Origin of the sequence: Shewanella oneidensis MR-1, assembly GCF_000146165.2 — a bacterium.
Taxonomy (GTDB): Bacteria; Pseudomonadota; Gammaproteobacteria; order Enterobacterales; family Shewanellaceae; genus Shewanella; species Shewanella oneidensis.
This window is the reverse complement of sequence record NC_004347.2, coordinates 4555790-4613460: the sequence shown is the minus strand read 5'-3', so window position 1 is coordinate 4613460 and position 57671 is coordinate 4555790. Positions and strand designations below refer to the sequence as shown.

Below are 57671 nucleotides of genomic sequence, written 5' to 3'. Positions count from 1 at the left end.
TTCGATGCGTTCAATCATCGCAGGATCGATAGTTTGTCCTGAGCGGCCACCACTGCGCAGCGGGTTCGATTGCGGCACGCCATCGATCATAATTAATGGCGGACGACCACGCAGGGTTTCACCCGTATTGCTCATCTTTTGGCGGCTGGGTGAAAAGCTGGGTGCTAAGTTACCAATAATGGTCGACAAATCTTTGGTGGTGCGGAACTGCTCTTCGAGTTGCACGCGGTCGATAATGGTCACCGTATTGGGGATTGAGCTTGGGGATTTATCCATTCGGCTCGCTGTTACGGTAATTCTTTCTATTTCTTTGTTTTTATTGATTTCAGAATCAGACTTTTCTTGTGCAATAGCGGATTGGGTGAGTGCTGTAAGGACAGCGAGAGCAACAAACGAGGTTTTGAACGTCATATAACTTCCTGCTAAGGGCGTGTGAATTTGCTACACCGAATTCCTTGGCATCAGACTCTTCCGTTAAACAACATTGCAAATGGTAACGATTTTTATTAGCTGTGGATTTTAAGGAAGTCATTTAGCGTTGTCTAGTCGATCTTTAAATCAAACTAGCTAAAAAAGTGGCGCTTTTTGCAACTTGTGATTCGGATAGCAATTATAGGTGTATTTAGATTGAGGGTTTATCTTAATCGTCCTGATTTGTTGCTGTGGCCTAGGATGGCTATAATGTCGGCTTGAATATTGCTCAAATACAGCTCTTATGAACCGCAAAAAGAAAATTAATCAAACGCTTAAGCAAAAGGCGAAAAAAGCCAATGCCAAGCTTCACACCAGTAATAAACCTAAATACATTGCGAAAGCGGAACGAGCGGCGCAGGTTATCGCGGCTGAAAATGAGCTAGAAATGCCAACAGAGGTTGCGGTTAACTCGTTAACGGAATAAGCGCTACTTAGCCTCTAAATACTCAATGGGATTGAGATAAAAAGCCTTTTTATATCCTTGAGTTGAAGTGTCTATTCGCCAAAGTCTTGGGAACAGGCTTAAAATGGAATAGTGCAAATGGGGCGGCTTACCTTGAGCATTGCCAGTGCTGCCGACGGTACCTAGCGTTTCTCCACGTGTGGCGAATAAGCCTGTCGATGTCTCAATACTATCGAGGTGAGCAAAATAATGGATTTGCCAATTTGGTCCTAGTCCAACGACGACTTTTCCGCCTTTAAAAAAGTCACCTTTGTACAGCAGTAGCATGGGCGTGGGCGCGATAACGGGAGTATTCGTGGTTGCAAAAATATCGATACCCTTGTGTGTGCCCGAACTTCCCCAAGGCTCATACCAAAAAGTTTGGCTATTCCAATCCTTATTCGTGGCACCTTTTACGGGGATGATAGGCTGCTCTGGCACTAGGCATCCGGCAAGGATAAAAAGTGCGATAACGAGGGTGATATATTTCAGTTTCATTGTTTACCTCTTACAGCTCGCGTTTAGTGAAACTCACTGAATTCACGCCAGTTTGTTGGATATTGCAGGCGTTCGATATCATTGAGTGAAAACCAATATGGCCGCCAAAACGCATCGCACCAAAACTCAAGGTTCCCTTGCAGACTCCCGAGTGTATCTGGATCAACATCGGGAAAACTTTCCCAAGGAGCAGGCGGCGCAGCCTTAAAGGCAATAAGCTGTTGCAATAGATTAATATCATTGGTGATGAGCAGTACACAGAACCCTGCAAAATCAGCATATTGCTGTAAAAATACTGTTGTTTGTTGGCTGGTGTGATGCTGTACGCCATAAAATGGCGCGTCAGAACCTACCACTTGCTCGAATCCCGCCCGGCAAAGTAAAGTGTCGAGTCGCTGTTTATCTTGATAATTCAACAAGCAATGGAGTTGATAGGCGGATAATTCAGTCTGAGTTGTTGGCGTGACTAAGGGATAATCTTGGTGGCGAGGCAAAGATAGACTCGACGTTGCCGATGCACCAAAGAGTGCTTGAAGATCAGTTGCCTGCGAGTGAGTTGTCGCTTTTATGGCTAATAGCTGTTTTACCCAGTTAAAAATCCCCACAGCTTATTCCTTAATGACCATTACGGGGTCGATAAAGCCGCTATTCTCAGTTGCCACATTGGGGCTGGTTGCTTCCCAGCGCAACCAGCCTTTGGCGCGAGGCGCATCGATATACCAGAGCCCATCTCGTTGTATTAACGGAAAATATTCCCGTGATGGTGCAAATGGGCCGGGGTTTTGCTGGGCAATTTCGATACCCTTGTCTGTTACGGCCGCGATGATGGCAACATGGCCATAGGGATTTAAAATCCATGGTGCAAAGACCAGCAAATCATCAGCCATAGGTTTGCTTTGGCTGCCATTGGTAAATTGGCGCAGCGCACGTTTTTCATTCCAACTGCCATCAGTGAGCAGATTATCGAAGAAGTCTCGAGCGTGCCCAAAACTGTCAGGCATTTGGTGCTGATATCGTTGGTAAAAGTAGCGCTTAACAAATTCTACGCATTGATATTTTATGCCGAGATTATAGCCGTCGAGGGAGAGGTTGCGTCCCTCATTCGTATTGACGCCACCGTTATAGTAAATTTCGACCCCATTGAGGGAGTCGATAACATCACCCACTTGGTGATCAGTGTTGAAGTTATAGCGTGTAAGCCACTGATAACCGAGAAAACTGAAGCTAAGCCCCAGGCTCACAATCAGTATCCATAAGCGAAAACCTTTAATCATCTTTAGTACGACATTCTCAAAAGATAAATTGATTCAGTATGATATAAGGCGGGATTGTATGCTGCTGTTGCTCAAGACGTCTAGCTGATAAGGGGATTTAGTGGGAGCTTAATACTTTCGTACAAAGCATTTTCATCTATTTCAATAAATCAGGCCGATAACAATGAGGCGTTATCGACCTGACTATATGTGCTTATTAACACAAACCAACTTTACAGTAGCGCAGTTGCCAGCAGATAACCGACAGTTGATGCGGTACCAACACCAATCAGCCCTGGGATAATAAAGCTGTGGTTAATGATGAACTTACCAATTTTAGTGGTGCCAGAACGGTCGAAACCGATACAGGCCAAATCGCTTGGATAAGTTGGCAGCACAAAGTAGCCATAGCTGGCGGGTAAAAAAGCAATTAACAGCTTAGGATCTACGCCTAAAGCCAATCCCATCGGTGCGATTGCGGTGAGCGCAGCCGCTTGGCTGTTGACCAGTTTAGATATTAAAAACAGCACTAGGGCATAGGTCCAAGGCTGGTTTTGCACCACGTGGGAGAGGTTTTCCTTCAGTACATCCATATGGCTGATAAAGAAAGTATCGCTCATCCATGCCACGCCAAATACCGAGAAAATCGCCACCATACCCGCTTTAAAAACCGGACCATTGGCAATCTCAGCCGGTTTGACTTTGCAGCTCATCAAGATAAAGGCGCCCGCGATCAACATCATCATTTGGATCACCAGATTCATCGACAGTGGCGCTAGCTTGCCTTTCTCTTCAAATACTGGGCGCAACTCGCTAAAGGAGCCGAGTAATACCACGGCGGCGATAGCGGCAAAGAAGATCCCCGTTGCCCAATACGCTTGCTTGGGGAAGGTTTGATTGAGCAGCGTTTCGCCCTTGTCGTAGATAAAGGCTCTTTGCACCGGATCTTGAATTCGTTCTTGAAACTCTTCGTCTTTATCTAAATCTTTGCCACGACGCAGGCTCCACAGTGCTGCCACTAACACACCGCAAAGGGATGCGGGAACGGACACCATTAAAATTTCCAGCATGCTATAGGCATGACCGACGCCCTGCTGCGCCGCCAAAATCGATACCATAGAAACGACGGCAACCGATACGGGCGAAGCACAAATTGCCATTTGCGATGCGACCGAGGCAACAGCCATCGGGCGTTCTGGACGAATGTTTTTCTTCAAGGCGATATCAGAGATAATCGGGAACATGGTGTAAACCACATGGCCCGTACCGCACAAAAAGGTCAGTGTCCACGTGGTTAATGGTGCCAGAATGGTAATGTACTGCGGATGGCGGCGCAGTAAGCGTTCGGCAAACTGCATCATCACATCTAAGCCGCCCGCGGTTTGCAATACTGCAGCACAGCCGATAACTGCAAGAATGGTTAACATCACTTGCACTGGCGGTTGTCCGGGGGCAAGGCCAAAGACAAACGTCAGTAAAAACAAGCCAATACCACTAATCAGCCCGAGGCCCATGCCCCCATAGCGGGTGCCCAGCAGCAAACAGCCGAGTACGACAATAAATTCCATTAAAATCATTTTGATTTACCCCAGCGGAACCTACCGCACTATTTGTATTAGGACTATCTGTATTTGGCGCTATTTTGCGAGGCGATTGGCTTTAAGAACTTGCGCTGGCGCAAGGTGTAAATAAAAAGTGGCATTAGATTTTCCATAAATTTGAGCTAGCGCTAGAAACGCACCGCCAAAAGTTGCATCCTTGTTAACTCGGAAGCGCTAATGACGCCTGCAGCCAAGTAAACATGCCCTAGTACTTGCGCCGGTAAAAATAACCATAACAATCGCCAAGGATGTCCAAGTGAAACCTGCCACCTATAATACTGAAGCCTTCGATGAGTGGATCCGCAGTCGCTTTGTGGAACTCAACTCGCAGCTTGAACAGCTTTATTACCAGCAGACAGACCGTGCTAATGTGCAAGAGGTTGGTACTGAGCTTAAACACACATTGGAAAGTGAAGGGCGCGAGCTTGTCAAAGCGCTGCTCGATGAAGGCAATACCGATGAAGGGTTTGATAGTGCTTTTGATTTACTAGGCAATGTTGGCCTGTATATGGCCGCCTGCCGCCGCCACGAAATTACCGAGCCAACGCGGGAAACCACCTCTCCACTCCTCGAGGCTTCGGCGCTGGCGATGCATATCGGCGCCTCGATTGGAGTCACACCGCGCTTTGCTACCGCCCATTTAACCACCCATAACCGCGCCCATAATGGTATCTACAAACGTTTTACCGATTTGCCCGATGAAAAGCTGTTTGTGGATTACAACACAAAAGGCATTTTGGCCTATAAGCGTGCAAGTGATGCGCTATTAAAAATTCAACCCTTAGGGATTTCTCACCCCATTAGCCATGATTTACTGCGGGTGACTAAACAAGCGCTACAGGATGTGATTGAGTCAAACCAACAGTTATTCAATCGCTTAGATACCGATCGTTTCTTCTACTGTGTTCGTCCTTATTACAAGCCTTATCGGGTCGGTTCTGTGGTGTATCGTGGCGCTAATGCGGGTGACTTTGCTGGTATTAACGTTATCGATTTAACCCTAGGTTTATGTTTTGCCAACGAAGCTTCTTATTCGCAAATGCTGGTGGATAAGTTTTTATACATGATGCCGGAGGATCAACAAATCCTGCGGGAATGCATGCGCCGCCCTAATTTGATGGATGACTTTTTGCAAGCCAAGGGCTGTATTCATCAGGACTGGTATCAAGAAAACCTCAAGCTGTTTATCGAAGTCTGTGAATTACATGGGCAAACTGCGATTCAACATCACAATGAATTAGTGACTAAATATATTGCTGAGCCTTCGGTCAGCATGGAACAACAACATTTAGCCAAAGTGACCGCCAGTGGCCCACCATTGCATGTACTGCTCGCCTCCCTTGAGCGTTTAAGGGATAGACGCGCCGCCGTATTGCGTGACGATATTCGCACCCGTTACTACGATTTGAAAAAACTCAAAGACAGTTTGAGGTAAGGCTATGTTGTTAAATGTAAAACAGGACTTTTGCCTTGCAGGCCCTGGTTATCTGCTTAACCATTCTGTGGGGCGACCGCTTAAATCAACCGAGCAGGCGCTTAAGCAGGCGTTTTTTGCGCCTTGGCAGGAGTCTGGGCGTGAGCCTTGGGGTCAATGGCTAGGCGTAATCGATAACTTTACCGCGGCGCTGGCGAGCTTATTTAATGGTCAGCCACAGGATTTTTGCCCGCAGGTGAATCTTTCGAGCGCTTTGACCAAAATCGTAATGTCCCTCGATAGATTAACGCGGGATTTAACTCGAAATGGCGGCGCCGTGGTGCTGATGAGCGAAATTGATTTTCCTAGCATGGGATTCGCCCTTAAAAAGGCATTGCCCGCAAGCTGCGAATTGCGCTTTATTCCCAAGAGTTTAGATGTTACTGACCCCAATGTGTGGGATGCGCATATTTGCGACGATGTCGATTTGGTCTTTGTCAGCCACGCCTATTCAAACACGGGACAACAGGCGCCCCTCGCGCAGATTATCTCCCTTGCCCGTGAGCGTGGCTGTTTGAGCCTTGTGGATGTGGCGCAATCGGCGGGGATTTTGCCGCTGGATTTAGCCAAGTTACAACCGGATTTTATGATTGGCTCGAGTGTTAAATGGTTATGCTCTGGCCCTGGTGCGGCGTATTTATGGGTTAATCCGGCCATCTTGCCCGAATGTCAGCCGCAGGATGTGGGTTGGTTTAGCCATGAAAATCCCTTCGAGTTTGATATTCATGATTTTCGCTACCATCCAACGGCGTTAAGGTTTTGGGGCGGTACGCCTTCCATCGCTCCCTATGCCATTGCCGCCCATAGCATTGAATATTTCGCCAATATTGGCTCACAAGTCATGCGCGAGCATAACCTGCAACTGATGGAGCCTGTGGTACAGGCATTGGATAATGAACTAGTTTCGCCACAGGAAGTAGACAAACGTAGCGGCACGATAATCCTGCAATTTGGTGAGCGGCAGCCACAAATATTGGCCGCCTTGGCTGCAGCGAATATCAGTGTCGATACCCGCAGTTTAGGGATACGCGTATCACCGCATATCTATAACGATGAAGCCGATATCGCGCGGTTGCTTGGGGTGATAAAGGCCAATCGTTAACGGATTGAACTTGGTTTACTCAGCCGACACGGCGTAATTGCCTCGAACAGGGAGCATGGCTCTAGGGCGCCAAGGCACCCCCTAATGCCGATGTCGTTAACCCATGCCCTGAGACTGAGGTAATTTATGGGTGGCGAATATGCTTAAATGCTGTAGTTATAGCGGCAGAACATAGAACGCGGGGTTCGGAGCTTGGGATCGCTGGGTGTGATCGCTAAATCTGCTGGTAGCATAACAGCGTCGACGATCAGCGCACTGCCCATATCCACGATAGTCAGCGGGATGGTAAACAACAGCAGAGGCGGTGCGGACAATGCGGAGATAATCATACACTCCTCGCCATTATCAACAGCCGTTTGAACACTGGAGAAAGAGTGGCCCCAAGTTGAATCTTCTCCCATCCTCGATGTTACTGTCGCACACCCCGTGAGAGAGCAGCACACGACCAACCAAGTCAACCAACGCATAAGCACTCCATTGTTTATATTTGAAAAACGGCATTGCTTTCGGTGCAACCTACTCGCTTGATTAACTTCGAGCCTTAGTCGTGTGGAACCAGAGCTAGTTTTATTCGACGCCGATATGTCCAGTTTTAGCCAGTTGGCATTCTAACCATATGAATATATGTGTCAATTATTCACCAACAGTAACGAGAGGCGGATCAGTAGCGAGAGAGTTAATCTCCGACCATGCTTTGATTAAGCATTAAACAAGGAGCTTCGTATGCCGAGCCCCTGCAGTTTAGGGATACGTGTATCGCCACATATCCATTAAAAATATCCCAGCGGCAAACCGATTTAGTCGGCAGTTTACCATGCGTAATTAAGTTCAATATCAAGGCATGAGTCTGCAATATTTGTGATGTGATTTGATACAACGTGAATCAGATTTACCTGATGTAGTTTACATATTAAAATTTCGTTCAATTTCCCCTGTAACACAGGGGAAGGTTGGTAACAGTCGTTCTTTATGTCGTTCTACATGATAAATAAAAGAGTGGTAATAAATTGTTTTATAAAAAAATTAATGCTTTTTTGAACGCAAATATGCGGGCCTTAGAAATGGTTGGCGTCCTAATGCGGATATTTAGTTTTTCGCTTGTTAGTTGGCTTGGCCCTGAAAGTCCTTTTATGTTTGTTTGGGTGTTCAACACAATAGATGCTGTTTTACTAACATGGTGTGCTGCTTTGCGCAAAGATGCCGCTTACACCTTACTCAATGGTTTTTGGATTTTGATTGGTATTATAGGGATTGTAAGAGCTGGTGGATTGATCCACTAATTTTTCCTATTCATGTCAGTGAATCACTCCAGCCCAGAGGGGGTCACACCATTCCCTAAAACCCGCTATCGCTCCCCATTTGCGGTTATTCTGGGGCGGTTTTACCCTTAAGATGAATCAAATCTTTAGGGAACTGATTCAGCGGTAGTTTTATTTCGTTGTATTATCAAAATAGCGATAAAAAAAGCCCCAACAGCAAAACTGTTGGGGCTTTTATACTTTATGCATGCATTTATACCGTGAGTAATTGCATGCCGTTAGCCATTACAGGCTGTAGTACATTTCAAACTCTAATGGGTGAGTTGTACGTGCAACACGCTCAGCTTCTGCAGATTTCAGTGCAATATAAGACTGGATGAAATCTTCGCTGAATACACCACCGCGAGTTAAGAACTCATGGTCAGCTTGCAGGTTCTCAAGGGCGTTTTCTAATGAAGTCGCCACCTGTGGGATTTCAGCCGCTTCTTCTGCTGGCAGATCGTACAAATCTTTATCCATTGCTTCGCCTGGATGGATCTTGTTTTGGATACCATCAATACCTGCCATCAGCAGTGCTGCGAAACCTAAGTATGGGTTTGCATGTGGATCTGGGAAGCGAGTTTCGATACGGCGACCTTTAGGGCTTGGTACCACTGGAATACGGATTGAAGCAGAGCGGTTACGCGCTGAGTAAGCTAGCATAACTGGCGCTTCGAAGTGTGGTACTAAACGCTTGTAAGAGTTGGTGCTTGGGTTAGTGAACGCGTTCAGCGCGCGAGCGTGCTTGATGATACCACCGATGTAGTACAGGGCGGTTTCACTTAAGCCTGCGTATTTGTCACCCGCGAACAGGTTTACGCCATCTTTAGACAGAGATTGGTGAACGTGCATACCGCTACCGTTGTCGCCAACGATTGGCTTAGGCATGAAAGTCGCAGTTTTGCCATAGGCATGAGCCATGTTGTGCACTACGTACTTCAGGATTTGGATTTCGTCCGCTTTCTTAGTCAGGGTATTGAAGCGAGTAGCGATTTCGTTTTGACCAGCAGTCGCCACTTCATGGTGGTGAGCTTCAACCACTTGACCCATTTCTTCTAACACTAAACACATAGCACTACGCAGGTCTTGTGATGAGTCAACTGGCGCCACTGGGAAGTAACCACCTTTCACGAATGGACGGTGACCGGTGTTGCCGCCTTCGTAGCTAGTGCCTGAGTTCCAAGCTGCTTCTTTTGCGTCGATTTTAACGAAACAACCAGACATATCAGTGCCGAAACGAACATCGTCGAACAGGAAGAATTCTGGCTCTGGTCCAACTAATACTGTGTCAGCGATACCGGTTGAGCGTAGGTATTCTTCCGCTTTTTTAGCGATAGAACGTGGGTCGCGATCGTAACCAGTCATTGTGCCTGGTTCGAGAACGTCACAGCGGATCAGTGCTGTGGTTTCTTCGGTGAATGGGTCCAGTACAAACGTCGTTGGGTCTGGCATCAGTACCATGTCTGATTCGTTAATGCCTTTCCAGCCAGCAATTGATGAGCCGTCAAACATTTTACCGTCTTCGAAGAAGTCAGCGTCTACCTGATGAGAAGGGATAGATACGTGCTGCTCTTTACCTTTGGTGTCGGTAAAACGTAAATCAACAAACTTAACTTCTAATTCTTCAAGTTGCTTTAAAACTGATTCAACTGACATTCTCAAGTCTCCGGTAGGGTAAAGGGATGTCCCTTCTATAATCTTTTAACTCAAGTTGTGCTTGAGCAAACTTACGAGCTATATAGCGATATCCATGCCAATAATTTAAATCATTGATATTTATAAAGTATGTTTTTTATTACACCAGGTTAAACTCTTGATTGCACTGTGTTGGTGCATTTGTATGTGGCATTTTGGTGCATTCATCCATTTTGGTGCGAGCGGTTCGTCCCCCATTTTAGTGCAGTGACGATAAGCGCAAGCTTGCTTGGCGAATTTGTACCTATATTTTCGCTAAACTGCATGCTGGTAGAGAGCTTGTTACCACAGATTGTGCCCAGCAACGCAGAATGAATTTAACACATAATTGAGCCTTGATAGTCGCCTAAGCTCACTGTTTTAAGTGCTTGTCATAATGTCACAAAACGGTGGGATACTAAGCTGTTTTTTTGATGGCAATGTTAATGGGTTTTAATTAATAACGTTTCAAAATCAATCAACTAGTTCCGTTGTTCGCGGGTGGGAATAGAGTTTGTTGAAACTTAGCCTAACGCTATTAGCGTCAGTGTTAGCTGCAAAGTGTGGCTTGGTGGTCTGGCTTATTTATATCACTGGGTGAAAAAGTACGGCGGCTTAACTTGGGTTATTGGCTATACTTATGGCGGTCTTAAGCGCATAGTCTGCTACGCCATTCCCGTGAAAAATAGTGATTTCAGCTGGTTAGCTATGCTGGTATCGAAATAATATGGCAAATTGCCTGCGCTGTAACGGTGCATTTGGGTGATTTGTCTTATCGTCATAACTGATTCGTTAGCACGGGCCCCAAAAAATAGTTTTATAAGTGTTCAAAAATAATCCTGTGCGATATGGCCGCTCTGGAGTAGAATGTCACGCTTTTTTATGGCGACTCAACGTAGATTGCTGTAACGAATATTTGTAATATCCCTAATTTTTGTTTGATGGTAAGAGGTTTATCCGTGCTAGAGAATTTACGTAACATCGCCATTATTGCGCACGTTGACCATGGCAAAACGACCCTGGTTGACAAGCTGCTGTCGCAATCAGGAACCCTTGCAACCCGGGGAGAAGCTACTGAGCGGGTGATGGACTCCAACGATCTTGAAAAGGAGCGTGGAATCACGATTCTGGCAAAGAACACTGCCATCAAGTGGAACGACTACCGCATTAACATCGTAGACACCCCTGGCCACGCCGACTTCGGTGGTGAGGTTGAGCGTGTTCTGTCTATGGTTGACTCAGTATTGTTGCTGGTTGATGCCGTTGATGGTCCAATGCCACAAACTCGCTTCGTAACCAAAAAAGCGTTTGCCCAAGGCTTAAAGCCAATCGTTGTTATCAACAAGATTGACCGTCCAGGTGCTCGCCCTGATTGGGTTATCGACCAAGTATTCGACCTATTCGATAACTTAGGTGCGACCGACGAACAATTAGATTTTCCAATCGTTTATGCTTCTGCATTAAACGGTTTTGCAACCTTAGATCCAGATGTTGTCAGCGAAGATATGACGCCACTGTTTCAGACTATCGTTGAAAAAGTGTCATCACCTGATGCTGATGCGGATGGTCCATTCCAGATGCAAATTTCTCAGCTCGATTACAACTCTTACGTGGGTGTTATCGGTGTGGGTCGCATTAACCGTGGTAGCATCAAGACTAACCAACAGGTGAGCGTGATCGGTGCCGACGGTAAAGTACGCAACGGTAAAATGGGCCAAGTATTAGGTTACATGGGCTTAGAGCGTACCGAAGTTGATGTAGCAAACGCGGGCGATATCGTTGCGATTACTGGTTTGGGTGAGCTTAAAATTTCGGACACAGTGTGCGCCGCTGGCAATGTAGAGGCGATGCCGCCTTTATCTGTTGACGAGCCAACGCTGACCATGACCTTCCAAGTCAACACTTCACCTTTTGCGGGTAAAGAAGGTAAGTATGTGACTTCACGTAACATTCTTGAGCGTCTGCAACAGGAATTAGTGCACAACGTGGCACTGCGTGTTGAAGAAACCGACAGCCCAGACCGTTTCGCGGTATCTGGTCGTGGTGAATTACACTTATCTATCCTGATCGAAAACATGCGTCGTGAAGGTTACGAATTAGCAGTTTCTCGCCCAGAAGTTATCTTAAAAACCATCGATGGTGAACTGTGTGAGCCATTTGAAACTCTGACCGTTGACGTTGAAGAAGAACATCAAGGGACAGTGATTGAGAAGCTGGGTATCCGTAAAGCTGAAATGAAAGATATGCAGCTTGACGGTAAAGGTCGCGTGCGCGTTGACTTTGTTATCCCAAGCCGTGGCTTAATCGGTTTCCAAACAGAGTTCTTAACAGCAACGTCAGGTACCGGTTTGATTTACCACTCATTCGATCACTACGGTCCACATAAAGGTGGCGACATTGGTCAACGCGCTAACGGCGTACTGATCTCTAACGCAACGGGTAAGGCGCTGACATTCGCACTGTTCGGTCTACAGGACCGCGGTCGTCTGTTTATTGGCCACGCTGCTGAAGTTTACGAAGGTCAAGTTGTGGGTATTCATGCTCGTTCAAACGATCTGACAGTTAACTGTCTGAAAGGTAAGCAGCTGACTAACATGCGTGCTTCTGGTACTGACGAAGCTCAGGTTCTGACTACGCCAATCACTTTAACGCTTGAGCAAGCGCTTGAGTTTATTGATGATGACGAATTAGTTGAAGTGACACCTAAGAGCATCCGTGTTCGTAAGAAACACTTAACTGAAAACGACCGTAAGCGCGCTAGCCGCGGCTAATGGTGGTTTTGGCGGCCACGATAAAGTGACCGCCATACAGTGAATGAATAAAGCCCCGCTAAGGCAACTTAGCGGGGCTTTTTAATGGTTATATTTGAGTTCCATTAGGTGGTGCTGAGCGTATGCAGTTACGGCCTGCAGACTTAGCCAAGTAAAGGGCTGTATCTGCTTGGTGGACTAATTCTAGGGCGTTATGTTTATCTGAGGGGAGTAAACACGCGACACCCACGCTGACGGTGACAATGCCTAGGTTGGTTTTAATATGGGGAATAGCAAGCGATTGGATAAGTTGATGTACGTGCTTGGCTGTATCGAGTGCCGTTTGTAGATCCGTATTGGGGAGTAAAATAACAAATTCTTCGCCGCCATAGCGTGCGACCAATTCACCCGCCCGACGACCTGATTGAGATAAGCCGTTCGCCAGCATCTTGAGACAGTCATCTCCCGCGAGGTGACCATAGTGGTCATTAAATAATTTAAAGTGGTCAATATCGAGCATGATGAGCGAGAGTGGCGTGTTGTTGCGTTGTCCACGGCTCCATTCCTTTTGTAGCATTTGATCAAACAATCTACGGTTGCCAATATTGGTTAATCCATCGGTATTACTGAGTTTTTCTAGCCTGTTGTTTGCTTCTGCAAGTTCATAGGTTCGCGCTTGTATAATGGACTCTAGCTCTCGATTGCGCTCTTCTAAACTTGTCATTGGATAAATTTCACCTTTTTTGGCTATGCCATAGGGAATCGAAATTCCACTATGGACGATTTTCCAATCTTTGCTTTCTTGCTGGAAAACCAGCATTAATCTTGCTGTTTCTTGGCTGAGTATCGAGTCTGGAACAGGGAGATGAATATGAAAAAATGCAGTAATAACAATAATATCTTCAGCAAGATCCTGTAGTGATAGATCTAATACCTCAATACGGATCCGTTCGGGGACTTGGGCGAAGTCCTGACGGGTTATTTTTATCCATTCATCTTTACTGGTGACAAGGATATCGCTGCTACCTGCATAACCACTAAAATCATCACTGAAACGGGCTGTGAGCTTGTCATCCCGGGCAGCGTACATCTCAATATATTCATCAAAAAGTGACTGCATAAGTTGCAAGCGTCTCTGCCGCATAGGTTCACTCCGATTGAGAGAATATAAACGTATTCTTGTTCTTATTTGAGATGAGTATTGACGATAAACTCGTCCCGCGGTCTGATTAAAATCAATATAGTGCCGTAAAAATCACGGATAGTGTGATCTTAGCCTGTTTTTTGAGCTATGGTTTTATGTTCTCGTTACTGTCTCCTCGCTTTAATTGCTTAACTCTGAAATGTTGTCATGTTGTTCATTTAGCATACTGATTGAAAGGTGCATTAATCGTCACTTTGGCTCAATGCAAAAGGAATTAATGCCAACGGTAAAACGCTCAACCTGATTAGCCTAATGGCACTGTACAGTGTCATTCCCTTCGTTAGCCATAAGTAAAGGAATATCCCATGGATAAGACTCAACGCTCCCAAGGTAAATGCCCCGTGATGCATGGGGCCAATTCTGCCGTTGCCAGTAACAATATGGACTGGTGGCCTAAGGCTCTTAACCTCGATATCTTGCACCAACACGATCAGAAAACGGATCCGATGGACCCTAACTTTAGTTATCGTGATGCATTCAACAGTTTAGATCTCGCAGCAGTGAAGCAGGACTTACATTCCCTTATGACCGATAGCCAAGATTGGTGGCCAGCCGATTGGGGGCATTATGGCGGTTTGATGATCCGTATGGCATGGCACTCCGCAGGAACCTATCGGATTGCAGATGGCCGTGGCGGTGCGGGGACGGGGAATCAACGCTTTGCGCCGCTCAATAGCTGGCCAGATAACGCCAACCTTGATAAAGCCCGTCGGTTACTTTGGCCGATTAAGAAAAAATACGGCAATAAACTCTCATGGGCGGATTTGATTATTCTGGCTGGCAACGTGGCCTATGAATCTATGGGATTAAAAACCTTTGGCTTTGCCGGTGGTCGTGCCGATATCTGGCATCCTGAAAAAGACATTTATTGGGGCTCAGAAAAACAATGGCTCGCGCCGAGTGATAATCCGAACAGTCGTTACTCTGGTGCTCGCGACCTTGAAAATCCCTTGGCCGCCGTAATGATGGGGCTGATTTATGTGAATCCCGAAGGAGTTGATGGTAAGCCCGATCCACTGCGCACCGCCCAAGATGTGCGTATCACCTTTGCGCGGATGGCGATGGATGATGAAGAAACCGTCGCCTTAACTGCGGGTGGCCACACTGTAGGTAAATGCCATGGTAATGGTAAAGCTCAAGACCTTGGCCCCGAACCAGAGGGTGAGGATGTTGAAGCGCAAGGTTTAGGTTGGTTAAACAAAAAAGGCCGTGGCGTTGGCTGTGATGCTGTGACCAGTGGCCTTGAAGGGGCTTGGACGACTCACCCAACCCAGTGGGATAACGGCTACTTTTACTTGCTGTTAAATTACGACTGGGAACTAAAAAAGAGTCCCGCCGGAGCGTGGCAATGGGAACCCATCAATATTAAAGAAGAAGATAAAGTTATCTCTGTGGGTGACCCTGCGAAGAAGTTTAACCCCATCATGACGGATGCGGATATGGCGATGAAGATAGACCCCGAATATCGCAAAATATCCGAGAGGTTTTATCAAGATCCCGCCTATTTCTCCGAGGTGTTTGCCCGTGCTTGGTTTAAGTTAACTCACCGTGATCTTGGGCCTAAAAGCCGTTATTTAGGGCCAGAAGTCCCGAGTGAAGAGTTGATTTGGCAAGACCCAATCCCGAGCGTCGATTACCGTTTAGTTGCCAGTGAGATTGTCGAACTTAAGGCGAAATTATTAGCCTCGGGACTCAGCGTATCTGAGTTAGTGGCGACCGCTTGGGATAGCGCGCGCACCTTTCGAGGCTCGGATTTCCGTGGTGGGGCCAATGGCGCACGAATTCGTTTAGCGCCACAAAAAGATTGGTCAGGAAATGAGCCTGAGCGTTTGCAAAAAGTATTGAAAGTATTGAGCGCGTTGCAGGCAAGCTTGAGCAAAAAAGTCAGTATTGCTGATTTGATTGTCCTCGGCGGCGCTGCGGCGATTGAAAAGGCCGCCCACGCTGCGGGAGTCAATATCACAGTACCTTTCATGCCTGGCCGTGGTGATGCCACGAAGGAAATGACCGATGTGGAATCCTTTGTCGTGCTTGAACCTTTGCACGATGCGTATCGCAACTGGCTGAAACAGGATTATGTGGTTCAGCCTGAGGAGATGATGCTCGATCGCTCGCAACTGATGGGGTTAACCGCCCATGAGATGACGGTACTGATAGGCGGCATGCGGGTATTAGGCACTAACCATGGCGGTACGCGTCACGGTGTGTTTACCGATAAAGTGGGTGTGTTAAGTAATGATTTCTTTGTGAATCTCACCGACATGGCCTACAGCTGGAAACCCGTTGGCACTAACCTGTATGAAGTTGTTGAGCGCAAAACTGGTACGGTGAAGTGGACGGCAACCCGCGTCGATTTAGTGTTTGGGTCTAACTCTGTGCTGCGCGTTTACGCCGAGGTGTATGCACAGGATGATGCTAAGGAAAAGTTTGTGCATGATTTTGTGGCTGCTTGGACCAAGGTGATGAATGCCGACAGGTTCGATTTGGCTTAGTCACTAGCGCTTAAACTAGGGCGTGTTGACGTTTCAGGACGGGACATCGCCAAAATAAAAGGTGCAGCCAAAGCTGCACCTTTTTTATGCCTACTTATATGCAAATAAAATCGTTAATGGCCAACTCGATCAATCACTTGGATTAGCTCCATGCGGATATTATCCGGCGTTTGGCTATGCCAAAATCCGGCTAAATAGGCCGTCAGCGGTAGCGCAAATAGCGCCAGTAATAATAAGACTAATAATCCCTTATGGCTAACTCTGTGGCCGGATTTAAGACTTAAGCCGAGCGCCGCCGATTTAGGGCAGGCCGCCACACAGCGCATGCAGGCTTGGCATTCGTCGCTGCGAACCGTGGTTTTGGTATGCACTATGATATTGGCGGGGCAGGCGCGGGTGCATTTATCGCATTTCATGCCCTTGGCTTCAATCAGACAATGCTGAGTGTTGCGGCGGATCTTGAGTGGGCTGGCAAAGCTTAACAGTCCGAGTATGGCACCATAGGGACATAAATAACGACAAAAACCTTGGCGACGCCATGCAGCGAGGGCGAGGATCAGGGCGAAGCAGGCTAAGGTAATGAGTCCAGGCGTGACAAAAAACAGCGCCATCTTAAGATCGGCAATTTTGTGGTAATTGCCTTGCAGATAATAGGGGATCGACTCGCTTGGCATACCGATCACAATGTAAAAAAGCGCCAGCAGCAATAGATACTTAAGCATTCTAAGCGGCCAGTCTAGCCATGCTGGTGGCGCGAGTTCTGCTTTGATAAAACGTTTGCGTAGGGCGTAGAGATATTCCCCTGCTAATCCTAATGGGCAGGCCCAGCCACAAAAGGCGCGTTTGCAGAGTAAGCCTGTGAGTAGCACGGCGGCGAGCATCAAGGCCGCGGCGGGATGGGTTTGATCCCACAAGTTAAGCGTTACTATGGCTTTTAATTCAATCCCGCCGGCGATGGGCAAAAAGGCATCGACAACATCGGGGCGCATTAACCAAGGTGTGCTCCCTTGTTTGAGTTGAATGGCATTGATGCAGTATTGAATGGCGACTAAAAACAGTGAAAGCGCGAGCAGCTGTTGGCAGCCTTCGCGTAGGGTGTTGATTTTTATCTCGGTCTTAAACTCCTCTGGGGCAAACTTGTTGGCTATCAGGCATAGCGGCAAGGCAATGAGGAGGGCAAGTGCCAGCGGCCAATACAGGCTAATGGCCACAGCACCGATACTTAACAGTAAGGTCACCACGGCGCCCCACTTTTTTCCGCTCCAATAGCTTAGGGAGGCGATATACATCAGGGCCAGCATTAGGGTTAGGGATTCAATAAAACTCATGTTAATACTGCATAGAATACACGTATTCAATCTGAGCAATCTTTTGTAGATAAGTTTATGAGCCTAAAGCAAATTTGTGCGATAGATCCAATATTGATTGAATCGTCACATGAAAGCGCGCTATGGCTCACAAAGCCCAAAATCGTAGCCTTGCACAAATGAAAGCGGCAATGCAGGGAAACCGAAATCAATAGCAAAACGGCTATTTTGACTCGGTAATGTATCAGAGCGAGTAAAGTCTTCGGAGCAAACAAGCTGTTAATTCAGATTGGATTGACTGAATCAACAGCTTATTTAAGCGAGTAAAACGGCATTAACCTTTTGCGTTCTCAAGGGCTTCGATAAATCGAGTCGACTCGTTGATAGACTTGTTCATCTCTTTGATTAAGCCTGAGATATCCGTTTGCAAGCTGGCAAATTCGCCTTTAATCGCACCAATCGCTTGGGCATTCAAGTTATGCTTTAAATACAGCATATTGTCTTTCATGGCGGTGAGGATGGGCGGCATCTTGGATTCGGCGCGGCGCATGGTTTTGATCAACTGCTCGTAGGAGCGGCGGGTTTCCTTGAGCTTAGTTTCGCTGTTGCGGCGCAGGCTAGCTTTGCTGATCTCAGCGATTTCTGTTTGCCACTCATCAAACAGGGCTTCGGCAACATCTTCGACCTTGTTGATGCGATTACTCACATCATCGGCGGCACTTTGGGCTGACTCGTATTCATCCTTGGCCTTGTTATAGGCTTTTTCCAGATTGCCACCGTTGTGATTAAGCAAGGCTTGCATCTCTTCGAGTGCCGAGCTGAACTCTTTTTGTGCATCCTCTTGGGATTCTTTCGCAGCCTTGACCCTGTCAACCATAATGTCGCGTTTGTGGTAGCCCACTTTTTCCATCGCACCGTAATAGGCTGTTTGACAGCCCGTCAGCAGTAGCGTTGCCGCGATTAAGCTAGAGGTGATCAATCTTTTCATGGGATATTCCGTCACTGAGTCAGATGAAGTTAATCGGCTTGAAAGCGCGCCGCATCGATAATGCTCCAGAGGTGAAAGATAGCACCTAGTACCGCAGGCACAATTAACCACCAAAGGGCGTAGCCGACCACAGTGACCACGAAGAATAGCAATGCAGCCAAAATTCGTCCTTGTAGTAGTTGGCCTAGACCGGGAAAAAACAGGCTTGCGATTGCGGCGATAACATTGCCAGTGGATCCTTGTTGTGACATCAATTCACTCCTTAGACTTGTAAATTAAGTGTTTATTGTACGAAGATAACGAGTCTATACCAACAGAATCAAGAGAAACCCGTGACTAAGAAGATAGATCTGGCACAAATTCGAGTCTTACTCCTCGGGATCTGGCACTTCCTGCTGCATTTACGCCAGCGCCTAGTTGAAGATCAAATCAATATTCGTGCGGGCCACTTGGCCTATGTCACCCTGTTATCGCTCGTGCCTATGGTGGCGGTGACTATGTCGATGCTATCGGCGTTTCCTGTGTTTAAGGGGATCCGTGGCCAAATTGAAGCCTTTGTTTACGAGAATTTTCTACCCGCAGCGGGCGATACGGTACAAGTTTATATTAATGAATTTGTGGGCAATGCCTCGAAGGGGACTGCTGTGGGGATCGCGGCCTTAGTCGTGGTGGCAATTATGCTGATTTCGGCCATTGATAAATCGTTGAATAATATCTGGCGCACCAAGGAAAAACGCTCGGTCGTGGTGGCCTTTTCCATGTATTGGATGGTGATTACCTTAGGCCCTGTGCTGGTGGGCGCGAGCTTAGTGGCGACCTCCTATGTGGTGTCGCTAAAACTGTTTGAGGGTGATGCTTTATCTGGCATGATGCCGCTGTTTATTGAGCGTTTGCCGTTGTTATTTTCGGTGGCTGCATTTTTACTCTTGTATATGGTGGTGCCTAATCAAAAGGTGAAGTTTTGGCACGCGCTGTTGGGCGCTGTGGTGGCGGCGCTGCTATTTGAATTGGGGAAAAAAGGCTTTGCCTTTTATGTGACAAAATTCCCAAGTTATGAGGCAATTTACGGTGCGCTGGCGACTATTCCGATCCTATTTGTTTGGGTGTATTTATCCTGGATGATCGTGCTGCTGGGCGCCGAAATTACCGCCGCCATGCCGGAATATTTGGATTATGAGTCCAGCAGCAATGCTGGCGAAACTCAGCCCTTGGCAGAGTAAGCAAGGTTAGCAGAGCAAGAAATTTTAGCCCAGCGAGAGGCCGAGTTAGCACAGCTCGAATCCTCCTCTTTAGCATCTGCTCATGTTACAGAGAACACAGCTTTTGATCCGACGCGCTCAACTACACAGGAAAAGCCATAGCGAGGTTGTTATCTGAATAAAAGTTGTCATGCGTTTTAACCATCGCGAGTTTTATCCCAAATATGCTTACTGATGTCTATCAGGTCGCCCCTTTTATCCGCCGTGATTGGCTGATGATGGGCAGTGGGCAGCAGTTGCATCTTGCCCAATATGGTAATCCGCAGGGGATTCCGTTGTTATATCTACATGGCGGCCCAGGGGCGGGTGCCAGTGTGAGTGAGCTAAGTTTATTTAACCCCGAGCATTATTGGATTTTACTGCTGGATCAACGTGGTGCGGGGCAATCACTGCCTTCTGGCGAGTTAGAACACAATCATTTGAATGGACTTATTTGCGATATTGAGGCAATTCGTATCCGTTTAGGGATAGAGCGTTGGTGCTTAGCGGGTGGTTCATTTGGCGCCACCTTAGCTTTAATTTACAGTGGATTATTTCCCAATCGGGTGATCGCCCAAGTGTTATGGGCACTGTTTATTCCATCAAAAGAGGGGATTGAATGGCTCTATACGCCATCGGGCGCGGCGCAGTTATATCCGCAGGCTCACCGTGAATTTGCTGCTCCTTCTATTGGATTGGCGGATTTATTTACGCACTATCAGCTAGGATTTAACGCCCAAGATGAAGCAACTCGCCATGAGTTTGCCCGCCGTTGGATCCAATGGGAATTAACCTTGGCGGGGGTGCCAATAGCGCTGCCAAGAAGGCTCTCGGCCCAGCAATTGGCCTTAGCTCAGATAGAGCTACACTATGCGCAAAATGGTTACTTCAATATGTTCAGTGTATTACAGCGGGTGACATCTCAGGTCACAGCGCGTACCCTGTTATTACAAGGTACGCAGGATGCCGTCTGTCCGGCACGTTTATTAGCCACCTTTTTGACAAAGGTCGGCAACCATAGGATAGAAATCCACAGTATTGTTGATGGTGGGCATTCACTGAATAGTGAAATACTCTCCCTTGCCGTCACACTCGAAATTCAAGCCATGTGGGCTTGGATAAAGCGACAGGAGTTAACATGAAATTAGCCATTATTATTGCCGCCATTTTAGGATTAACAGCCTGTGCGGCCACACCATCCGCCTCTGTTGCAGAAGGCGAATTAGCTAAGCAGCCGTCAGTTAGCGCGGCATCGACTGACGCGCGCGCACCTGTTGCGCCTAAAGTGGTGCAATTGGCTGGAATGACTAACGAGGTCGCTGCCGATGCCTTGTATCAGGCATTACTCAATGCCAATTACTTGGCAAACAAAGTTGGGCCAGATAAAGTAGCGGTGCAGTTTGGCAATAATGATTTTATGTTAGAACCCAGCATGAATGCCGCGGGGATTGATCGCATCCTAATGAATCGTTTTTATGCGGTGCATCCGCAGTTGCAGGCAAGCCCAGAGCTACCAGCGGTGATTGGTGAGCTTAATGCCAAACTCAATTTCGCTAAATTTGTATTGCGCGAGCAAGGCGCGGTAATCCAAATCCAAGGTACAGTGACCTTTGCCGATAAGGTCGAAATTGAAGAGCTGCGCCGTTTTATGCTGTGGACCGATGGCGGATTGGCACAAATCGCCCAGTCCTTGCCTGACGGAGTTGAGCAGTATCTGCGCCCAATCCCCTTGATGCCCGTTGTTAAGTCTTAATCTAAAGGAAAAGTGGTGATCGCCTTAATTCAAAGAGTGAGCCGCGCCAGCGTGGTTGTAGATAATCAAACCATAGGTGCGATTGATAAAGGCTTGTTAGTCTTGCTCGGGGTTGAACGGGAAGATAACCGCGAAAAAATGGAAAAATTAGCTACTAAAGTGATGAGTTATCGGGTGTTTTCCGACGAAAATGGCAAAATGAATCTCAATTTGACTCAGGCGGGAGGCTCGCTTTTAGTGGTATCCCAATTTACCTTAGCCGCTGATACGGAGCGTGGGCTAAGGCCGAGCTTTTCGGGCGCGGGCACGCCTGAGCAAGCGCTTGGCCTGTATGAAGAGTTTGTCGCCTTTTGCCGCACCAAGGGCGTGAACACCGAAACAGGGCAATTTGCTGCTGATATGAAGGTTGAACTCGTCAACGATGGTCCAGTGACCTTCCATTTACAGGTTTAGTCTGCATCAGTAAAGGAACATGCACATGGATGAACTACTCAATCGATTACGCCAGACTTGGCACAGTACTATACCTGTGAGTGAGTTTATGCAGATAGCACCGCTGTCATTTACTGATGGTGAATTGAGTGTGAGTGCGCCACTCGCGCCGAATATCAATCTGCATCACACCATGTTTGCGGGCAGCATTTATACCATCATGACGCTCACTGGTTGGGGCATGGTATGGCTGCAACAGCAACTCCTCAATGTGGATGGCGACATAGTATTGGCCGATGCCCATATTCGTTATTTGGCGCCCGTTACCAGCGCGCCTGAGGTCAAAGTGCGTTGGCCAGATACGAATTTAAGCCCGCTGCAACGGGGGCGAAAAGCCAAGGTGAAGCTTGAGGTGCAACTCTTTTGTGACGGAAAACTCTGCGCCCAGTTCGATGGTTTGTATGTCAGTGTGCCAAAAATGTAAAACCGTTCTACTTTTTAGAAGGTAATCTCAAATTTTATCCGCTTTTATTCTCTTTTATGGGCTAATACACTAAGCCTATAGAGTCGAGATAAAGTGTAAAGACTCCCCCAAAATTTCAATTTTCGGAGCAGATTATGTCTAAAGTCCTTGTATTAAAATCCAGTATTCTTGGCGGTTATTCACAATCTGCCTTGTTAGTTGACTACTTAATCGGTAAATGGGAAAAGCAGGGCGCAACCATCACGGTACGCGACTTAGCGGGTAAAGATGTGTTACCTATGGTTGACGGTGAAATCGCCTCTGGCTTACGTGGCGGCGCTGAGCTAACTGCACGTCAGCAAGAGATGCTCGATCTGTCTAACGCCTTAGTGGAAGAGTTAAAAGCGAACGACACTATCGTGATCACTGCGCCAATGTACAACTTCAATATTCCAACCCAGCTGAAAAACTGGATTGATTTTGTGGCCCGTGCGGGTGTGACCTTCACTTACACCGAGAATGGCCCTAAAGGCTTAGTGGAAGGTAAACGCGCCGTGTTGATCACCACCCGTGGTGGCGCCCATAAAGATGGTCCAACCGATCACATGGTGCCTTTCTTAAAAACCTTCCTCGGTTTTATTGGTATCACCGATGTGGACGTGGTTTATGCTGAGGCGCTGAACATGGGCCCAGAAGCTAACCAAAAAGGGATCAGCGAAGCTAAAGCCAGTATCGATAAGTTAGCTGTTTAATAGTAAAAATAATAAAAATGTCAGCATCTTAGCTGGTATTTTTGTTTATGTAGAAAGCCTATTACTCGCAAAGCTTGCAGCCAAGAGACATAGCGCTGGTTTCGATATAACGCACTTTGACGCTCGCTTGGCCACGATTACGGCTCATTGCGTAACGTGCTTGGCGAGCGGATTTAAGCTCAGCAGGTTTTTCTGCTTGGCGAGGTGCAGGACAAGATGTTGTCATTCATTCCTCCTTAGCGTCGCTCGCTTAGGCTAAATAAGGCTAAGGATTAGGTTGGCAGCAGACTAAATCTTTTAGTGAACCACCATTAACCACACATTCAAAACCATTGGCCCTTAAAATATCACAGCCCTTTTGGGCACGAATGCCTGCGCCGCAGTAAAGTACAAAGGGATGCTGTTTATTTTCAACCTGATGTAACCATTGGTCGAGCGTTGGCAGTGGCACATTGATGGCCTGAGGCAAATGACCCGAGGCAAACTCCTCCGGTGAGCGCACATCGATAACGCGCGCACCCTGCTCAATCAGTTGCCAACATTTTTCACCGTTGCTGCTACCAGATAATTTAGCCAGTAAAGATTGAAACATAGCTTTGCCTCTATGATTAGAAAATTTTCAATAAGTTTATTCTAATGAACTGGTGGGCGCAAGCTTGAAAAAGCAGTGCGAGCAAAGAGGCCTAGTGACGAGCTTTATCACTCCACTGCGCACAGGGAGCCGCTATATGTTTTTGGTCATAAATACGCTATTGGGGTCGAGCACGTAATCGGCAAAGGGGCCACATAGCTCGAAGCCAAACTTAGCGTAGAGAGAACGTGCGGGCTGAAAAAAGGTCATTGAGCCCGTTTCTAAACTGAGGCGTTGCACGCCAGCGGCTTTGGCGTCATTGATCAAGTGCTGCAATATCTGGGATGCCACGCCTTGCTGTTTGTAAGTCGCAGCGGTTCGCATCGATTTGATCTCTGCATGTTCAGCATCTAACCATTTTAGTGCACCGCAGCCCGCCAGATTACGGTCATCCCACAGTGTCCAAAAGCGAATATTGGGTTGGCGCAGGCCATTAAGGTCTAATGCGTGCACACTTTCTGGTGGCGAGGTTGCTCGCATATCGTCGAGGTGTTCCTGCAGCAAAGCCGCTATCTCTGGCCCTTTAAGGTCATCTAAGGTGATTTTCATGGTTCTTATGGTGGATTTCATGGCGGATCGGGTACTCCCTATTATTGTGGCTTATCCATAATGGCGTCATCGCTTTGTAATCTGTTTGCCAATGCGCTGCAGTGGATAAGCAAATGCTAGGCCACCAACTTTTTATCAAAGCAAAAATCAAAGTCGTGGGGCTTCACCCCCTGATTTTTAATCAAGAGTCGACCAAGGAGGACTGCTCGTCCTATCAAAAACGTCCATGTAAAACTACCAGCTCGATATCCCTATCTCGCGCTCAAAACGGCCGTTGGCCTTCGCCCTTGGATGCTCCAAGACGCCCCTAACGGAGTTGAAAGCCCCTTGGGCATTAAGCGTTCTTATGCTATCGCGTCAGACGCTCGTCCCTGATTCGACTGACGCTATCTCGGCATCCATGCCTCGCTCACGCAACGACCGCAAATGCCCTGCGGCAACTCCGAGGGGATGGTGTATTCCTTAGGCTCAGGTGTTATTGGTCAAATGTTGAATGAAAAAAGTTATGCCTGTCCGATCATATTCTTATTCTGGCTTTAGCCCGTCCCAGAAAAGTTATGCCTGTCCGATCTTATTTCCGAGGAGATGGTGTATTCCTTAGGCTCAGGTGTTATTGGTCAAATGTTGAATGAAAAAAGTTATGCCTGTCCGATCTTATTAATGAATTATTATTTGATTGGTGCTTTATATAAATCTGATTGCTTAACGTGTGCATCAATACCGAAGGTTTTTGACACCGTGTTAGTTAGATCGACTAACCATTTAGGTGCTGTAGGTGAAACATGAATTGATTTGATTAACTGATTCAAATCGATATCTAGTGATATGCCATGTTTATCATTTACAGCTTCCCAATCGAAACCAACTCCACTTTTTGCCCTCGGTATCTCCTGCACTATGATTCGAACCTCTTTCTCATGCTCGAAAGATTTTCTCTTATGTACGAAGGGGTAAGTTGTATTATTTTCCGGCATCCATTCAGTATCAAAATCGATATATTCAACAAGACCTAATTGAGCATCGGAAGGTAGCACTACTGCTAATGAGTTATAATCCGTTTCAATAGCAATTGCTTCTTCTGTCTTGGCGTACAAATCCCACATTGCTGCTGATTCATACTTGTTTGCATGCCAGCAATTCACATAAGTCCATTGTCTAGAGAAACTATTAAAGTCGGATATTGCATTAGCAACTTTATGGGGATCAATTTCAGAACCCGCATATTGAGCTTCATAAATGCTATTTCTGATTCGGTTATTTAGACTCGAAAAATGACCTTCATAAGGATCCGTAAATCTATCAACTCGATTCAAGAAAAGTGATTTTGATGATATTAGCGCAACAAATTTTGAAAAATCCATATAGCGCCACAGTCTAATATTGCCATCTTCTGGTTGTCTCATTATTGTTCCTGTTGTATTCGCTGCCATATAACCTCCGAGTTAAATAAATTCACCATTTAAAAAATGAAAAACAAGTTTCAAAATTTAATAGATTAGAGCATAACAGTGTATTACCCGCACTTCTAATGAAACCCAAACCATAATGGACTCGAAGTTTGAGAAATAAGAGTAAATAATTCAAATGTGCCAGTAACTTAGCATCCATTAGGGTGAGTTTTCAATCTTTTTTCATGCAGAAAAAGCGAGACTTTATATACCAAGAAGTATTTTGGCGCGGTATGTAAATCAGAAAATATGAAAAGACATATATTTTCAGTTGCTTAATGTTTTTTTGAAAATAAAAAACGATACTCCTTTGGCTCGTTTTCCCCGAGGGCTGTCACTTTTCTATTATACCTGTACTCTGAAGAATCCCCTGATGATTTTCAGATAAATCATTAAATTAGAGTGAACTTGCACCTTGAAGTGTGATCAGATGGAAGTGCGAACAAACATCAATCACAGGGCATCAAGGTGCAAGTGTTAACTATCTTACATTAATCTCTCTATCAACATTGTCCAGAAATCCATCAAAAGCGACTGAATACACTCATGGTCGCCTGCAAAGCCCTCATCAACGCGGATTGTCTCACCCTCACGCATTTAGGGCGGCACATTGATGGCACCAGCACTCATACTAAACACTCAATAAAACGCATGGATAGATTATTGGGCAACCCGCACCTTCACCATGAAAGACTGGCTGTTTATCAGTGGCATGCAAAGTGGCTGCTAACAGCACATACGATGCCGACCATACTGGTGGATTGGTCTGATATGCGTGAAGGTCGTGAACTGATTGCACTACGCGCCTCTATTGCGATTAAGGGCCGCTCTATCACGCTCTACGAGCGAACATTTCCGTTAGTACTACAAGGCACACAAACTGCCCATAATCAGTTTCTGAATGAACTCCATAAAGTGTTACCTGACAATATTACCCCGCTGATAGTCACTGACGCGGGCTTCCGTAATCCATGGTTTCGAAAAGTCGAGCAGCTCGGTTGGTATTGGCTGGGTCGTGTCAGAGGATTAAGTGTCTATCGGCTGCACCCCTTCGGTCGCCAATTTTCGCTAAAAGCGCTTTATCCCAAAGCCAGTCGTCGCGCAAAACATGTTGGGCGAGTGGCGTTATCGGTAAAGAAACCCTTGTTATGCGAGATGGTATTGTTCAGGGCTCCAAGTAAAGGCAGAAAAGGTCAGCGAAGTACGACAACAGACTGTCACCATACGGCGCAATGGACGTATGAACTGACCGCCAAAGAGCCTTGGGCACTGGTGACCAACTTGACCATAGAAGCCATGTCGCCTCAAAAACTGGTTAATATTTACCAAAAACGGATGCAAATAGAAGAAACCTTTAGAGATTTAAAAAGCCCCGCTTATGGCTTTGGTTTACGTCATAGCAGAACACGTTATGCGGCGAGGATGGACATACTGCTATTGATAGCATTATTGGTACAACTGGCATTTTGGTGGGTAGGATTATACGGAGAAACACAGCAATTACAGCGGCACTTCCAAGCCAACACGGTAAAGAAAAGGAATGTGCTATCAACAATCAGGATGGGCAAAGAACTGCTGCGGCGACGGCATGACTACCCCATATCAGCAGATGATTTGCTTTGTGCTGCGAAGAAACTAGCCCAACTCTCATTAACTCATGGTTGTTGGGGCTATGAATTATGAGGGGATCCTACAGGGTCGAGCATCCAGGGATGGACTTGCTGTGTGTCGTTGAGTCAATACCATGGTTTGCCTCACTCCTTGGTGTGTTATCTGGCCAGCATCATGGTTTGCCTCACTCCTTGGTGTGTTATCTGGCCTGTACCATGGTTGGCCTCACTCCGTGGCGTGTCGTCGAGTCACTACCATGGTTGGCCTCTCTCCGTGGAGTGTCGTTGAGTCAGTATCATGGTTGGTCTCACTCCCACGGAAAATACATCAGTTCTATAAAAAGGGTGAGCTATTTCAGATGATTTGGGGGTAGCTGTGGTTGACCTAACAGGGCAACGATGAGGATGAAGTCGTCTTCTTTGGTGAAGTAGGCGGTGTGTTTACCGATAGGAAAGTAGAAACCTTTGGGGTAAATATCGTTGCAGCTTCTGCCTCATTCGGAGTTACCGGCTAACATTTGCCCGCCAAATTTAATCGGTCATATGGACGCTCACGGTGAGTCTAGGCAATACTCGTTCACAGAAGGTTTTTGGCCTTCGTTTTCTGTTCAGCAATCTCACTTTTATCGTTGCTTTTGATGCGACTTATTTATCGCTTAAAGCGGTTTTACTGCCATATATCCTGGCTTAACAGCACAAACTATGCTCCTAATGAAATTCATACCATTGCGCCATAAATGTGAACCCCCCATTCTGCTCAGGTAATGCTTATTCTTGATACCGGTAGCCATAGCCGTGAATCGTCTTGATTAATAAAGGTGTATTAGGATCTGATTCAATCATTTTTCTGAGCTTTGAAATATGTTGATCTAATGTCCTGCTGTTAGGTAAATGATCAACGCCCCACACCCAATCCAACAGCATGTCTCTGGTCACGATTTGGTTTTTATACCTGTGTAGACATGACAGAATTTTTATCTCCCGCAGTGATAGCTCAATCGTTTGTTGTTGCCGTTTAGCACAGAGTTCCATCGGGTAAATTGTCAGATCACCGAAAATGAAGCTTTGATCTGGTGAATTCTGTTTGGCTTTCAGACAGCGTCGGGCAATTGTTTTGATTCGCGCCCGAACCTCGTGAATACCAAATGGTTTATTAATATAGTCATCCGCACCAAGCTCAAGCCCCAGAACTTTATCAAGCTCTTCACCTTTAGCGGATAAAAAGATCACCGGCGTTTGTTCATCGTGCTTTCTGATTTCTTTGCAGACTGAATAGCCATCTAACTCAGGCATCATAATATCCAGAATAATAAAATCCGGCTGCTCTTGTTGATATTTTAACAGGGCAACTTTGCCATTATCAGCAAGCAGAACGGAATATCCCTCTCTGGAAAGCATATCGGCCAACCCTTGGCGGATATGAATATCATCTTCGGCGATAAGAATTTTCATTATTAATTATTCCATTAATTGTTGTAGCGGGCTTAGCGTTTTGGAAGTCTTAGCGTAAACGTCATTCCGGGCTCATTGTTGATTGCGTTAATCTCACCGCTCAGCGTTTCAGCTAACTGGCGGGCAATGGTGAGTCCGATACCTGTTCCGCTCACTCCTTCGGTAATCGATGATCTAACCCGATAAAACGGCTGGAATATTTGTTTTAACTCTTTAGCCGTTATGCCGTTACCGTAGTCTCGGATATGTATAAAAATATTGTCGTTATCTTGTTCGACATTAAGGTCAACCTGCTTACCTGTTGCAGCATATTTTTCGGCATTACTGAGTAGGTTACTGATAATCTGGGTTACCAGATCAACGTCTGTTTTCGTTGATAATTGCCCATTAATATTGAGGTTGAGATGGATTTCTTTGGCTTCAAATACGGGTTTGAACGCAGTATAAATTTGATTCATTAATTGATTAATATCGACTTGGCGAATGCAAATTTGTGGCAGTTTGGTGAAGGTCAACACGTTTTGAATCAGGCGAGATAGGCGTTGGCTTTCACTGATAATGACTCCAAGATAATGGGCTCTCTGGTCGTTTTCCTCTGCTTCCATTTCGTTAAGCATTTCAGCATAAAGCGTGATATTCGTCAGTGGCGTTTTAAGTTCGTGAGAAACCTGTCCGACAAAACTAACCTGTTGGCTTGCTAATCTGGTTGCGCGATTAAACTCGCGATATAGCATAAATGCCATAAAGCCAACGGCCAAAATAATGGTGACAATTAATATGGTGCCTAGATAGTAAAGAGATTGCCCTTTCACAGGTGCGGTATAATAGTCAATCTGCCAACCGTGTAGCGGAAAAGGTAAATTCTGGCTATAAGAAGGCGTTTGATTATTACCGATAGGCTCTGGGGACAGTTGGTAAAGTACCTGGCCGTTATCGGAAATTTTTATACCATCAGGTGTAAAATTTGTATCGAGAGCAGAGATAACATCAGCTAAAAATTTAACGTAAGAGAGTTTTATACCTACCGTATCTTCATCGGTTTTACGCCAGTAAATAAGTGCTGGATAGTTATTGTCTTGTAAGACTAACCAGCCAGAGTTAGGGCTTTTATCTTCAGATGTGGGTTGTTTAGCCATTAACAATGTAGGGTCATGGCTTATTGGCATAATCAGTTCAGCCAGCGTTTGATCTTTCAAACTTAAAGGTTGAGATATATCAGGAAAAGCGAGCTTATTTTTTTGCAGAACAAAGATGTTCTCGATATCGCTGTCTTGGGATATCAAGGTATGTAGCGCATTTTTATCTAGAGACAGATAGGCTAGCATGGCATCTAATCTAACCTGTTTTTGATTCAGCTGTTGCAGAATAAATGATTGAGTTTGAGCTACGTGGCTTTTAGCCAATTGTTGAGTTTGGTATTCATTCAGGGTGCTTTCTTGTGTCAGCGCTCGAAAGCCAAAATAACTAATAACTCCCATTATCAGGCCAGTGATGATAACAAATAGAAAAAGGTAGTGTTCATAATTCTGTGTCATTTCAGTAAAATATTCAAAAACAGGAATGACACATGACCCAACCTTTTAACTTCGAACAAGCCCTTAAAGATCTGCAATCAGGTAAAAGCCTCACAGGTAAAGACAGCATTCTTGGCCCACTGATCAAGCAACTCACTGAAGCGGCTCTCCAGGCTGAGCTTGAGCAGCATTTAGCGCATGATCCTCAGCCTAATCGTAAAAATGGCAAAACCCCTAAGACCATTAAGCATCCGTCCGGTAACTTTGAGTTAGACGCGCCTAGAGACCGCAATGGCACCTTTGAGCCTCAGTTGATTAAGAAAAATCAAACTACACTAACCGATGAAATCGAACGTAAAGTGTTATCGATGTTCAGTATAGGTATGAGCTATCGCGATATTAATCAACATGTTGAAGATATGTATGGGCTCAATGTGTCTAACGCAACAGTAAGCGCCATCACCGACAAACTCATCCCCGAACTTAAAGCGTGGCAACAGCGCCCATTAGATAGCCATTATCCTATCGTTTGGCTTGATGCGATACATTATAAAGTCAAAGAGGATGGGCGTTACGTCAGTAAAGCCGTTTACACATTGTTAGCGCTTAATATGAAAGGAAAAAAGGAAATTTTAGGGCTTCACTTATCCGAAAATGAAGGCGCTAATTACTGGCTATCCGTACTGGCCGATCTTAATAATCGTGGTGTAAAAGATATTCTTATCGCCTGTGTTGACGGCTTGACCGGTTTCCCTGAGGCCATAGCCAGTATCTTCCCTCATACGGAAACACAGCTATGCGTTATCCACCAGATCCGCAACTCAATGAAGTATGTCGCCTCAAAAAATCAGAAAGCGTTTATGGCTGATTTAAAGCCTGTGTATCGAGCCGTGAGTAAAGAAGCCGCAGAGATGGCCTTGGACGAACTGGAGGCCAAATGGGGTGATGCTTATCCGTTGGTAATCAACTCTTGGCGTCGCAAATGGCATAATTTGTCCCATTATTTTAAGTACCCAGAACATATCAGGAAAGTGATTTACACGACCAATGCGGTTGAGGCTGTGCATCGCCAATTTAGAAAGCTCACCAAAACCAAAGGTGCATTTCCTAATGAAAATAGCTTGTTGAAGCTACTTTACGCAGGCATATTAAACGCCTCAGATAAATGGACTATGCCAATCCACAATTGGAGCCTTTGTTTATCTCAGTTAGCGATTTATTTTGAAGGACGTTTAGATAGCGTGCTAGAAATTTAAAAATTAGCCTGACACAGAATTTTGAACGCCCTCTAGAAAAAGGGATTTTTGGGATTTCATCAATTTATTAGCCGTTAAATCATTAACCGGAGATAAGATACTCTTATCTCCGGGAATTTGTTACTTTTTAATCTGCTGTTTTTCTGTGCTATAGGTACTTTCTTTTAAACTTTTTCGCGATGAAGAAACGTCTTTAGTTTCAACTTCTGTTGCCAGTTTTTTATTGGCTTCCATACCCAATATCGCTTTAGTTTTGGCTGCAGGGGTATTGACGCTGATAGCGAGTGCATCCATATCCGCTGCGTTTTGTTGGATGATCTTATTGGCTTCATCCTTTTTACCTTCATCCAATAATTTTATGGCCCGTGTATTCTCAATGTTGGCTTTTTGTATGGCCGAATCAACGACAATCTCTTCTTTAACTGCAGCTTGTACTGCTTGTGGTGACTTAGAGTAGCTGATGTTTACCTGATCGTTAAAAGTATCTTTATGATGGGTTTTTAAGTTGTCATAGCTGATTGAAACATCAGCCAGTAGTTTGTTTTCGCTCTCTTTTCCTTTAGGCGGAACCACTTCTAATAAGACGTATTTTTCTTGATTAGAGTAGAGTTGGTTCATTTTAACGGTAACATTATTACCGAGAATATCGCCATCACGGCCCAGCAAACGAACCGGTTTTACGCCGTCTTGCAGTTTGATCGTAACGACTACTTCTTGTGCAACGACTGACATCACGTCGTTAAATTCGCGAACAAAGGCGGTTTCTAAATCAGCGGAGTTTTCTACGTAAGCGTGGTTGCCATCGCTAAAGCCAGCCAGAGCGGTCATTAAATCTTCGTTATATCCATTACCAAGGCCAATTGTCGTTACTGCAATACCTTGTTTACCCGCGACCTGACCTAAGTCCGCTAACTCTTTCGTAGTGCTTGGTCCGATGTTTGCCTGACCATCAGAAAGTAAAATAATACGATTAACCTGGTTCTTTTTAATGAATTTATTAACTTCTGTAATGCCTTTACTCACACCTGCAAACAGTGCGGTAGAACCTCCTGGTTTGATTGTGTCATTAATAATTTTAATCATTTCATTTTTATTTTTGACTTTAGTTGCCGGAATAATCAGGTATGCGTTATCGCTATAAGCAATTACCGAGACGATATCATCATCTTTAAGCATGTTAATGGCCATAATGGCCGCTTCACGAGCTTTTTCTATACGATCGCCAGACATTGAACCAGAGCGGTCAATAACCAGTGACAGGTTAATCGGGCTTTTTTCTGTTTCATCTTGCTTAAAACCAGTTAGCGATATTTTTAGGTAGTTATTTTCTTGAGTGTTTTCTAAAATTATTGGCGCAGAAAGTTCGGCCTTGGTAATAATTTTAGCCTCGTTATCCGTGGGCATGGCGCTAACGTTTAGGGTAAAAGTAGAGCAGGATAAAAAAGCAAGAGCAGACAGCAGATATTTAAGGTTCATCACAGAACTCCTGTATATGTAGTTATGCTGCTATTATTAATAAATTATTTTTCGAATTGTATGTTAAATCCATAAAAGTGTAACAAGTTGTAAACTTCCTCCCGGAAACATAAGTCTTTTCAACTTGAATATATCGATTTCGGTTGCTGAATAATATCTCAAAGGCAAACTATGGTGATTGGCGAGAAGATCGTTTGAGCGATATAGATAAACAAGCGCATAAAAAAGCCGAGATGATTCTCGGCTTTTTGTTAACGCTTTTGCTAACTCAAAAGAGATTAGTAGTACTTCTTCAAATAGCTCTCGGCGTAGCTTTTGAGTTTTTTGTTGGGGTTATTGTTGGCAATGTTTTCAATCACTTCCCTATATTGGGTATTGCCCGACGCCGCGAGAGCTTTAGCCATATTGGCGTAGGTATCGATGGCCAACTTATCGTTACTCATCAGGCGTGGATTTTTAAGCTCAACGCTCAGGCGTTCTAGCAAAAAGTCATCATAGTTTTGATCATCCATCATGCGTTTGGCTGCTAGGCGCATTAGCTCTAACTCATTGCTTTTAAAAGCGTTAGCATAGGCATTGTTTTTAGTACTTTGCTCGGCCACATATTGGCTTTTATCGCCTAAAATAGCGTTCCATTTTTTATATTGATCAAGATTTTCAAGGGCTTGGCTGGCGTACTTTTTCAGCTTTTTATGGTAACTGCCTTTGACAATATTGTTGATGGTGCCGCTGTATTTATCGTTACCTGAGTAAGCTAAGCCTTTGACTAACCAGGCGCTATAGTCGATAGCATTTTTCTCGGTGGCTTGTGGCAGTGATGCGATAAGTTTGGCCTCTAACACATCGTAAATGGCGGGATCGGACAATCCGGCAAGCGTCAGCGCTTCGATGGCTTGTTTTTGCTTAAATTGGTTGTCACCTTTAAAAATTTCCTGATAGGTTTCAACCGTATAATCCTGCGCCCATGCGGGTGAGGTCAGTAAGCTGATACCGAGTAAAATGCTTGCAACTAATGGTTTCATTGATATGTCCTTATGTCGTTTTCCAGCGTTTAAAAATCAGTGAGGTGTTGATACCGCCAAAGGCAAAGTTATTGCTCATCACATAGTCGGTGTCGAGTGCACGTGGCTCGCCGCGAATGTAATCGAGCGCGGCACATTCTGGGTCGATATTGTCGAGATTGAGCGTGGGGGCAAACCAGCCCGCATTCATCATTTCGATACTCACCCAAGCCTCTAACGCACCGCAGGCGCCTAAGGTATGGCCTGTGTAGCTTTTAAGGGATGAAATTGGCATATCCGCACCGAATACCGCGTGGGTCGCATGGCTTTCGGCAATATCACCTCGGTCGGTGGCGGTACCGTGGGCATTCACATAACCAATGGCGTCTGGCGTGAGCGCCGCATCCTTAAGGGCGAGGCGAATGGCGATTTCCATGGTCTCGCTATTGGGTTGAGTCACATGCTGACCATCGGAGTTCGTACCAAAGCCGACGATCTCGGCGTAAATCTTAGCGCCGCGCGCTTTGGCGTGTTCTAACTCTTCAAGCACTAGCGTACAAGCGCCTTCGCCAATCACTAAACCATCGCGCTGGGCATCAAAAGGGCGTGGCGATAATTCTGGCGTCGTGTTTTTCGTGCTGGTTGCAAATAGCGTATCAAATACCACGGCTTCAGTAGGGCAGAGTTCTTCACCGCCGCCCGCGAGCATTAAGGTTTGCTGGCCATATTTAATCGCTTCATAGGCGTAACCTATGCCTTGGCTGCCTGAGGTGCAGGCGCTGCTGGTGGTGTGAATGCGCCCTTTAAGGCCAAAGAAAACCCCCACGTTTACCGCTGTGGTGTGGGCCATCATGCGGATATAACTGGTGGCGGTAACGCCTGACATATCGCCAGTTTTCAGCATATCGCCAAAGGCGGTAATGGGATCGGTACTGCCCGTGGAAGATCCATAGGCAATGCCCATCTCTCCCGAAGTGACGATAGGATCGTCCAAGAGTCCCGCATCGATAAGTGCAAGTTCGCTGGCACGAGTCGCCATAATCGAGACTCGCCCCATGGAGCGGATTTTTTTACGCGAATAATGGCTTGGCACTTCAAAGTCGGTCACGGGGGCGGCAAGGCGAGTGTTTAGCCCGTCATATTTGTCCCAATCCGCCATCGTCACTACACAGTTTTTTTGTGCCTTAAGGCTGCTTTCGATACTTAGCCAGTCGTGACCTAAGGCGGTAATGCCACCGATACCAGTGACAACTACTCGTCTACCCAAGCGGGTTGGATTTGTCGGCTCACCCATTTAGATCATGCCTCCATTCACCGAAATCACTTGGCGCGTGATATAGGCGGCATCGTCCGACATTAAAAAGGCTGCTAAGGCGGCTATTTCATTGGGTTTCCCCATGCGGCGCATCGGTACTAACTGCTCGACCATATCCTTAGGAATATCCGCCACCATATCGGTTTCGATTAAGCCGGGGGCGATACAGTTAACGGTAATCTTGCGTTTGGCCAGCTCTAAGGACAGCGCCTTGGTTGCGCCAATCAGCCCAGCTTTAGAGGCGCTGTAATTGACCTGACCACGGTTACCCGCGATACCCGATACTGAGGCTAGGGTGATAATTCGTCCGCCCTTGCGCGCTTGCACCATAGGCATAACGCAGGGATGAATCACATTATAAAAACCATCGAGATTAGTGTGGATTACGCTATCCCATTCGGCTTCACTCATCGCCGGAAAAGCATTGTCACGGTTGATCCCCGCATTGAGCACCACGCCATAATAAGCGCCATTTGCCTCGATATCGGCCTCTAGGGCGGCTCTGACGGCAACGCGGTCGGCAACATCAAACTTTAATAGGCTGACGTTAACACCAAGGGCGCGAAGCTCTGCGGCGCTGGCATCGGCTGCAGCCTGATTGCTGTGATAATGCAGCGCGATATCATGACCTGCCGCAGCCAGTTTAAGGGCGATGGCTTTGCCAATACCGCGGCTCGAACCTGTGACTAATACTCTGTTATTCATCTTTATTTCTCCACCCTATGACGCTGGATTATTGGCTGGTAATGCATCAAAGGGCTAAATCCTTTTGTGATAATACTTGTTGCTGCAAAGCATAACTCTGGGCATTAAGCCTGCTGGCTTGAGGCGATATACGCTTGGGTGTCCTGTGGCTGGAACACATTCACATTCGCCTCGGCGACTAACAGTGGTGTTTGCTGTGCTTGCGCCTCTGGCAATAGATAAATCTGGCAATCGAATACCGCCAGTCCCGACTCTTCTTGATAGAGGCGTTTAACCTGAGTGCGGTAACGACGGTTGAGTTCGTACTGCGCCGTGTGTAAGGCTAATTTACGCGATCCCAATAAAAATCCCACGCGGATTTTATCGTGACGCAGTTTAGCCTCAACGCCCGCTAAAGCGGCAATGCTCTGCGCCATATATTCGATGCCCACATAATTGGGGACGGCTTGACGATGCTCGTCAAAATAAGCGCTCTGCGGAGTGATCAGCACTTCGGTTTCGAGCGCATCCTGCTGATGGCTAATAATCTTATCAATCAAGATCATTGGCGCACGATGCGGAATAAAATCGGCAATATTCTGCTCGGCTAAGTGTTGCAGCCAAATCGGCTCGGCGGCTGCCATTGCAGTGTCAGTAGAACTGGACATAAATCTTAAGCCCCTTTACGGCAAAAAATCAGGCTAGCATTGCTGCCGCCAAAGGCGAAGGAGTTGCTCATCACATAGTTAAGCTTGCCATGCTCGGCACATTGCATGGGCGCGACTAGCGCAATGCTGGGGTCCTGCGGATCTTGCTGCCCATCAAATCTATGGGGCGGCAGAGCAAAGCTGTGATTATGCTGTGACAGCAAGAGGTAACAAAATGCGGCTTCAATTGCGCCCGCAGCGCCTAAGGTGTGGCCGACCAGCGGTTTGGTTGAGCTCGCGGGAGGCGGTGTGTCGCCAAATACCGAGAGTACGGCGCGGCTTTCCATTGCATCATTTTTGGGCGTTGCTGTGCCATGTAAGTTTATATAATCAATATCTTGCGCTGATATTTGCGCATCGCGCAGCGCGGCCTTCATGGCGGCAATCGCCCCTGCGCCTTCAGGATGCGGCGCTGACATATGGTGTGCATCGCTCGACTCGCCAATACCAGCGAGCAATACGCAGGCTTCATTTGCTGTGTTGTCTGTCGCTAAGGTCAGGGTAAATAGCGCGGCGCCTTCACCGATATTGATGCCATCGCGGTTGGCGCTGAAGGGATTGCAATGTCCCTTGGAAACCGATTCTAAGGCGTGAAACCCGTTGACTGTGAGTTGGCACAGGCTGTCGATACCGCCGACAATCACCATATCGCACAGCTTGGCCTCAAGTAGACGTTTGGCGCTGGCAAACACTTTGGCGCTGGAGGAGCAGGCGGTTGAAATGGTGTAGCTGGGGCCTTGGAGCTCAAATAACTGGCGCAAAAAGTCGCTGGTACTGCCTAATTCCTGTTGAAAGTAATGATAATCAGCTGGGAAGTGGCCATGTTGATTGCGATAGGCTAACGCTAATTCGCCCTTAGCAATCCCCGAGGTGCTGGTGCCTAACACCACACCAATGCGGTCGGCGCCATATGTCTGTTTCGCCAGTTCAACCGTGTCGGTAATTTGCAGCGCGGCTGCAAGGAGTAACTGATTATTACGACAATCGAATTGCGTCAGCGCGGCAGGAATCGTCGGTAACGACTCTGTGACGGGCGCAACCAGTGTCGACTGCCCAAATAATAGGCTATCGCTAGTTTGCATGGCACTGGTATCGCCTGCGATCAAGCGGGCTAATACTTGCTCGGGCGTTTGCCCTAACGGGGTACACAATCCAATCTGTGTAATGGCGACTCTGTTATTCATTGCGGCTTGCTATACCTATTACCGAATCTGGGTGGTAAATATAAGTGGCTAATATTGCTGAGTTTAACATTGTGATTATGGCTTAGCCGTTTTTAACGTAACGCTTAAATCGGTTGTATCTCTAACTCAAACTTTGCCTGCGGCATGGTTAAATTAATGTGCGCCTGCCAAAGGGTATCGTCGGTTTGGTGCTGATAACGAATTTGTATCACTTGGATCTGGTTATCGCTGCTACTGATAAGTGTGTCTTGGCTATAAAACTGGCGACAGGGAATAGTGTCACACAGTCCTGTCACGAGTTGACCACCTTCTAAATGGCTGCGAATACTCTGTTCTGGCCAATAGATAAGTTGCATCATCGCCATAAGATATTCGGCTTTAAACTCATTCCCGAGTAGCTGACTCTGCTCACTGCTGAGTGTATTTCCATCGTAAACCAAGGTAAACAACGCTTGCCCTAGCGGAGCGAGCCCAACCAGCGTCATGCGTTCCCCTTCAAGTTCGAGCTGGGTGAGCAGTTCATGGGTGTTATCGCCCACTTTAATGCTCACCTTCTGACTAAAAGATTGGGAGGATACCTTTGCTTTGCTGTCGCCTTGCTGGCTCAGGCTCGGAGAGTCAGTGCCAGTCTGGTTTGCGGTAGGCTGATTGCTAGTTGGTTTAGCGGGCGTTTTATCCGTTGCAGGGCCAAAATGCTGTGGCAGTGGCGCTAAGCAATAACGCATATCTTTTGTGAATCCGACGCAGGTTTGCCGATAGAGCAGCTCACTGCAGCCTATCAAGCCGAGGCTTGAGAGCATTAGGGCAACTGTCACTATCGCTTTTGTGCGGCCTTTGGCGTTAGGGCTTAGACGCATCGAATTACACCTCGGCTAATTCGCTAATGGCTGGTTCGGCGGTTATTAGTTCAGCATCCTGCCGACATAGCTCGACCACCATATTGAGACGTCGCTCGGATTCTTTAACAAAGGGATTTTGCACATCCCAAGCATAGCCCGCCAAAATCGAGCAAATCATCTGCTTGATTTTAGGGTTCGGATCTTCATAAAAAATCACATCTTGGAAGCGGCCATCGTACCAAGCCTGCACATAGGTGCGGAAGGTGTTCACCCCTTGCATTAACGGCGCTGAGTACTCGGTAGGCCAATCCACTGTGCCACCATTAAGTTGTTTGGTCACGCATTTGGCTGCCATGGATGCCGACTGCATCGCGATAGTCACGCCCGATGAAAACACGGGGTCGAGGAACTCGCCGGCATTGCCCAGCAACGCAAATTTATCGGTGGCGAGGCGCGACACGTTGGCGGAATAGCCCTTGAGTGTCGCGCAGGGTTGGGCGACTTTGGCATTGGCAAGCAGTGCGTTAAGGCCTGGCTCTTCCTTGACTATGGTCAGTAACTGCTGCTCTAAATCGCCTTCGAGGCGCGCGAGTAATTGTGGTTCGGCTACCACACCAAGTGAGCAGCGGCCGTTGCTGAAGGGAATCAACCAGTACCAAATATCCTGATGCAGCGGATGCACGCTAATTAAAATCTTATTTCGGTCGAAGTTGGGATCGCTGATGTTATCTTCCACATGGGTGAAGATGGCGCTGCGGGTGGGTAGTGAAGACGGCGTTTCTAGGTCGAGCAGCCGTGGTAATACGCGGCCAAAACCGCTGGCATCGAGCACATATTTGGCCTCGACTTGATAAAGTTCACCCTGCTCGTTACGCACAGTTAAACGTGGTGCGGCAGTTAAATCTATCGCCTCAACGGTTTCACCGTAACGGATCTCCACCCCAAAGCTTGCCGCAGTATCGGCGAGTAATTTGTCGAAGTTTCCCCGTTGCACTTGGAAGGTTGTCCCCGGTCCTGGGGTAAATTTGTCGGTAAAGTCGAAGGTGGTATACACCCCGTTACGGCGGAAGGCTGCACCATTTTTATATTGGAATCCCGCGGCATTCAGCGCCTCTAACATGCCAGCTTCTTCAATAAATTGCATACAGCAGGGCAGCAAACTCTCACCGATCGAAAAGCGCGGAAAGTGTTGTCTTTCAAGCACGACGACACGTTTGCCTTGCTTATGTAGCAGGCTAGCGGCAATCGAGCCTGAGGGGCCCGCACCAATAATGGCCACATCGACGCAAAGGGAGTAGGACTGTGTGGCACTAGCCGCAGTAGAGGTAGACATTTAAATAACATTCCTTGTAGGTATCGAGACCTTGTTGGTGGTTAAAACCTGACTTGTGGTCAAAATCAATGGCGAAAGTACAAAGGTAAAGCCTATGCCTAGGGATAGGGTTAATCCAAAGTAATGAATAGCTTGGGTTTGGCTAAAGGCGAGTAAGCCAAAGGCCAATAGGGTCGAACAGGCGGACATAAATACCGCCATCATGACCGCCTTGCCATGTTGCTCAACGGAGGCAAAAAACAAGCTGTAATCTATCCCAATCCCGAAGATTAAAATCAGCGCCAGCGCATGGAATAAGCTTAAGGGAGAGCCGACTAATCCTAAAATGGCTAAGGTGAGTACCGCGGCGAGTGCAGGCACGGCGACGACCACAGTGGCCTTTTTGAGTCCAAAACTTAGGCTAAATAGCAAGAGCGCGATAACGAGTGCTAGCCCCAATAATTTAAGGGTAAGCAGGCGATAATGCCCCATCAAGGTGGAAATATCCGCGACTTTATCGACGAGTTGCACCTGTGGATCTTTGGCAAAGCGCGCTTTGAGAGCCGCAATATCTTCAATACCACCGAGCAACACTATGGCGCCATGGCTGTCGCTTCCTAGTTTTGTATTATCTGCACTGGCCGTTGGGTCCGTTGAGTGTTCAAGCGGCGCTAATCCCAGAGGTGCAAGCCAAAGTGGCGCTAGCTGTTTACCTAGGCCAAGTTCGAAAAAATCCGTCGGGGTGATATAGCTATCCTTGGCGGCAAGATAGGCTACAGAAAGGCTTGGCGCTAGGCTGTCATCTAGCCCTATGCTACTGAGTACTGCGGAGAGTTGCGATTGATAAATCTCGCCCTGTAACCGATATGCTGCATCTTGTTTTTGCTTGCTTGGCAGGTAACTGCTGAGGCTAACATAGTTGCCCAGTTCTTGCTGTTTAATGGCGATATCGAGTTGTGGGCCTAGGCTTTCGAGTTTCTGCAATAAGGCTTCTTCGCTGGGCGCGCGCACTAATAAAAACTGGTTATCCGTGCCACCACTGAGGAGTTTTCTGAGCTTATCTTCAGGCTCTGTCACGCTCACTGGGCTTTGCTGTAAATGGCGAATATCATCATCCACCTTAAGTTGACTGATGCCCAGCAGGCAGACACCTGCGAGTATTAAGGTGAATAGACTCAAACCCCATGGCGACACTAGCTTGTTTGAGAATTGCGCCATGCGTGCAAGATAAGCCTGAGCAAGATTCAGCGGCTGCTCTCCCGAAGGTAACTTGCTGCCCGCTAAGAGTGGGTAAGCCAGCACTAACGTCAGGTAGGCACCGAGTAAGCCAGAGGCGCAGAAAATCGCCACTTGCTGCATGCCGGGAAACGGCGCGAGGCCAATGCCGACATAGGCCAAGGCGCTGGTGATAAAGGCGAGTGACACTGTGGGGAAGATATAGGCCACAGTCGCCTGAGCGCTGTGATGTTGCTCGTTTAGGCGTTCGCAGTAAAAGTGGAAACTGTAGTCGATGGCTATCCCAATCAGGCTGGTGCCAAAGACGAGGGTGAGCAAATGCAGTTCCCCAAACACGCTTAAGGTAAAGGTCACCGCCAGCAGTAGGCCGCTGGATATTGTCACTATCGCCAGCAGCAGCGGCATGACGGAGCGAAAGGCCAGCCAGACTAATAACACCACGCCAAGCAGAGAGGCGAGGCCGAGGATAGAGATTTCACTCTTAGCGGTATTGGTGGCTTCAATGGCATGAAACAGTGCGCCCGCCTGTAATACTTGTATGCCGGCATATTGCTCAGTCACTGCGGTAAGTGCTTGTGTTAACGCTGCTTGCTGAATGAGTTGGGCATTGGGATTAAAGGCGCTGTCTTTGCCCTTTGCCATTACAATGGCGGCCACGCCTTCACTGTTATCAACACCTTGGTTGGGATGAGCAAGTAAAATCCCTTGCTTGGCGCTCAGTTTCGAACTGGGCGCGAGGGCGAGCAAATTGGCGGGAAATAACAGCAAAGGATCTTGGGTCAAGAGTTGGCTATTGGCGTAACTAAAGGCGCTGTAGAGCTGAGTAGTTGCCGAGGCAACTAAGCTATCGAGGCCATTATGGGTTAATGCATCGGTTTGCTCTGAGGTTAATAGCTTAAATCGATGGGGAAAATAATATTGGCCTAGGGCTTCACCCATCTGCATATCGGCGCTGCGAATATCGGTAAAGGCGCCGTTTTGAGCCTCAAGCTGCTCAATCAAGAGTGTTGCCGCGGCAATTGCTTGTGTTTCATCCTTGGCAATCAGGGCAAGATACACTTGATCGGCGAGTGTTGATTCCACTTGCTCAAGGGCGCGTGCCGTGAGTGTGTCTTGCTGCAGATGGGGCAGCATGGCGAGAATATCACTCTGTACCTTGGCCCCATTGTGCCACAGTTGCAGCGTCCATAGACTCGCCGCCAGCATCAGGCTCAGCCAAATAGCTAAACGCCATTTGATCGATGTCTGCATTAAAGTGTGATTTATGCGTGCGGCAATCTTGAGCGTCATTATTTTGCCTTACTCTCTTTAGGATCTGTCTCCCGTGGAGGATTTTTTTGAGTTAGCGCGATAGAGAACTGGGCTAATTCGGCGTCGCTTAGCTTACCTTGGCGCAGCTCGCGAAAATCGATACGGGTGATATCCTGCGGACTCACGCTGGGTGCGGCGCTGAGCAGCACTAAGGCATGAAGAGTATCGCTGCCTTCGAGCACCATGTTAGCGATGGCTTTTTTCATCAGCGGATCTTTAGGGGTTAATCCTAGCTGCCAGTTTTCCTTAGCTGACTTTTCTTTTGTTAACGTTTCTTGAGCTAAGAAATGCAGCTCAAAATGATTGCTTAATCCTGAAATATCGCCGCCCAGCATGGCACTCACCAGACTTGGTAATAAATCTCCCATGGCCGCAGCACTTGCCGAAGCATCGGCGTTGCTGACTTGCACTCGTCCTTGGCTATCCCGCTGAATAAGTTGCTTATCCTTTAAAATGAGCAAGGACTCAAAGGGCGCAAGCTGCTGCCAAATCAGCCCTTGATCTTTGTCGAATACAAACTGACCTTGGCTAATGAGGGGCTTTTTTAACACTTTAAGTTGGCGGGATTGTACAAAGTGGCCGCGTACCGTCTCGCCAAGGTTAAGCTTTTGGCTGAGAGCAAGTAGCGCGGCGTTATCGGCTCCTTGGTTAAACAGGGGCTGATATTGGCTCGCATCTGTGAGAAGAGGCTCTGGGGAGAGGCTTTGTGCCTGTACTGAGCCAAGCAGTACAGTGCAGCTTAAAAGTGCGCCTTGGCAGAAGCATTGCACCCACTTAGCTCGCGACCAGGTTTTGAGGATGGCATTCATTCGTTATCAACCTTTGCCAGCAGCGGGGCGATTTTGCTGCGAAACACCTCAGGCGTCACAAAACACATTTCTTGGCTTGTCATATCGACCGCCGCTTGAATGGTATAGCCCTTAGTGATGCGCTCGCCCGTTGCGGTATCACGGATTTGATAATTGATTTTTAGGCGATTTTCCCACTCAACTAACTCGGCACGCACGGTAATATGTTGCTCAAAGGTGCTGGGCTTAACGTATTTGATTTGCACATCAATAATCGGCCAAGCGTAGTTCGAGGCTCGCATTTGGCGGTAGTTGTAGCCTAATTCATCAAGCAATTTGCAGCGGGCGACCTCAAAGTAACGCAGGTAATTCCCATGCCAAGTGATCCCCATCGAATCCACATCGTGGAAGGGGACCTGCATGTCCATTTCTATGCTAAGCAAGGCTTTCATCGGCACACTTCCCATTCACCGGCTTGGATTTTAGCGACGGTTTGGCGTAGCACGGCTTCGAGCGGTCTGTCTTCGACTAATGGCTCAAAGTCAGCGCGCACTTGGGCGAGCGTGGTCGCCAGTGATGGCGTCAGTGAGGCTTCGTCTAACTCGTTTTGTGTGATACGCAGATCAATGCCTTGAGTCATAGCAAGTAGCGCCGCGGCGGCGACTTGTTCCGTTAGTTGCAATACACGCATACAGTCGCGGGCGGCAATGGTGCCCATGCTGACTTTATCTTGGTTGTGGCATTCGGTTGAGCGTGAGAAAACGCTTGCGGGCATAGTGTGTTTCAGTGCTTCTGCCGTCCAGGCTGAAACGCCGATTTGCACCGCCTTAAAGCCATGGTTGATGGCGCGGCGTGGCCCGGTTGAACCCGAAAGGTTAGCGGGTAAGCCGTTGTTAAATTTAGGGTCCATCACTAATGCCATTTGGCGATCAATCAGATCGGCGATATTGGCCACAATATTTTTTAAGGAGTCCATCGCAAAGGCGATATGCCCGCCGTAAAAATGGCCGCCATGGAGAATATGCTCGCCTTCAGCATCGACAATCGGGTTGTCGTTGGCGCTGTTAACTTCGGTTTCGATAAATTGGCGCATAAAGGGCAGCGCATCCTGCAGCACGCCAATAATATGCGGCGCACAGCGGATGGAATATCTGTCCTGCAATCTGTCGGAATTGCGCGGGTGAACATGGTGGTTCAAGTCTTCCCGTATCCAAGTGGCGATTTGGTTTTGCCCTGGATGAGGTTTGGCGGCAAACAGAATATCGTCGAAATGGTTGGAGTTGCCTTTAAGGGTTAACGACGCCATGGCGGTAATGCGGCTGGCTAAACGCGCTAAATATTGTGCGCGATCAAAGGCTAAACAGGCTAACGCTGTCATCACTGCCGTGCCGTTCATCAGGGCTAAACCTTCCTTGGGACGTAGCACATGGGGCGTGATATTCAGCTCGTGATAAACCTCTTTGGTGGCTCGGCGCTCGCCTTGGTAAATCACCTCACGCTCACCAACCAGCACGGCGGCAAGGTAAGACAGTGGCGTTAAGTCTCCGCTGGCACCGACTGAGCCTTCTTCGGGGATCACTGGCACGATATTGAGATTAAGCAAGGTTTGGATGCGCTTTAATAGCTCATATGTCACGCCGGATTTGCCAATGGCGAGGGAGTTTAAACGGCAAGCCATCACGGCGCGCGCTTGCATTACGCTTAAGACTTCACCAAGGCCACAACCATGAAAACGGGATAAGTGCAGCGGCAACTCGTGGACCAAGTCAAGACTCACATTCACTGTGCAAGAGTCGCCATAGCCTGTGGTGACGCCGTAGACCACGCCTTCTTCGTGCAGCAAACTATCGATAAAGCGGGCGCCCTTTTGGATATATTCTTGATAATCGGCATCATCACAGAGTTTGACCTTTGCGCCCTTAGCCACGGCGACGACCTGCTCTAATGTGAGTAACTGACGGCCAAATTCGATTGGCGACTCAACGGTTGTCGTTTGAGTAACTACGTGGCTCATAAATGCTCTGTCCTGTCTGTAGTGCGCTCCTGCTCCGGGAGTGCTGCTGTCGTTTTGTGGGCGGATGTCGCGCGGTTAACCTGGTTATCATCCCGCCAAAAATCAAAGAAGTTAAACCATTGCAAGGGCTCACGCCTTGCATAGTGTTCGAGGCGTTCGCTGTAGCGATAAACGGCCTGTTGGAGTCGTTCCATTCTGCCCGCTCGTGGGCCTTTAAGTGTCTCGGCGAAGCGTTCTAAATGCACTCGATAACGCCCTTGCTCACGCAGGCAAAACATCAGATAAACCGGGCAATCTAAGAGTCCGGCCAAAATAAATGGCCCCTGCGGGAAGGCTGCATCTTGACCCATAAATGGCGCGTACACGACTCGCCCTTGGGCGTGGGATGAGGTTCTATCCCCTGCAATCACCACTAACTCGCCGTCTTCAATTTTTTGTTGTAATAGCATGGAGGTTGCGGGATTTAGCTCGGTTACTTGAATCAAATTCAGCGAGCTATTGGGGTTTAATTGCTTGAGTACATTATTAAAGTTTTCGGCATGGCTGGTTAACACCATGACATTCACTTTGACCTTACGCTGGTGGATTGAAATCGCGCGGCACAGCTCGAGATTGCCTAAGTGGGACACCAGCAGCACGGCACCTTTGCCACTTTCTAGCTGATCGGCGAGCACTTGACGGTCTGGAAAGTCCACTTGGCTTAATTGGATGCGATCGCACCAAGCATCGATTCTATCGAGCGCCGCATTTCCGAAGGCGATAAAGTGATTCAGACTGTCGCGCCAGCCAACAGGCTGATTAAGCTGAGGATGCTGCGGTTCGAGGTGTTGCACTCGGCGCAGAAAATCCCTCGAGGCCTCGCGGCTGACTTTGCCGGTCAGGAAGAAGTAGCAAATCACTGGATACATAATGGCGCGGCACAGCCAATGGCCCCCAAAGCGGTAGCTTTCGACTAACAGTTTGATGCCCCAATAACTGCCGCGCTCCTTCATGGCTGACCAATGGGTCGCAGTATGAGCGGATGACGTCGATTTAGCCGCTTGTTTACGGCGCAGCAGCTGCGGCAGACGCTTTAACATGCCGAAAAATAACCGCGTGTGCAGCTTAGATATACGCACATTGTCGGCCACACATTGAAAGTGGCTGACGCCATTTTCGGGATAAATGACCTTGGTGGGATGAAACAGAATTTCCACCCCCTGCCAGTAGAGTTTTACTAGAATTTCGATATCAAAATCCATCCGTTCTGTCAGCGCTTGCTTGCTGAAGAGGCGCTCAGTGGCGGCTAAGGGATACACCCTAAATCCGCACATAGAATCTTGAATATCAAAGCTTAAGGTTTCGACCCATACCCAAAAATGGGTGAGATAACGGCCATAGAGTCGCCCCTTGGGGACGGACTTGTCGTACTCGGGTTTGCCCGAAATCAGCGCATCCGGCTTGGCCTGCGCCTTGGCCAGCATGGCGGGGATATCGCTCAGATTATGTTGGCCGTCGGCATCGACCTGCAGCGCATGGGTAAAACCATCGCGATAGGCGCTGCGAAGCCCAGTCATCACAGCGGCGCCTTTGCCCCGATTGTAGGGGTGTTGCAACAAAGTCACCCAATCGTGTTGCTCCGCTAAGGATTGCAGCAGATAGCGGGTCTCATCATTACTGCCATCGTCAATCAAATAGCAGGGCAGATTGAGGGCGGCAAGCTCGGATAAGGCTTGGCTGATGGCGGCACTGTGATTGTAATTGGGGATCACCAGCGCCAGCTTTATTGGGACTGGGCCCATCAAATCACTCGGCGGGGTTATCACAATGTCGCTCACTGCGCCGCTCCATCATCTTGTTTGCTGGCAAAGCTAATACGGCCTGAGGCATAGCGGTGGTCGCCATCGCTGTAGGCGAAGGTGAGTTTTTCCTTGGTGGCATTATGACTAATGACTAAGGTCACTTCCTGCCCAGGCAGAATAAGTTGCTGAAATTTTAGTACTTCTAGATTGGCGACCGCAGCGCTGTAACCAAAGTGTTCGCAGCCTAAGCGTACGGCCCAATCGAGTTGAGTCACGCCGGGGAGCACGGCTTGCTCGGGGAAATGGCCGTTAAAATACTCGAGATCGGCGGCGACCAGCAGGCGTAATTCGATGCTATCAGGGCCGATCTGCGACGTGAGTATCGGCGGTAAACTCGACTTAATCATGGTCAAATAACTCAACTAGCTGGGCGGCGACACGCTTACCCTGAGTGTTTAACGGTAGGATGTCGGGGTAACGCCAGCGGCGCGGCAAGGTTACTCGTTCAAACTGGGTCAGCAGATGCGCTTTTAAGGCATTGTTGATACTGAGTTTTCCCTGCTCTTGATGCACGCTACGGCCCAATGGCGACAGGGTAATGACGGCTCCTAACTGGGATTTGAACTGGGGCAATACGACCAAGGCGGCCTGCTCGACATAGGCATGGCTACACAGTAGGGTCTCCATTTGCGCCAGCGACAGGCGTTTTTCTTCAATCTTAACAATGCGATCGAGCCTGCCTTTGAGTCTAAATTGGCCATTGGTCGTCGGCTCAATTTTATCTTCGCAGCGTAACCATTGATCGTCGGCTAAATAGGGTGACTTAAGCAGCAGGGCGCCATCGTCAGCGTCTTGGTCTATGGTAATTTGTTCAAACACTTGCCAAAGTTCATCGGCCTCATGTTGACGGCGATAGGCAATACCGCCGGTTTCGGTACTGCCAAAAATCTCTATGGGTAAATGGCCATAACATTGGGCGACACCTTGGGCGGCGGTGAAACTTAAGGGGCCGCCGGAGCTAAAGACCAAGCTGGGTGAACGTAATTGGCGTTCATGTTCCAGTGCCTTCGGCAAACGGGATAATTGTGCCGGACTACTGATTAAACACAAATTCGGCAACAGCGCCGTGTAGTAGCTTAAGGTCTCAGGGTATTCAATCTGCTCGCTTAAAAATGGTCTACTGGCGGCTAATGGCCAGAGAATTTTAAACAGCAAGCCATAGATATGCTGATGGGAAACGGTTGAAACCACACTGCAATGGGGTAAATGTTCGGCGAAGGTATGCTCGAGCACCGATACTTCGGCATCAAGCTGGCGTAAGCTTTTGCCAATGGCTTTAGGCTCGCCACTGCTGCCCGAGGTAAACAGCAGCAGTTCACCAAAGGTGTCGCTCTTGGGCCAAGGTTTGGTGGGCAGGCTCAACTCTTTATTCAATAGGATAAAAGCGTGACTTTCGCACAATGGTTTGTCGGACAATATGCCTTCAAATTGGTGTGTTAGTTCGCTCAAGGTGCCGGTTTGGGTGTTGGGCGGCAAAATAATTTCTTTACCCGCCAAGAGTGCGGCGCATAGGCCGACGGCAAACAGATCGCTGGTATCACTCGCCAGTAGCCATTTTTGCTCAGGCGTTTGGCGCAGCTGCTCATAAAAATGGGCCACCTGATTGGTAAACAAAACACCTGTGACTATGTCATGGTGGTTAAAGCTGATCAGTTGTTGGGCGAATGGCCCCTGGATTAACCAGTTTTTGAGTAGCTGTGTCATGTTTTCTTCAACCAAAAGCTGCGATATAACCATTCCCCACCGAGGAGCAGTCCCATGAGTACATATGCAATCAAACCGTTGTACAAAGTCCAAGTTGCTAAGCTGGTAAACGAGGCGGTATAAGCCGCCATGGTGCCATTTAAGATAAATAAGCCACACCAAAGGAGGGTGACTTTTTTAAGGTAACCTATGGCTTCATCCGGCAAATCAGGCTCTTTTAACCGCGCGAGCCGCTCTATCATGCTTGGGCCTTGGTATAGCGAATAGCTAAACAGGGCTAACATGGTGAGGTTAATCACCACTGGGTAATACAACAGCCAGTCACTACGCTTTGCCACAAAACTGCCGGCTGTGAGTGCAATCCCCACAAGCAAAGGCAAGGCTAAGGTTTTAACCCTTTGCTTTTGCAGCATTAAACGCACTATCAACAACAGACATAGCACTAAGGCGATCGTGCCTGCGGGTAGATAATTTAGCCCCAAATACACGGCAACTGGGTAGGCGATCAGCGCGAGTGCGGTGAGCACCTGTAGCAGGACGCGCATTAGTCTTTCACTAGGCCTTCAATGGCGTTGACCACATCATTGACGGTGCGAACTGATTTAAATTCATCGGGCTGAATTTTTTTGCCTGTCAGTTGCTGCAGTTTTATCACCAGATCGACGGCATCAATGCTGTCTAAATCTAATTCTTCGTAAAGATTGGCGTCGGGGGTAATCGCGTCGGCATCGATTTCAAACTCATCCACTAAAATCGTGGTCAGCATAGCGAGGATTTGTTCACGGTTTTGCATTTTCCTCTCCTATGGGCGCTGTGATTCGATAAATTTAGCAAGGCTGGCCACACTGTAAAAATGTGCCTTAGTGCTATCCGAGTTGGCTTCGATTTTGACATCAAATTTTTTTTTGATGGCTAACCCTAACTCGAGGGCGTCGATAGAATCGAGTCCGAGTCCGTCACCAAATAGGGGCGCATCGGTTTCAATATCATCAATACTGACATCTTCGAGGTCGAGGCAGTCGATAATTAACTGTTTAATTTCATTGTGTAAAGTCATAATTGCTTTCGAGTTGTTGTTGATAATATTGTTCAAGGTCCCGAGTTAATTGTCGGGCCATTTTCGCATGCTCACCCAAAGGGGCTTGATAGGCTTGGTGAGAAATTGTATTGCCGATTTCGACGGCCATTCCCATGGTCTGCCTCGGGATCTCATACCAAGGCTGCTCCTTTGTCAAACCGCGCACATTGGTGCGTAACACCACGGGTAAAATATCGGCTTGGGTACGAATCGCAATATTGGCCGCGCCCCGGGCAAACTCATTGATTGTTAGACCAAATACCGTGCGAGTACCTTCAGGGAAGATAATTAAATTGGTGCCTCTGGCGAGCACTTCACGGCAATCTTCGAGCATCAACTCAGCGCCGCGATTCGGGATGTAGCCCGCACAGGACACCACACCGCGCAAAAACGGATTACGCCAAAGGCCTTGTTTAACGATACAACCTGCATTGGGCATGAGGCTTATCAACACTACCACATCCACTAGGCTTGGGTGATTGGCAATGACGATCACCCCCTTGGCGCGATGAAGTTGCTCGGCATTATGGGTGCTAACTTTGATAACCCCAGCCCGCGTTAGCATGGCGACAAAGCCCTTAAACATAAAATGCACGGCTTTTTGTACGCGGATAATCCTAGCCTCAGGTGTGCCGGGCCAAAAACGCAGTAATGGTAATATGGTGAGCGAACTTAATAGTCCACCCAAGCCAAAGGCGATATAGCAACTGACGCCACCGAGCCAGCGGGGGATGTAGTGTATCCCCGCGCGGCGTTTTTCAGGCAGCGTATAAGCGACATTGAACTGTGCACCCTGTGGAGCGGGATTAGCCATGTTCTACGCTCCAGTGCCAATGGGATAAACAGCCAGCAATGTTTTGTGAGGTGGCTAACGCATGGATTAACATGCCGTAGGATAGTGCTGGAGTGTTTTGTTGTTGTGCTTGGGTCAACTGGCTGAGCGTGAGTTTGACTGGCGCAGTATGACTGGCAGGCGCGAGGATTAAACCTAAAGCTAAGGGGAGCTCATTCTCTTGGGTAAACTCATCGTATACCGGCGGCACAGGGTCATCGCCAAAAACCAGTAATAGCGGCTCGGCGGATTGATGTAGCTGGGCGAAAGCTTCTACCATGGCTTGGGAAAGGGTTTCAGTGCCCGCGGCAACCGAGGTCGAAGGGGCGGTGTTATGGGCTAAAATGCCAAAAATACCGCTGCCAGTGTTATGCACTGATTGACTAAAACCTAAGGGCGAAAGCGGTTGCTTAGCGATAATATCTTCGAGCAAGCCAATGGTGCGATGTAGTTCACCGTGGCGAGAAGCGAATATCGAACGGCAGTTAGGCGGAGCATCGCATTGAAAACTCACATCCAACATCATTTTAGTTAAACGACTAAAGCGCCTGCGCTGCATGGCTGGCACTTGGGGAAGGGCTGGAGAAATTCCATCGGTGAGATCATGCTCTTTGGTTGTTTCAGCCAAGTGCTTGCACCAAGTTTGCCAGTCATCATGCTGCTGATACTTTGGAGACCATGCGCCCCAAGAGAGGATGCTGAATCTGAGTTGCACTACTTTGCCTCGACACGATTTAAAGCTGTCTTAGTTATCCCTAACTAAGCGAAAATACTAATGAATTGATTAGCTTATCGCTGTTCGCTCGTTGGATTTACGAACACAATTCCCCCATTTATTGAATGGCACATTCTACACTAAGTCCCTAGTTTTTATGAAGCCATTTGCATACCTGAGGTTAATAAAATGCAATGGGATAGCGATTTGTCACTGTTGGATAACATAGTTTTCAGGTCGGGGAGTGAGAAGAGAGGCAGTGTAGACTAAGTTGCTTAATCCCAGTTGAACAGACAACGAGATCATTAATAAACAGGCGCTCGAGGCGCCTGTTTATTATTTATGTTGTAACAACGGATTGGATATCAAGCTATTGTGCGAGTTGATTTTCCATTTTACGCAGCGCGGCTTTCACTTTGCGGGTGTTCTCTGGGCCCATACGGACAAGCAATTTTTGGGCGCTGGGCAAGGCTTCTAAATTGGGATCGACGAAGCGATAGTTTACGCTAATTGAACTCAGTTCTATGGGTTCTTCAATGATAGGCGCTGCGAGCATTACCTTAATCGCTTGTAGCATTCTGTCATTGAATTTGGCGTTGCTATAACCCAGTTCTGCAAAGGCCTCATCAAACAGCGGCGTGAGTTGCTTGTAGGTGTGCATTAAACTTTGCTGATCCATATTAGCAATCACGGTCGCGTAGGCATCGTATCTGTGGTAACTCTCTGGATTTAAATACACTTTGTTAGTAATTTCAGACACAGTAAATAACTTTTCAGGGCCTTTCACTGGGCTGACTTTGCGGGTGAGTTCGCCCTGAGCCAAGTTATCGACAAAGACCACAAACTGACGGATCAGATCTTGATTGACTAAGGATGATCCAACGACATTGTTATTGATGATCGCTAGCGCTTTTTGATGCACAAAAGCATCGCTCTCAGGCAAGCTTGGTACGATTTCAGCGGGCACTTGAGGCTCCACAGGTGTAACAGTTGTGTCTGTGGGGGTTGTGACTGCTGGCGTCTCGTTAACCACGGTTGTCGTTTCAGGTTCAGGGGTTGTTTCCAGCGTGAGTGGTTCAGAGGACGGAGGCTCTGGTAGCACTATCGGTGCATTAGGAATGAGCTTTGGAGAGTCATCTTTACTGTAGTAGTAATAACCTCCCGCAGAGAGCAGGATGACGAGCACAATCGCAATCAATGCAAAGCGATTACTGCTAGAGGAGGTCTCTTGAGGTGTAATTCTATCATCTTGATTAACTTGCATTTTACATCCTTCGCTTAAGTGTCAAGGTAACGTGGTGAATATCATAGTGCTAACATTAAAGTGCAAGTGCCGCCTTGGTTCAGGTTGCAAGTTTATTTTGCAAGTTTACACGCGCTTGTCCATAGAGGTTAGCTGAACAGTTTGAATTTATTTTACCTTGAAGGGGTTAGCTTAAGGTTTACGCTTGAACATATTGTTGCCTGTGTCCAAGCCAACGATGAATAATGGCATCAACCGCATCGGGTGCTTGCGACATCACATGATTCGCAAGCTTTTGGATATGTGGTATAAGCGCTTGATCTCGAACTAAATCAGCTATCTTAAGCTCGGCTAGCCCTGTTTGTTTAGTGCCTAATACTTCGCCGGGACCACGTATCTCTAAGTCTTTCTGGGCGATAACAAAACCATCATTACTCTGCCGCAGTACATTCAACCGCTGACTTGCGGTTTGACTCAATGGCGCCTTGTAGAGTAACACACAATGGCTGGCTACGGCACCGCGCCCTACGCGCCCGCGCAGTTGATGCAGCTGTGCAAGCCCCAATCGCTCGGGGTTTTCGATAATCATTAAGCTGGAGTTAGGGACATCTACGCCGACTTCAATAACTGTCGTTGCCACCAATAAATTGATGGTTCCCGCTTTAAAGTCCGCCATAATCTTTTGCTTTTCAGCACTTTTCATCCTGCCATGTACTAAACCTATGGTCAGCTCTGGGAGCGCTTGGCGCAATTCTTCAGCGGTATCTTCGGCGGCCTGACACTCGAGCACTTCAGACTCTTCAATTAAGGTGCAGACCCAATAGGCTTGGCGCTTGTCCGTGATCACGCTGTTGCGGACGCGCTCGAGTACTTCATTACGGCGCGAATCGGGTATGGCGACTGTGGTAACGGGCGTGCGTCCAGGGGGTAACTCATCGATAATCGAGGTATCTAAATCGGCGTAGGCCGTCATGGCTAACGTCCGTGGGATCGGGGTTGCCGTCATGATCAATTGATGCGGATGAAAACCTTGGTTGATGCCTTTTTCCCTGAGTCCCATGCGCTGGTGGACGCCGAATCTGTGCTGTTCGTCGATGATGATCAAGGCGAGCTTGTGGAAGATAACCTGCTGCTGAAAAATGGCGTGGGTGCCGATCACTATTTGGGCGGCGCCAGATTCAATATCCGCTAAAGATTGCGCGCGAGCTTTACCTTTAAGCTTACCTGCAAGCCATCCGACTTTTAATCCTAACGGCTCAAACCACGCAGCAAAATTGGCAGCGTGTTGCTCGGCGAGTAACTCGGTAGGGGCCATCATGGCCACTTGATAGCCGTTTTCGATGGCCTGCAGGGCGGCGAGGGCGGCAACTAAGGTTTTGCCCGAGCCAACATCGCCTTGCACCAAGCGCATCATGGGATGCGGTTGTGCTAAATCTTTACCTATCTCGGCAACGACACGTTGCTGCGCGCCTGTGGGTTTAAAGGGCAGTGAGGTAAGAAAAGGGTTTAGTAATTGCCCTGTGGCATGCATGGTCACGGCGGCGTCTAGATTACTGCGTTGTCTAAGACGCAGCATACTGAGGTTGTGGGCGAGTAACTCTTCTTGTACCAGTCGCTGCTGTGCGGGGTGTTGACCAAGCTCTAAATCAAATTGTGAAATCCCCGCATGGGGGCGATGCAGGGTTTGCAGCGCCTGTTTTAGGCTCATATTGTTCGGCTGCAAATCGGCGGGTAATAACTCGGTCAAGCCGCCATCTTCTAATAATTCGAGCGCCTGCTCGGTGAGCTTAATCCAACTCGCTTGCTTGAGCCCTTCAGTCGTTGGATAAATGGGCGTGAGTGTATCGCTTAGGTGAATATCCTCACCCGGATAGACGATTTTATATTCGGGATGCACGATTTCTGCTTGATGATTGCCGCGGCGAATCTCGCCATAGGCGCGGATCATTAACCCGTTTTGCATCGCATTGCGCTGCGCCATTGAAAAGTTAAAAAAGCGCAGGCTCATACTGCCAGTATTGTCACGCACATTGCAGACGAGCATGCGTTTACGGCCTTGAAGGATTTGAGTCGACTGGATTTCGGCCTCAATGGTGCCGTAATTTCCGGGCATGAGTGCGGCGATGGGGTAGATTTGCGTGCGGTCTTCGTAGCGCAGGGGCAAGTGAAACAGCAGATCTTGTACTGTTGTGATGCCGAGTTTGGCGAGTTTTTCCGCGACTCTTTTGGCGACACCCTTGAGTTCGGTGATCGGAACAAGATCCAATTGCTGCAAGTCGTTAGCACTCAATCACTGTGAATTTATACATATACTAACAGAGAATAGGCGTAAGGCAATCTTAGGGTTTATTAACTCAAGGCTAAACATTCTGATTCATTACTAAACAATAGTGTGTGGCGCTTGCATGTATAGTTCATAGTTTGCAAATTGATTATTTTAGATTTTCATAAAGTTTTAATGTTACAGAGGAAAATAGCGAAATAAAAATGTCTCAATAATGAGAATTCCAGAATGTTATTTTTTCAAATAAAGATAAAACTTATATAGTCATAAATTAATCTTTAAAATTAAGGTGATTAAATATTAGCTATTGGTGAATATGTTTAAACTATAACTTGACAGTGGTCACAAAAAATGACTTTGTGTCATGAAATGTAAATAGGGTTACAAAATTTATTCAAACTATAGGTTAATTTTGAATTGTAAAGTGATTAGATGTTGTTGGTATATGACTAATTTTATTAAACATATAAACTATTTAATAGTAATAATAGGGTGATTTTGATGAGCAAATCCTCATTTGACTATGAACTATATGCAGGTGCTGGGTCCATGCTTGGATCATTAATTTATAATTACCCTAATGATGTTGAGTATATTAATCAGCTTAAAGCAGATGAGTTTGCACAAGCGTGGCCACGCTTTGATAACAGTACTCTCGAAGAAACATCAATCTCAAAATTAGATAGGTATATAATTTCTTGGCAAGAAACCGATGCAGAATTGACTAAGTTACAATTAGACTTTGGTCAGTTATTTATTGGCCCTAACAGCCTTAAAGCAGTGCCGTGGGGATCATTTTATCTGTCCATCACAAGGCTGCTAAATGATAAAAGTACATTAGAGTTATCCAAGTTTTATGACAGTGTCGGAATTAAACTTGAGTGCCGAGCAAATGAGCCTATCGATCATTTTGCATTCTTTATGCAAACACTAGGGCATATGTTAAATAATTTACATGATGATATGAATTACCTGCAAAATGTGCGTCATATCGACATTTTACTAAAAGAGCATTTATTACCTTGGTCGGAACAATTTTTGAATAATTTACTGGCTGCTGCCAGCACGGATTTTTATCAGGCTATTGCTGGGCTTTCCAAAGTCTATCTTGATAATTTAACCATAATGATAGAACGCATCATGATGGCAAATAATCTAAAAAATATTAGGTCAATTTGATGAGTTTACTGTTTACAGTGAATGTTCAATATGCTAAGTCAATACTATCTAATCGATTATCAATTAGCATGTGTTCCCATCCGGAGATTGTTGATCTTTTTAAAGGCGCGACGACGATAGCGAGTATTAGCAGTCTCATTTCTATGGCAGTGTTTAATGAAATGGATAGCGCTAGATTGGATGAGTTCATTCGTTCGCCTGATATGCCTCTGGATGATGAAAGTTTTACCCAGTGTTTACTGTTTGTTGCTAATGATGTTGTAAATACTGTGTTGATAACCGCAAAGATTGAACAAGCACAGCAGTTGATTATTTCAATGATCAATATTTGGTTAGAAATTAATAAGCAAGGAGCTGTAACCGGTCAAACACCTAACCTGTATCAAGCATTGTTAGTTGCGTCGGATGTATTTGCACAGATTAATAAAAACGTATCATCCTCAGTCAAAAATATGCTTTCAAAATAACCCATTTGAATGGGGTTGTTTGTTGCTATGTTTGGTAAAAAAATCAATATTGGGATTGTATTTTAATATGAAAAAAATACTTTTATTTAAGCTAATATTTATTAGCGCTTTTTGCCTGTCATCGCTTACCATTGCTGCAGAAAATCTAGAGTCATTATTAATTAAGAAGTTTGAAGAGAAGCAATATTCTAAGAGTGGTGCAGATACCTGCCTCACCTGCCATAAAAAAGATGAAAAGGTTAGCAGTTTTTTTAATTCAGCCCATGGCATATCCAATCAAAAAGGGCCGATGGCAGGTTTACAATGTGAAACCTGTCACGGGCCACAGGGTAAGCATCGTGGAAAAAATGAACCAATGATCACCTTTGGTGAGCAAGGAAATATTGATATCAATAAACAAAATGGTATTTGTTTATCTTGCCATAAAAATGAGATGCAAAGTGATTGGCATAATGCAGCCCATCAGCAACAAGCTTGCAGTAGTTGCCATAATATTCACGCAGAGGTGGATCCTATATTGGCAAACGCAGTAAGCCAAAATAAAGTGTGTGCCGATTGCCACCAAGCAGAAAGTCATCAGACATTAATGCGTTCATCACACCCGCTAACAAATGGGCAGATGACATGTACTGCATGTCATGGAGCACATGGCACAATTAATGATGTTGATTTGATAAAAAATAATATTAACCAAACCTGTTATACCTGCCATGCGGATAAAAGAGGGCCACTGCTTTGGGAGCATGCCCCCGTCGTTGATGATTGCACCCATTGCCATAATGCTCACGGAAGTGTGAATGACAATT

56 protein-coding genes (2 of these 56 running past the window's edge) are annotated in these 57671 nt (G+C 47.0%); 17 read left to right on the top strand and 39 right to left on the bottom strand.

Going from position 1 to position 57671, the window contains the following annotated elements:
* A protein-coding gene (locus tag SO_RS20525) for a TonB-dependent receptor (RefSeq protein WP_011074066.1) crosses the window boundary here: on the bottom strand, positions 1–411 show its 5' end (the start). 1764 nt of this gene lie to the left of the window's left edge; 411 of the gene's 2175 nt are visible here — the first part of the coding sequence; its start codon is at positions 409–411; the stop codon falls past the left edge of the window.
* A gap of 304 nt (positions 412–715) precedes the next feature.
* On the opposite strand from SO_RS20525, the gene SO_RS20520 reads away from it, so the two are divergent.
* The gene (locus tag SO_RS20520; protein WP_011074065.1) at positions 716–898 is read left to right on the top strand and encodes a DUF2986 domain-containing protein; all 183 of its coding nucleotides are present in this window, start codon (positions 716–718) and stop codon (positions 896–898) included.
* Positions 899–901: 3 nt separating this feature from the next.
* Here SO_RS20520 and SO_RS20515 read toward each other — a convergent pair whose 3' ends face one another.
* From SO_RS20515 to SO_RS20500, 4 genes are all read right to left on the bottom strand, one after another.
* Complete coding sequence (locus tag SO_RS20515) at positions 902–1414, bottom strand: M23 family metallopeptidase (RefSeq protein ID WP_011074064.1); 513 nt, start codon at positions 1412–1414, stop codon at positions 902–904.
* Between the two features lie 23 nt (positions 1415–1437).
* Positions 1438–2019 (bottom strand): hypothetical protein, encoded by a 582-nt coding sequence (locus SO_RS20510; RefSeq protein ID WP_011074063.1) that lies wholly within the window; start codon positions 2017–2019, stop codon positions 1438–1440.
* A 3-nt stretch (positions 2020–2022) separates the two neighbouring features.
* Positions 2023–2688, bottom strand: coding sequence for a CHAP domain-containing protein (locus SO_RS20505; RefSeq protein ID WP_011074062.1), 666 nt, complete (start codon positions 2686–2688; stop codon positions 2023–2025).
* A gap of 212 nt (positions 2689–2900) precedes the next feature.
* Positions 2901–4244, bottom strand: coding sequence for an anaerobic C4-dicarboxylate transporter (locus tag SO_RS20500; RefSeq protein ID WP_011074061.1), 1344 nt, complete (start codon positions 4242–4244; stop codon positions 2901–2903).
* 280 nt (positions 4245–4524) lie between these two features.
* Between SO_RS20500 and SO_RS20495 the strand changes: the two genes are divergently transcribed.
* The gene (locus tag SO_RS20495) at positions 4525–5703 is read left to right on the top strand and encodes a PrnB family protein (RefSeq protein ID WP_011074060.1); all 1179 of its coding nucleotides are present in this window, start codon (positions 4525–4527) and stop codon (positions 5701–5703) included.
* A 4-nt stretch (positions 5704–5707) separates the two neighbouring features.
* Positions 5708–6844 carry an aminotransferase class V-fold PLP-dependent enzyme gene (locus tag SO_RS20490; protein ID WP_011074059.1) on the top strand — a complete coding sequence of 379 codons (1137 nt, stop codon included), beginning with the start codon at positions 5708–5710 and terminating at the stop codon, positions 6842–6844.
* Between the two features lie 143 nt (positions 6845–6987).
* Here SO_RS20490 and SO_RS23325 read toward each other — a convergent pair whose 3' ends face one another.
* A complete protein-coding gene (locus SO_RS23325; RefSeq protein ID WP_274544489.1) occupies positions 6988–7245 on the bottom strand; it encodes a YceK/YidQ family lipoprotein in 258 nt (85 codons plus the stop codon).
* A 606-nt stretch (positions 7246–7851) separates the two neighbouring features.
* Between SO_RS23325 and SO_RS20480 the strand changes: the two genes are divergently transcribed.
* A complete protein-coding gene (locus SO_RS20480; RefSeq protein WP_238560523.1) occupies positions 7852–8124 on the top strand; it encodes a CBU_0592 family membrane protein in 273 nt (90 codons plus the stop codon).
* Positions 8125–8388: 264 nt separating this feature from the next.
* On the opposite strand, the gene glnA is transcribed toward SO_RS20480, so the two are convergent.
* Complete coding sequence (gene glnA, locus SO_RS20475; RefSeq protein WP_011074057.1) at positions 8389–9798, bottom strand: glutamate--ammonia ligase; 1410 nt, start codon at positions 9796–9798, stop codon at positions 8389–8391.
* Positions 9799–10775: 977 nt separating this feature from the next.
* On the opposite strand from glnA, the gene typA reads away from it, so the two are divergent.
* The gene (gene typA, locus SO_RS20470; RefSeq protein ID WP_011074056.1) at positions 10776–12587 is read left to right on the top strand and encodes a translational GTPase TypA; all 1812 of its coding nucleotides are present in this window, start codon (positions 10776–10778) and stop codon (positions 12585–12587) included.
* A gap of 88 nt (positions 12588–12675) precedes the next feature.
* Here the strand turns inward: typA and SO_RS20465 are convergent, their stop codons facing one another.
* Complete coding sequence (locus SO_RS20465; RefSeq protein WP_011074055.1) at positions 12676–13710, bottom strand: diguanylate cyclase; 1035 nt, start codon at positions 13708–13710, stop codon at positions 12676–12678.
* A gap of 365 nt (positions 13711–14075) precedes the next feature.
* On the opposite strand from SO_RS20465, the gene katG reads away from it, so the two are divergent.
* Positions 14076–16262, top strand: coding sequence for a catalase/peroxidase HPI (katG, locus tag SO_RS20460; RefSeq protein WP_011074054.1), 2187 nt, complete (start codon positions 14076–14078; stop codon positions 16260–16262).
* 113 nt (positions 16263–16375) lie between these two features.
* Here katG and SO_RS20455 read toward each other — a convergent pair whose 3' ends face one another.
* The 3 genes from SO_RS20455 to SO_RS20445 all read right to left on the bottom strand — a co-directional run bounded on the left by SO_RS20455 (position 16376) and on the right by SO_RS20445 (position 18808).
* Positions 16376–17590, bottom strand: coding sequence for a 4Fe-4S binding protein (locus SO_RS20455; protein ID WP_011074053.1), 1215 nt, complete (start codon positions 17588–17590; stop codon positions 16376–16378).
* Between the two features lie 313 nt (positions 17591–17903).
* The gene (locus SO_RS20450) at positions 17904–18557 is read right to left on the bottom strand and encodes a DUF2959 domain-containing protein (protein WP_011074052.1); all 654 of its coding nucleotides are present in this window, start codon (positions 18555–18557) and stop codon (positions 17904–17906) included.
* A 29-nt stretch (positions 18558–18586) separates the two neighbouring features.
* Positions 18587–18808: a hypothetical protein gene (locus SO_RS20445; RefSeq protein WP_011074051.1), complete on the bottom strand. Its 222-nt coding sequence runs from the start codon at positions 18806–18808 to the stop codon at positions 18587–18589.
* An 81-nt stretch (positions 18809–18889) separates the two neighbouring features.
* Here SO_RS20445 and SO_RS20440 point away from each other — a divergent pair, with 81 nt between their 5' ends.
* The 6 genes from SO_RS20440 to azoR all read left to right on the top strand — a co-directional run bounded on the left by SO_RS20440 (position 18890) and on the right by azoR (position 23195).
* On the top strand, positions 18890–19777 hold the full coding sequence (locus SO_RS20440) for a virulence factor BrkB family protein (protein WP_011074050.1): 888 nt from the start codon (positions 18890–18892) through the stop codon (positions 19775–19777).
* Positions 19778–19980: 203 nt separating this feature from the next.
* The gene (locus tag SO_RS20435; protein WP_011074049.1) at positions 19981–20937 is read left to right on the top strand and encodes an alpha/beta fold hydrolase; all 957 of its coding nucleotides are present in this window, start codon (positions 19981–19983) and stop codon (positions 20935–20937) included.
* Positions 20934–21548 carry a hypothetical protein gene (locus tag SO_RS20430; protein WP_011074048.1) on the top strand — a complete coding sequence of 205 codons (615 nt, stop codon included), beginning with the start codon at positions 20934–20936 and terminating at the stop codon, positions 21546–21548. The genes SO_RS20435 and SO_RS20430 overlap by 4 nt, the downstream gene beginning before the upstream one ends.
* A gap of 15 nt (positions 21549–21563) precedes the next feature.
* Complete coding sequence (gene dtd, locus SO_RS20425; protein WP_011074047.1) at positions 21564–22001, top strand: D-aminoacyl-tRNA deacylase; 438 nt, start codon at positions 21564–21566, stop codon at positions 21999–22001.
* 25 nt (positions 22002–22026) lie between these two features.
* Positions 22027–22464, top strand: coding sequence for a thioesterase domain-containing protein (locus tag SO_RS20420; protein ID WP_011074046.1), 438 nt, complete (start codon positions 22027–22029; stop codon positions 22462–22464).
* A 134-nt stretch (positions 22465–22598) separates the two neighbouring features.
* Positions 22599–23195: an FMN-dependent NADH-azoreductase gene (gene azoR, locus SO_RS20415; protein ID WP_011074045.1), complete on the top strand. Its 597-nt coding sequence runs from the start codon at positions 22599–22601 to the stop codon at positions 23193–23195.
* 61 nt (positions 23196–23256) lie between these two features.
* Here the strand turns inward: azoR and SO_RS23060 are convergent, their stop codons facing one another.
* The 4 genes from SO_RS23060 to SO_RS20400 form a co-directional block, all read right to left on the bottom strand.
* On the bottom strand, positions 23257–23421 hold the full coding sequence (locus SO_RS23060; RefSeq protein WP_011074044.1) for a hypothetical protein: 165 nt from the start codon (positions 23419–23421) through the stop codon (positions 23257–23259).
* A 39-nt stretch (positions 23422–23460) separates the two neighbouring features.
* On the bottom strand, positions 23461–23787 hold the full coding sequence (locus SO_RS20410; RefSeq protein WP_011074043.1) for a rhodanese-like domain-containing protein: 327 nt from the start codon (positions 23785–23787) through the stop codon (positions 23461–23463).
* Positions 23788–23919: 132 nt separating this feature from the next.
* Positions 23920–24396 carry a GNAT family N-acetyltransferase gene (locus tag SO_RS20405; protein WP_011074042.1) on the bottom strand — a complete coding sequence of 159 codons (477 nt, stop codon included), beginning with the start codon at positions 24394–24396 and terminating at the stop codon, positions 23920–23922.
* Positions 24397–25043: 647 nt separating this feature from the next.
* Positions 25044–25805, bottom strand: a complete 762-nt coding sequence (locus SO_RS20400; protein ID WP_011074041.1) for a DUF2971 domain-containing protein — start codon at positions 25803–25805, stop codon at positions 25044–25046.
* Positions 25806–26342: 537 nt separating this feature from the next.
* Here SO_RS20400 and SO_RS20395 point away from each other — a divergent pair.
* The gene (locus tag SO_RS20395) at positions 26343–27506 is read left to right on the top strand and encodes an IS4-like element ISSod3 family transposase (RefSeq protein WP_238560613.1); all 1164 of its coding nucleotides are present in this window, start codon (positions 26343–26345) and stop codon (positions 27504–27506) included.
* 695 nt (positions 27507–28201) lie between these two features.
* Here the strand turns inward: SO_RS20395 and SO_RS20385 are convergent.
* A complete protein-coding gene (locus SO_RS20385; protein ID WP_011074040.1) occupies positions 28202–28885 on the bottom strand; it encodes a response regulator transcription factor in 684 nt (227 codons plus the stop codon).
* 32 nt (positions 28886–28917) lie between these two features.
* Positions 28918–30363, bottom strand: coding sequence for a sensor histidine kinase (locus SO_RS20380; RefSeq protein WP_202950644.1), 1446 nt, complete (start codon positions 30361–30363; stop codon positions 28918–28920).
* 89 nt (positions 30364–30452) lie between these two features.
* Between SO_RS20380 and SO_RS20375 the strand changes: the two genes are divergently transcribed.
* A complete protein-coding gene (locus SO_RS20375) occupies positions 30453–31655 on the top strand; it encodes an IS256-like element ISSod4 family transposase (protein WP_011070721.1) in 1203 nt (400 codons plus the stop codon).
* 120 nt (positions 31656–31775) lie between these two features.
* Here the strand turns inward: SO_RS20375 and SO_RS20370 are convergent, their stop codons facing one another.
* The 22 genes from SO_RS20370 to recG all read right to left on the bottom strand — a co-directional run bounded on the left by SO_RS20370 (position 31776) and on the right by recG (position 55210).
* Positions 31776–33131 carry a vWA domain-containing protein gene (locus SO_RS20370; protein ID WP_011074039.1) on the bottom strand — a complete coding sequence of 452 codons (1356 nt, stop codon included), beginning with the start codon at positions 33129–33131 and terminating at the stop codon, positions 31776–31778.
* Between the two features lie 278 nt (positions 33132–33409).
* On the bottom strand, positions 33410–34153 hold the full coding sequence (locus tag SO_RS20365; protein WP_011074038.1) for a hypothetical protein: 744 nt from the start codon (positions 34151–34153) through the stop codon (positions 33410–33412).
* Positions 34154–34163: 10 nt separating this feature from the next.
* Complete coding sequence (locus SO_RS20360; RefSeq protein WP_011074037.1) at positions 34164–35426, bottom strand: beta-ketoacyl-ACP synthase; 1263 nt, start codon at positions 35424–35426, stop codon at positions 34164–34166.
* The gene (locus tag SO_RS20355) at positions 35427–36152 is read right to left on the bottom strand and encodes a 3-ketoacyl-ACP reductase FabG2 (RefSeq protein WP_011074036.1); all 726 of its coding nucleotides are present in this window, start codon (positions 36150–36152) and stop codon (positions 35427–35429) included.
* A 104-nt stretch (positions 36153–36256) separates the two neighbouring features.
* Positions 36257–36799, bottom strand: a complete 543-nt coding sequence (locus SO_RS20350; RefSeq protein ID WP_011074035.1) for a hotdog family protein — start codon at positions 36797–36799, stop codon at positions 36257–36259.
* A gap of 5 nt (positions 36800–36804) precedes the next feature.
* Positions 36805–38022, bottom strand: a complete 1218-nt coding sequence (locus tag SO_RS20345; protein ID WP_011074034.1) for a beta-ketoacyl-[acyl-carrier-protein] synthase family protein — start codon at positions 38020–38022, stop codon at positions 36805–36807.
* A 104-nt stretch (positions 38023–38126) separates the two neighbouring features.
* Entirely contained in the window at positions 38127–38879 is a 753-nt protein-coding gene (locus SO_RS20340) for a DUF3261 domain-containing protein (RefSeq protein WP_011074033.1), read from the bottom strand.
* A gap of 4 nt (positions 38880–38883) precedes the next feature.
* Positions 38884–40194, bottom strand: coding sequence for an NAD(P)/FAD-dependent oxidoreductase (locus SO_RS20335; RefSeq protein WP_011074032.1), 1311 nt, complete (start codon positions 40192–40194; stop codon positions 38884–38886).
* Positions 40195–42699: an MMPL family transporter gene (locus tag SO_RS20330; protein WP_011074031.1), complete on the bottom strand. Its 2505-nt coding sequence runs from the start codon at positions 42697–42699 to the stop codon at positions 40195–40197. It abuts the gene before it with no gap.
* Entirely contained in the window at positions 42699–43529 is an 831-nt protein-coding gene (locus SO_RS20325; protein ID WP_011074030.1) for an outer membrane lipoprotein carrier protein LolA, read from the bottom strand. The genes SO_RS20330 and SO_RS20325 overlap by 1 nt, the downstream gene beginning before the upstream one ends.
* A complete protein-coding gene (locus SO_RS20320; RefSeq protein WP_011074029.1) occupies positions 43526–43960 on the bottom strand; it encodes an acyl-CoA thioesterase in 435 nt (144 codons plus the stop codon). Before SO_RS20320 ends, SO_RS20325 begins: the two co-directional genes overlap by 4 nt.
* On the bottom strand, positions 43957–45522 hold the full coding sequence (locus SO_RS20315; protein WP_011074028.1) for an HAL/PAL/TAL family ammonia-lyase: 1566 nt from the start codon (positions 45520–45522) through the stop codon (positions 43957–43959). Before SO_RS20315 ends, SO_RS20320 begins: the two co-directional genes overlap by 4 nt.
* Positions 45519–47327, bottom strand: a complete 1809-nt coding sequence (locus SO_RS20310; RefSeq protein ID WP_164925926.1) for a glycosyltransferase family 2 protein — start codon at positions 47325–47327, stop codon at positions 45519–45521. Before SO_RS20310 ends, SO_RS20315 begins: the two co-directional genes overlap by 4 nt.
* Positions 47328–47335: 8 nt before the next feature.
* On the bottom strand, positions 47336–47710 hold the full coding sequence (locus SO_RS20305) for an ApeI family dehydratase (protein WP_011074026.1): 375 nt from the start codon (positions 47708–47710) through the stop codon (positions 47336–47338).
* On the bottom strand, positions 47703–49067 hold the full coding sequence (locus SO_RS20300; protein ID WP_011074025.1) for an AMP-binding protein: 1365 nt from the start codon (positions 49065–49067) through the stop codon (positions 47703–47705). The genes SO_RS20305 and SO_RS20300 overlap by 8 nt, the downstream gene beginning before the upstream one ends.
* The gene (locus SO_RS20295; RefSeq protein WP_011074024.1) at positions 49064–49612 is read right to left on the bottom strand and encodes a COG4648 family protein; all 549 of its coding nucleotides are present in this window, start codon (positions 49610–49612) and stop codon (positions 49064–49066) included. Before SO_RS20295 ends, SO_RS20300 begins: the two co-directional genes overlap by 4 nt.
* Positions 49612–49860 carry an acyl carrier protein gene (locus SO_RS20290; RefSeq protein ID WP_011074023.1) on the bottom strand — a complete coding sequence of 83 codons (249 nt, stop codon included), beginning with the start codon at positions 49858–49860 and terminating at the stop codon, positions 49612–49614. The genes SO_RS20295 and SO_RS20290 overlap by 1 nt, the downstream gene beginning before the upstream one ends.
* A 9-nt stretch (positions 49861–49869) precedes the next feature.
* Positions 49870–50124, bottom strand: coding sequence for a phosphopantetheine-binding protein (locus SO_RS20285; protein WP_011074022.1), 255 nt, complete (start codon positions 50122–50124; stop codon positions 49870–49872).
* A complete protein-coding gene (locus tag SO_RS20280) occupies positions 50108–50959 on the bottom strand; it encodes a lysophospholipid acyltransferase family protein (RefSeq protein ID WP_011074021.1) in 852 nt (283 codons plus the stop codon). Before SO_RS20280 ends, SO_RS20285 begins: the two co-directional genes overlap by 17 nt.
* Positions 50952–51692, bottom strand: a complete 741-nt coding sequence (locus SO_RS20275) for a beta-ketoacyl synthase chain length factor (RefSeq protein ID WP_011074020.1) — start codon at positions 51690–51692, stop codon at positions 50952–50954. Before SO_RS20275 ends, SO_RS20280 begins: the two co-directional genes overlap by 8 nt.
* 370 nt (positions 51693–52062) lie before the next feature.
* Entirely contained in the window at positions 52063–52956 is an 894-nt protein-coding gene (locus SO_RS20270) for a DUF3014 domain-containing protein (RefSeq protein ID WP_011074019.1), read from the bottom strand.
* A 178-nt stretch (positions 52957–53134) separates the two neighbouring features.
* Positions 53135–55210 (bottom strand): ATP-dependent DNA helicase RecG, encoded by a 2076-nt coding sequence (recG, locus tag SO_RS20265; protein ID WP_011074018.1) that lies wholly within the window; start codon positions 55208–55210, stop codon positions 53135–53137.
* A gap of 510 nt (positions 55211–55720) precedes the next feature.
* On the opposite strand from recG, the gene SO_RS20260 reads away from it, so the two are divergent.
* The 3 genes in view from SO_RS20260 to SO_RS20250 are tightly spaced (at most 31 nt apart) and all read left to right on the top strand, a layout consistent with a single transcriptional unit that may run on beyond the window.
* Positions 55721–56398, top strand: coding sequence for a TorD/DmsD family molecular chaperone (locus SO_RS20260; RefSeq protein ID WP_011074017.1), 678 nt, complete (start codon positions 55721–55723; stop codon positions 56396–56398).
* On the top strand, positions 56398–56865 hold the full coding sequence (locus SO_RS20255; RefSeq protein ID WP_011074016.1) for an oxidoreductase associated protein: 468 nt from the start codon (positions 56398–56400) through the stop codon (positions 56863–56865). Before SO_RS20260 ends, SO_RS20255 begins: the two co-directional genes overlap by 1 nt.
* 31 nt (positions 56866–56896) lie before the next feature.
* On the top strand, positions 56897–57671 hold the 5' portion of the coding sequence (locus SO_RS20250) for a DmsE family decaheme c-type cytochrome (protein WP_238560522.1). It continues 176 nt past the right edge of the window; 775 of the gene's 951 nt are visible here — the first part of the coding sequence; it begins with the start codon at positions 56897–56899; its stop codon lies beyond the right edge, outside the window.

What these genes read in the sequence shown, in the direction of transcription:
- SO_RS20520 (WP_011074065.1), top strand. Translation starts at nt 716, where the DNA reads ATGAACCGCAAAAAGAAAATTAATCAAACGCTTAAGCAAAAGGCGAAA.
- SO_RS20515 (WP_011074064.1), bottom strand. Translation starts at nt 1,414, where the DNA reads ATGAAACTGAAATATATCACCCTCGTTATCGCACTTTTTATCCTTGCC.
- SO_RS20505 (WP_011074062.1), bottom strand. Translation starts at nt 2,688, where the DNA reads ATGATTAAAGGTTTTCGCTTATGGATACTGATTGTGAGCCTGGGGCTT.
- SO_RS20500 (WP_011074061.1), bottom strand. Translation starts at nt 4,244, where the DNA reads ATGATTTTAATGGAATTTATTGTCGTACTCGGCTGTTTGCTGCTGGGC.
- SO_RS20490 (WP_011074059.1), top strand. Translation starts at nt 5,708, where the DNA reads ATGTTGTTAAATGTAAAACAGGACTTTTGCCTTGCAGGCCCTGGTTAT.
- SO_RS23325 (WP_274544489.1), bottom strand. Translation starts at nt 7,245, where the DNA reads ATGGGAGAAGATTCAACTTGGGGCCACTCTTTCTCCAGTGTTCAAACG.
- glnA (WP_011074057.1), bottom strand. Translation starts at nt 9,798, where the DNA reads ATGTCAGTTGAATCAGTTTTAAAGCAACTTGAAGAATTAGAAGTTAAG.
- SO_RS20465 (WP_011074055.1), bottom strand. Translation starts at nt 13,710, where the DNA reads ATGCGGCAGAGACGCTTGCAACTTATGCAGTCACTTTTTGATGAATAT.
- katG (WP_011074054.1), top strand. Translation starts at nt 14,076, where the DNA reads ATGGATAAGACTCAACGCTCCCAAGGTAAATGCCCCGTGATGCATGGG.
- SO_RS20455 (WP_011074053.1), bottom strand. Translation starts at nt 17,590, where the DNA reads ATGAGTTTTATTGAATCCCTAACCCTAATGCTGGCCCTGATGTATATC.
- SO_RS20450 (WP_011074052.1), bottom strand. Translation starts at nt 18,557, where the DNA reads ATGAAAAGATTGATCACCTCTAGCTTAATCGCGGCAACGCTACTGCTG.
- SO_RS20445 (WP_011074051.1), bottom strand. Translation starts at nt 18,808, where the DNA reads ATGTCACAACAAGGATCCACTGGCAATGTTATCGCCGCAATCGCAAGC.
- SO_RS20435 (WP_011074049.1), top strand. Translation starts at nt 19,981, where the DNA reads ATGCTTACTGATGTCTATCAGGTCGCCCCTTTTATCCGCCGTGATTGG.
- SO_RS20430 (WP_011074048.1), top strand. Translation starts at nt 20,934, where the DNA reads ATGAAATTAGCCATTATTATTGCCGCCATTTTAGGATTAACAGCCTGT.
- SO_RS20420 (WP_011074046.1), top strand. Translation starts at nt 22,027, where the DNA reads ATGGATGAACTACTCAATCGATTACGCCAGACTTGGCACAGTACTATA.
- azoR (WP_011074045.1), top strand. Translation starts at nt 22,599, where the DNA reads ATGTCTAAAGTCCTTGTATTAAAATCCAGTATTCTTGGCGGTTATTCA.
- SO_RS23060 (WP_011074044.1), bottom strand. Translation starts at nt 23,421, where the DNA reads ATGACAACATCTTGTCCTGCACCTCGCCAAGCAGAAAAACCTGCTGAG.
- SO_RS20410 (WP_011074043.1), bottom strand. Translation starts at nt 23,787, where the DNA reads ATGTTTCAATCTTTACTGGCTAAATTATCTGGTAGCAGCAACGGTGAA.
- SO_RS20405 (WP_011074042.1), bottom strand. Translation starts at nt 24,396, where the DNA reads ATGAAATCCACCATAAGAACCATGAAAATCACCTTAGATGACCTTAAA.
- SO_RS20400 (WP_011074041.1), bottom strand. Translation starts at nt 25,805, where the DNA reads ATGGCAGCGAATACAACAGGAACAATAATGAGACAACCAGAAGATGGC.
- SO_RS20385 (WP_011074040.1), bottom strand. Translation starts at nt 28,885, where the DNA reads ATGAAAATTCTTATCGCCGAAGATGATATTCATATCCGCCAAGGGTTG.
- SO_RS20380 (WP_202950644.1), bottom strand. Translation starts at nt 30,363, where the DNA reads ATGGGAGTTATTAGTTATTTTGGCTTTCGAGCGCTGACACAAGAAAGC.
- SO_RS20375 (WP_011070721.1), top strand. Translation starts at nt 30,453, where the DNA reads ATGACCCAACCTTTTAACTTCGAACAAGCCCTTAAAGATCTGCAATCA.
- SO_RS20370 (WP_011074039.1), bottom strand. Translation starts at nt 33,131, where the DNA reads ATGAACCTTAAATATCTGCTGTCTGCTCTTGCTTTTTTATCCTGCTCT.
- SO_RS20365 (WP_011074038.1), bottom strand. Translation starts at nt 34,153, where the DNA reads ATGAAACCATTAGTTGCAAGCATTTTACTCGGTATCAGCTTACTGACC.
- SO_RS20360 (WP_011074037.1), bottom strand. Translation starts at nt 35,426, where the DNA reads ATGGGTGAGCCGACAAATCCAACCCGCTTGGGTAGACGAGTAGTTGTC.
- SO_RS20355 (WP_011074036.1), bottom strand. Translation starts at nt 36,152, where the DNA reads ATGAATAACAGAGTATTAGTCACAGGTTCGAGCCGCGGTATTGGCAAA.
- SO_RS20350 (WP_011074035.1), bottom strand. Translation starts at nt 36,799, where the DNA reads ATGTCCAGTTCTACTGACACTGCAATGGCAGCCGCCGAGCCGATTTGG.
- SO_RS20345 (WP_011074034.1), bottom strand. Translation starts at nt 38,022, where the DNA reads ATGAATAACAGAGTCGCCATTACACAGATTGGATTGTGTACCCCGTTA.
- SO_RS20340 (WP_011074033.1), bottom strand. Translation starts at nt 38,879, where the DNA reads ATGCGTCTAAGCCCTAACGCCAAAGGCCGCACAAAAGCGATAGTGACA.
- SO_RS20335 (WP_011074032.1), bottom strand. Translation starts at nt 40,194, where the DNA reads ATGTCTACCTCTACTGCGGCTAGTGCCACACAGTCCTACTCCCTTTGC.
- SO_RS20330 (WP_011074031.1), bottom strand. Translation starts at nt 42,699, where the DNA reads ATGACGCTCAAGATTGCCGCACGCATAAATCACACTTTAATGCAGACA.
- SO_RS20325 (WP_011074030.1), bottom strand. Translation starts at nt 43,529, where the DNA reads ATGAATGCCATCCTCAAAACCTGGTCGCGAGCTAAGTGGGTGCAATGC.
- SO_RS20320 (WP_011074029.1), bottom strand. Translation starts at nt 43,960, where the DNA reads ATGAAAGCCTTGCTTAGCATAGAAATGGACATGCAGGTCCCCTTCCAC.
- SO_RS20315 (WP_011074028.1), bottom strand. Translation starts at nt 45,522, where the DNA reads ATGAGCCACGTAGTTACTCAAACGACAACCGTTGAGTCGCCAATCGAA.
- SO_RS20305 (WP_011074026.1), bottom strand. Translation starts at nt 47,710, where the DNA reads ATGATTAAGTCGAGTTTACCGCCGATACTCACGTCGCAGATCGGCCCT.
- SO_RS20300 (WP_011074025.1), bottom strand. Translation starts at nt 49,067, where the DNA reads ATGACACAGCTACTCAAAAACTGGTTAATCCAGGGGCCATTCGCCCAA.
- SO_RS20295 (WP_011074024.1), bottom strand. Translation starts at nt 49,612, where the DNA reads ATGCGCGTCCTGCTACAGGTGCTCACCGCACTCGCGCTGATCGCCTAC.
- SO_RS20290 (WP_011074023.1), bottom strand. Translation starts at nt 49,860, where the DNA reads ATGCAAAACCGTGAACAAATCCTCGCTATGCTGACCACGATTTTAGTG.
- SO_RS20285 (WP_011074022.1), bottom strand. Translation starts at nt 50,124, where the DNA reads ATGACTTTACACAATGAAATTAAACAGTTAATTATCGACTGCCTCGAC.
- SO_RS20280 (WP_011074021.1), bottom strand. Translation starts at nt 50,959, where the DNA reads ATGGCTAATCCCGCTCCACAGGGTGCACAGTTCAATGTCGCTTATACG.
- SO_RS20270 (WP_011074019.1), bottom strand. Translation starts at nt 52,956, where the DNA reads ATGCAAGTTAATCAAGATGATAGAATTACACCTCAAGAGACCTCCTCT.
- SO_RS20260 (WP_011074017.1), top strand. Translation starts at nt 55,721, where the DNA reads ATGAGCAAATCCTCATTTGACTATGAACTATATGCAGGTGCTGGGTCC.
- SO_RS20255 (WP_011074016.1), top strand. Translation starts at nt 56,398, where the DNA reads ATGAGTTTACTGTTTACAGTGAATGTTCAATATGCTAAGTCAATACTA.